This is a genomic window from Rhodococcus sp. T9N (assembly GCF_024436645.1).
GTDB classification, from domain to species: Bacteria; Actinomycetota; Actinomycetes; order Mycobacteriales; family Mycobacteriaceae; genus Rhodococcus_F; species Rhodococcus_F qingshengii.
On record NZ_JAMSKS010000009.1, the window covers coordinates 112960 to 170630 of the forward strand.

The 57671-nt window shown below is 63.4% G+C and carries 52 protein-coding genes (2 of these 52 only partly in view); 21 read left to right on the forward strand and 31 right to left on the reverse strand.

From position 1 onward, the window contains the following. From M1L53_RS16690 to M1L53_RS16715, 6 genes are all read left to right on the forward strand, one after another. On the forward strand, positions 1-550 hold the 3' portion of the coding sequence (locus M1L53_RS16690) for a helix-turn-helix domain-containing protein (RefSeq protein ID WP_054188130.1). Its footprint begins 128 nt before the window's first position; only the last 550 of its 678 coding nucleotides appear in the window; its start codon lies beyond the left edge, outside the window; the stop codon is at positions 548-550. 110 nt (positions 551-660) lie between these two features. Beyond that, complete coding sequence (locus tag M1L53_RS16695; RefSeq protein WP_054188129.1) at positions 661-1245, forward strand: M15 family metallopeptidase; 585 nt, start codon at positions 661-663, stop codon at positions 1243-1245. A 2-nt stretch (positions 1246-1247) separates the two neighbouring features. Next, positions 1248-1889: a phosphatase PAP2 family protein gene (locus M1L53_RS16700; RefSeq protein ID WP_042449719.1), complete on the forward strand. Its 642-nt coding sequence runs from the start codon at positions 1248-1250 to the stop codon at positions 1887-1889. Between the two features lie 75 nt (positions 1890-1964). Next, on the forward strand, positions 1965-2663 hold the full coding sequence (locus M1L53_RS16705) for a response regulator transcription factor (protein ID WP_003940940.1): 699 nt from the start codon (positions 1965-1967) through the stop codon (positions 2661-2663). Beyond that, entirely contained in the window at positions 2660-4054 is a 1395-nt protein-coding gene (locus M1L53_RS16710; RefSeq protein ID WP_054188128.1) for a cell wall metabolism sensor histidine kinase WalK, read from the forward strand. Before M1L53_RS16705 ends, M1L53_RS16710 begins: the two co-directional genes overlap by 4 nt. 188 nt (positions 4055-4242) lie before the next feature. After that, positions 4243-5451 carry an MFS transporter gene (locus tag M1L53_RS16715; protein ID WP_030535124.1) on the forward strand — a complete coding sequence of 403 codons (1209 nt, stop codon included), beginning with the start codon at positions 4243-4245 and terminating at the stop codon, positions 5449-5451. On the opposite strand, the gene M1L53_RS16720 is transcribed toward M1L53_RS16715, so the two are convergent. From M1L53_RS16720 to M1L53_RS16730, 3 genes are read right to left on the reverse strand one after another with little or no spacing between them, the layout of a single operon-like run. Next, a complete protein-coding gene (locus M1L53_RS16720) occupies positions 5448-6902 on the reverse strand; it encodes an MFS transporter (protein ID WP_054188174.1) in 1455 nt (484 codons plus the stop codon). The genes M1L53_RS16715 and M1L53_RS16720 overlap by 4 nt on opposite strands. Before the next feature lie 49 nt (positions 6903-6951). Next, positions 6952-7611 carry a response regulator transcription factor gene (locus tag M1L53_RS16725; protein WP_003940972.1) on the reverse strand — a complete coding sequence of 220 codons (660 nt, stop codon included), beginning with the start codon at positions 7609-7611 and terminating at the stop codon, positions 6952-6954. Beyond that, positions 7608-8888: an ATP-binding protein gene (locus M1L53_RS16730; protein WP_037125680.1), complete on the reverse strand. Its 1281-nt coding sequence runs from the start codon at positions 8886-8888 to the stop codon at positions 7608-7610. Before M1L53_RS16730 ends, M1L53_RS16725 begins: the two co-directional genes overlap by 4 nt. 236 nt (positions 8889-9124) lie before the next feature. On the opposite strand from M1L53_RS16730, the gene M1L53_RS16735 reads away from it, so the two are divergent. Then, positions 9125-10510, forward strand: coding sequence for a PspC domain-containing protein (locus tag M1L53_RS16735; RefSeq protein WP_054188127.1), 1386 nt, complete (start codon positions 9125-9127; stop codon positions 10508-10510). Beyond that, positions 10507-10740, forward strand: a complete 234-nt coding sequence (locus M1L53_RS16740) for a hypothetical protein (RefSeq protein ID WP_042926362.1) — start codon at positions 10507-10509, stop codon at positions 10738-10740. Before M1L53_RS16735 ends, M1L53_RS16740 begins: the two co-directional genes overlap by 4 nt. 55 nt (positions 10741-10795) lie before the next feature. Here M1L53_RS16740 and guaA read toward each other — a convergent pair whose 3' ends face one another. After that, on the reverse strand, positions 10796-12367 hold the full coding sequence (gene guaA / locus M1L53_RS16745; protein ID WP_054188126.1) for a glutamine-hydrolyzing GMP synthase: 1572 nt from the start codon (positions 12365-12367) through the stop codon (positions 10796-10798). A 367-nt stretch (positions 12368-12734) separates the two neighbouring features. Between guaA and M1L53_RS16750 the strand changes: the two genes are divergently transcribed. After that, positions 12735-14504 (forward strand): Ig-like domain-containing protein, encoded by a 1770-nt coding sequence (locus tag M1L53_RS16750; RefSeq protein WP_054188125.1) that lies wholly within the window; start codon positions 12735-12737, stop codon positions 14502-14504. 51 nt (positions 14505-14555) lie between these two features. Then, positions 14556-16313 carry an Ig-like domain-containing protein gene (locus M1L53_RS16755; RefSeq protein WP_003940813.1) on the forward strand — a complete coding sequence of 586 codons (1758 nt, stop codon included), beginning with the start codon at positions 14556-14558 and terminating at the stop codon, positions 16311-16313. Positions 16314-16382: 69 nt separating this feature from the next. On the opposite strand, the gene M1L53_RS16760 is transcribed toward M1L53_RS16755, so the two are convergent. From M1L53_RS16760 to guaB, 3 genes are all read right to left on the reverse strand, one after another. Beyond that, positions 16383-18137, reverse strand: coding sequence for a GMC oxidoreductase (locus M1L53_RS16760; protein ID WP_003940689.1), 1755 nt, complete (start codon positions 18135-18137; stop codon positions 16383-16385). 173 nt (positions 18138-18310) lie between these two features. After that, positions 18311-19450 carry a GuaB3 family IMP dehydrogenase-related protein gene (locus M1L53_RS16765; protein ID WP_003940976.1) on the reverse strand — a complete coding sequence of 380 codons (1140 nt, stop codon included), beginning with the start codon at positions 19448-19450 and terminating at the stop codon, positions 18311-18313. Positions 19451-19477: 27 nt separating this feature from the next. Then, on the reverse strand, positions 19478-21001 hold the full coding sequence (guaB, locus tag M1L53_RS16770; protein WP_003940903.1) for an IMP dehydrogenase: 1524 nt from the start codon (positions 20999-21001) through the stop codon (positions 19478-19480). A gap of 243 nt (positions 21002-21244) precedes the next feature. Between guaB and M1L53_RS16775 the strand changes: the two genes are divergently transcribed. Next, positions 21245-21649: a DUF5319 domain-containing protein gene (locus M1L53_RS16775; RefSeq protein ID WP_003940777.1), complete on the forward strand. Its 405-nt coding sequence runs from the start codon at positions 21245-21247 to the stop codon at positions 21647-21649. Between the two features lie 89 nt (positions 21650-21738). On the opposite strand, the gene M1L53_RS16780 is transcribed toward M1L53_RS16775, so the two are convergent. The 3 genes from M1L53_RS16780 to M1L53_RS16790 form a co-directional block, all read right to left on the reverse strand. Next, the gene (locus M1L53_RS16780; protein WP_063836274.1) at positions 21739-22668 is read right to left on the reverse strand and encodes an anti-sigma-D factor RsdA; all 930 of its coding nucleotides are present in this window, start codon (positions 22666-22668) and stop codon (positions 21739-21741) included. Beyond that, a complete protein-coding gene (locus tag M1L53_RS16785) occupies positions 22661-23239 on the reverse strand; it encodes a sigma-70 family RNA polymerase sigma factor (RefSeq protein ID WP_003940953.1) in 579 nt (192 codons plus the stop codon). Before M1L53_RS16785 ends, M1L53_RS16780 begins: the two co-directional genes overlap by 8 nt. A 175-nt stretch (positions 23240-23414) precedes the next feature. Next, positions 23415-24113, reverse strand: coding sequence for a hypothetical protein (locus M1L53_RS16790; RefSeq protein WP_042926374.1), 699 nt, complete (start codon positions 24111-24113; stop codon positions 23415-23417). A gap of 768 nt (positions 24114-24881) precedes the next feature. Here M1L53_RS16790 and M1L53_RS16795 point away from each other — a divergent pair. The 4 genes from M1L53_RS16795 (at position 24882) to M1L53_RS16810 (ending at position 27505) form a co-directional block, all read left to right on the forward strand. Further along, positions 24882-25178, forward strand: a complete 297-nt coding sequence (locus M1L53_RS16795) for a WhiB family transcriptional regulator (RefSeq protein ID WP_003940939.1) — start codon at positions 24882-24884, stop codon at positions 25176-25178. Between the two features lie 165 nt (positions 25179-25343). After that, entirely contained in the window at positions 25344-26009 is a 666-nt protein-coding gene (locus M1L53_RS16800; protein ID WP_007728616.1) for a fasciclin domain-containing protein, read from the forward strand. A gap of 88 nt (positions 26010-26097) precedes the next feature. Further along, positions 26098-26766: a sigma-70 family RNA polymerase sigma factor gene (locus tag M1L53_RS16805; RefSeq protein ID WP_007728615.1), complete on the forward strand. Its 669-nt coding sequence runs from the start codon at positions 26098-26100 to the stop codon at positions 26764-26766. A 1-nt stretch (position 26767) separates the two neighbouring features. Then, complete coding sequence (locus tag M1L53_RS16810; protein ID WP_054188123.1) at positions 26768-27505, forward strand: anti-sigma factor domain-containing protein; 738 nt, start codon at positions 26768-26770, stop codon at positions 27503-27505. A gap of 74 nt (positions 27506-27579) precedes the next feature. On the opposite strand, the gene groL is transcribed toward M1L53_RS16810, so the two are convergent. Further along, entirely contained in the window at positions 27580-29190 is a 1611-nt protein-coding gene (gene groL / locus M1L53_RS16815; protein WP_003940715.1) for a chaperonin GroEL, read from the reverse strand. An 86-nt stretch (positions 29191-29276) separates the two neighbouring features. Then, a complete protein-coding gene (groES, locus tag M1L53_RS16820) occupies positions 29277-29576 on the reverse strand; it encodes a co-chaperone GroES (RefSeq protein WP_003940763.1) in 300 nt (99 codons plus the stop codon). 233 nt (positions 29577-29809) lie between these two features. Here groES and M1L53_RS16825 point away from each other — a divergent pair, with 233 nt between their 5' ends. Beyond that, entirely contained in the window at positions 29810-31525 is a 1716-nt protein-coding gene (locus M1L53_RS16825; protein WP_007728613.1) for a TIGR03767 family metallophosphoesterase, read from the forward strand. 19 nt (positions 31526-31544) lie between these two features. On the opposite strand, the gene M1L53_RS16830 is transcribed toward M1L53_RS16825, so the two are convergent. Further along, positions 31545-32105, reverse strand: coding sequence for a potassium channel family protein (locus M1L53_RS16830; RefSeq protein WP_042922497.1), 561 nt, complete (start codon positions 32103-32105; stop codon positions 31545-31547). Positions 32106-32266: 161 nt separating this feature from the next. On the opposite strand from M1L53_RS16830, the gene M1L53_RS16835 reads away from it, so the two are divergent. Then, the gene (locus tag M1L53_RS16835; RefSeq protein ID WP_042922496.1) at positions 32267-33856 is read left to right on the forward strand and encodes an Hsp70 family protein; all 1590 of its coding nucleotides are present in this window, start codon (positions 32267-32269) and stop codon (positions 33854-33856) included. Between the two features lie 18 nt (positions 33857-33874). On the opposite strand, the gene tsaD is transcribed toward M1L53_RS16835, so the two are convergent. From tsaD to M1L53_RS16870, 7 genes are all read right to left on the reverse strand, one after another. Further along, complete coding sequence (tsaD, locus tag M1L53_RS16840) at positions 33875-34912, reverse strand: tRNA (adenosine(37)-N6)-threonylcarbamoyltransferase complex transferase subunit TsaD (RefSeq protein ID WP_007728610.1); 1038 nt, start codon at positions 34910-34912, stop codon at positions 33875-33877. Further along, the gene (rimI, locus tag M1L53_RS16845) at positions 34909-35403 is read right to left on the reverse strand and encodes a ribosomal protein S18-alanine N-acetyltransferase (protein WP_003940971.1); all 495 of its coding nucleotides are present in this window, start codon (positions 35401-35403) and stop codon (positions 34909-34911) included. Before rimI ends, tsaD begins: the two co-directional genes overlap by 4 nt. A gap of 10 nt (positions 35404-35413) precedes the next feature. Next, entirely contained in the window at positions 35414-36097 is a 684-nt protein-coding gene (gene tsaB, locus M1L53_RS16850; RefSeq protein ID WP_054188122.1) for a tRNA (adenosine(37)-N6)-threonylcarbamoyltransferase complex dimerization subunit type 1 TsaB, read from the reverse strand. Between the two features lie 107 nt (positions 36098-36204). Then, the gene (gene tsaE / locus M1L53_RS16855; protein ID WP_003940673.1) at positions 36205-36696 is read right to left on the reverse strand and encodes a tRNA (adenosine(37)-N6)-threonylcarbamoyltransferase complex ATPase subunit type 1 TsaE; all 492 of its coding nucleotides are present in this window, start codon (positions 36694-36696) and stop codon (positions 36205-36207) included. Then, positions 36686-37738, reverse strand: a complete 1053-nt coding sequence (locus M1L53_RS16860; RefSeq protein WP_007728607.1) for an alpha/beta fold hydrolase — start codon at positions 37736-37738, stop codon at positions 36686-36688. Before M1L53_RS16860 ends, tsaE begins: the two co-directional genes overlap by 11 nt. After that, a complete protein-coding gene (gene alr, locus M1L53_RS16865) occupies positions 37735-38937 on the reverse strand; it encodes an alanine racemase (protein WP_054188121.1) in 1203 nt (400 codons plus the stop codon). The genes M1L53_RS16860 and alr overlap by 4 nt, the downstream gene beginning before the upstream one ends. 55 nt (positions 38938-38992) lie before the next feature. Further along, positions 38993-40426: an NAD(P)H-hydrate dehydratase gene (locus tag M1L53_RS16870; RefSeq protein ID WP_042922489.1), complete on the reverse strand. Its 1434-nt coding sequence runs from the start codon at positions 40424-40426 to the stop codon at positions 38993-38995. 38 nt (positions 40427-40464) lie between these two features. On the opposite strand from M1L53_RS16870, the gene M1L53_RS16875 reads away from it, so the two are divergent. Next, positions 40465-40836 carry a plastocyanin/azurin family copper-binding protein gene (locus M1L53_RS16875; RefSeq protein ID WP_003940908.1) on the forward strand — a complete coding sequence of 124 codons (372 nt, stop codon included), beginning with the start codon at positions 40465-40467 and terminating at the stop codon, positions 40834-40836. 53 nt (positions 40837-40889) lie between these two features. Here M1L53_RS16875 and glmS read toward each other — a convergent pair whose 3' ends face one another. After that, positions 40890-42752 carry a glutamine--fructose-6-phosphate transaminase (isomerizing) gene (gene glmS, locus M1L53_RS16880; RefSeq protein ID WP_003940837.1) on the reverse strand — a complete coding sequence of 621 codons (1863 nt, stop codon included), beginning with the start codon at positions 42750-42752 and terminating at the stop codon, positions 40890-40892. A 112-nt stretch (positions 42753-42864) separates the two neighbouring features. Between glmS and M1L53_RS16885 the strand changes: the two genes are divergently transcribed. Further along, positions 42865-43704 carry a chlorophyllase/cutinase-like alpha/beta fold protein gene (locus tag M1L53_RS16885; RefSeq protein WP_003941000.1) on the forward strand — a complete coding sequence of 280 codons (840 nt, stop codon included), beginning with the start codon at positions 42865-42867 and terminating at the stop codon, positions 43702-43704. Here M1L53_RS16885 and M1L53_RS16890 read toward each other — a convergent pair. The 10 genes from M1L53_RS16890 to eccCa all read right to left on the reverse strand — a co-directional run bounded on the left by M1L53_RS16890 (position 43665) and on the right by eccCa (position 54626). Then, positions 43665-43949, reverse strand: a complete 285-nt coding sequence (locus M1L53_RS16890; RefSeq protein WP_042922488.1) for a hypothetical protein — start codon at positions 43947-43949, stop codon at positions 43665-43667. The genes M1L53_RS16885 and M1L53_RS16890 overlap by 40 nt on opposite strands. Then, positions 43946-45010, reverse strand: a complete 1065-nt coding sequence (locus M1L53_RS16895; RefSeq protein WP_232319067.1) for a hypothetical protein — start codon at positions 45008-45010, stop codon at positions 43946-43948. Before M1L53_RS16895 ends, M1L53_RS16890 begins: the two co-directional genes overlap by 4 nt. A gap of 80 nt (positions 45011-45090) precedes the next feature. Then, on the reverse strand, positions 45091-45396 hold the full coding sequence (locus M1L53_RS16900) for a hypothetical protein (RefSeq protein WP_042922483.1): 306 nt from the start codon (positions 45394-45396) through the stop codon (positions 45091-45093). A gap of 110 nt (positions 45397-45506) precedes the next feature. Then, positions 45507-46844: a phosphoglucosamine mutase gene (glmM, locus tag M1L53_RS16905; RefSeq protein ID WP_007728598.1), complete on the reverse strand. Its 1338-nt coding sequence runs from the start codon at positions 46842-46844 to the stop codon at positions 45507-45509. Between the two features lie 154 nt (positions 46845-46998). Further along, on the reverse strand, positions 46999-47508 hold the full coding sequence (gene rpsI / locus M1L53_RS16910) for a 30S ribosomal protein S9 (RefSeq protein WP_007728596.1): 510 nt from the start codon (positions 47506-47508) through the stop codon (positions 46999-47001). Next, complete coding sequence (rplM, locus tag M1L53_RS16915; RefSeq protein WP_003940842.1) at positions 47505-47948, reverse strand: 50S ribosomal protein L13; 444 nt, start codon at positions 47946-47948, stop codon at positions 47505-47507. Before rplM ends, rpsI begins: the two co-directional genes overlap by 4 nt. 290 nt (positions 47949-48238) lie before the next feature. Beyond that, positions 48239-48532, reverse strand: a complete 294-nt coding sequence (locus tag M1L53_RS16920; protein WP_003940975.1) for a WXG100 family type VII secretion target — start codon at positions 48530-48532, stop codon at positions 48239-48241. Between the two features lie 100 nt (positions 48533-48632). Then, the gene (locus M1L53_RS16925; RefSeq protein WP_003940986.1) at positions 48633-48938 is read right to left on the reverse strand and encodes a WXG100 family type VII secretion target; all 306 of its coding nucleotides are present in this window, start codon (positions 48936-48938) and stop codon (positions 48633-48635) included. 184 nt (positions 48939-49122) lie between these two features. Continuing rightward, positions 49123-50625 carry a type VII secretion-associated protein gene (locus M1L53_RS16930; RefSeq protein WP_054188173.1) on the reverse strand — a complete coding sequence of 501 codons (1503 nt, stop codon included), beginning with the start codon at positions 50623-50625 and terminating at the stop codon, positions 49123-49125. Further along, entirely contained in the window at positions 50622-54626 is a 4005-nt protein-coding gene (gene eccCa, locus M1L53_RS16935; RefSeq protein WP_261949241.1) for a type VII secretion protein EccCa, read from the reverse strand. Before eccCa ends, M1L53_RS16930 begins: the two co-directional genes overlap by 4 nt. Positions 54627-54861: 235 nt before the next feature. Here eccCa and eccD point away from each other — a divergent pair, with 235 nt between their 5' ends. Together eccD and mycP are read left to right on the forward strand one after the other, a co-directional pair. Continuing rightward, complete coding sequence (eccD, locus tag M1L53_RS16940) at positions 54862-56328, forward strand: type VII secretion integral membrane protein EccD (protein WP_054188171.1); 1467 nt, start codon at positions 54862-54864, stop codon at positions 56326-56328. A gap of 14 nt (positions 56329-56342) precedes the next feature. Further along, a protein-coding gene (gene mycP, locus M1L53_RS16945) for a type VII secretion-associated serine protease mycosin (protein ID WP_054188120.1) crosses the window boundary here: on the forward strand, positions 56343-57671 show its 5' portion. 84 nt of this gene lie beyond the right edge of the window; only the first 1329 of its 1413 coding nucleotides appear in the window; it begins with the start codon at positions 56343-56345; its stop codon lies beyond the right edge, outside the window.

Below are 57671 nucleotides of genomic sequence, written 5' to 3' on the forward strand. Positions count from 1 at the left end.
GCTCCCGCGAATGTCACCGACTCTGCTCTCGACCCGGCTTCACCAACTCGCGGTCGCCGGCATCGTGGAGCGAGAAGAAACCGACTGTGTCGTCAGCTATCGTCTGACCGACGCCGGCCGCGAACTGCGCCCTGTGGTCGAAGCTCTCGGCATCTGGGGTACCAGGTGGATCGGTGAACTGGGCGACGAAGATCTGGATCCGAAGCTGCTGCTGTGGGACATGCATCGCCGCGTGGATCATTCCGTGGTGCCTGAAGGCAAGACCGTGGTGCACTTCGCATTCTCCGGAGTACGTGAACATTCGCGGAACTGGTGGCTCGTCATCAATTCCGGTGAGGTGGACATGTGCGATATCGATCCGGGTTTCGACGTTGCAGTGTCGGTCTCTGCGGGCTTGCGACAGATGACCGAGATCTGGCGAGGTAACCTGACCTGGTCGGACGCCATACGGTCCGGTGACGTCACCATTTCTGGGCCTACTGCGTTGCGTCGTAGCTTGCCTTCGTGGTTCGAGCTGTCGACTTTCGCGTCGATCCCGCGCCCCGCGTAGCGCGCGCTCACCAGCCCCGTTCCGTCCTGTTACAGAGTTGTTGCAGACCGTGACACCGTCGACGAACGGTGACCACCTGCCGGTGACACTGACCGAGAAGTCTCTGTTGTATGCCCAGCCACCGCGGAATCATCCGCTTCGTCGCACTCGGTGCAGTCGTGCTCGGTGCGGTCGCGCTCAGCTCCTGCTCGTACACAGAAGAAGCACAACCGAAGAGCGGTAACCACCTTGCCACTCAGCCTGATTCAGGACCTTCAGGCGGCGAGATCGAGGACGGCATCAGCTTGCAGGACACTCATGTGCCCGCGCTTGCCCGTCTCGATTCCGCACTGCTCGCGGCGCTCCAGTCGGCAGCGGCCGACGCACAGGCATCCGGCGTGGACATGCACGTCACGTCGGGTTGGCGGTCCGCGGCATACCAACAGCGACTGTTCGACGAAGCCGTCGTCAAGTACGGCAGCGTGGACGAAGCGTCCAAGTGGGTGCACTCGCCGAGCCTGTCCAAGCATGTCAGTGGACAGGCCGTCGACATCGGACCGACCGACGCCGATGACTGGCTCATTCAGCACGGCAGCGATTACGGCCTCTGCCAGACCTACGCCAACGAGATGTGGCATTTCGAATTGGCAACCACTCCTGGCGGGGAATGCCCGCCACAACTGAGCAACCCCTCGGACGAGAGAGCGGAAGGCTGATCATGACACGAGTCAAGCCAGCGAGACTGATTGCCGCACTGGCAGTCTTGATCCTCGGAGTCGTCGAATTCGAATTGGCGGTCAACACCACCGGTGGTCAGATCGTCGACCAACAACTCATGGTGGGCGCGGCCACCTCCGAACGCCTCAGCGTGTTCTCCGCCGAGTTCATCGGCCTCGTCACCCCGATACTGATAGTGGGAGGAGTGCTCGTGGCGCTCATGATCACATTGCGCAACAACCCGATTGCGCTAGCTTTACGCGTCGTCGTCGTGACCCTCGGTCCCATCACGACGGCCTGGGTTCTCAAACAATCGCTGGATCGACCGGACCTGAACGGTCTGGTGATGCACAATTCCTTCCCCAGCGGCACTTTGACGGCCATAGCTGCTCTGGTCTGCGCGATCGTGATCGTCACGCCCTCGAGGTGGCGGGCGGTCGTTGCGGTCAACGGTGCGCTGATCACCATCGGAACCGCGATCTCGGTAGTCGTGCTGCAATGGCACCGCCCGAGCGACGTGATCGGTGCACTACTGCTCGTCGGCTGCTACACCCTCGCTGTGTCGGCATTTCCGTTGAACACCAGCGTCGCCCGGCATGCGGTGCTGGCAGACTCAGGCAACGAGCGACTCTCGCGAGTGTGACCCCTGTACCCTTGGCTGACCGAGATTTCTCCGACCGCAGAAGGCCCCTGATCATGGCGAGTCCAAGGTGAGCTCATGGTGAGCATTCTTTTCATAGAAGACGATCCAGCCGTGGCCGAGGCAATCACGTTGGGACTGAACCGACTCGGGCACAACGTCAGCCATCGCCCCGACGGTAACGGTGATTTCGACGACGCCCTGGGTGCCACGGACCTCGTCCTGCTCGACCTCGGGCTGCCGGGTGCCGACGGTTACGAGATCTGCCGACGTATCCGCACCCGAAGTTCGATCCCGATCATCATTCTGACCGCCCGATCCGACGACATCGACACCGTCGCCGGCCTGGAAGCCGGTGCCGACGACTACGTCGTCAAACCGGCCAGTCCGCGCGTCCTCGACGCTCGTATCAAAGCCGTCGTGCGGCGCTCGGCACCGGCAACGACGCGCCCGGATGCGACGCCGGGTGCAGAGACGTTCGGCGACCTGGAATTGGATCGGTCGTCGCTGCAGGTCCGCAAGGCCGGGATGCTGCTGACCCTCACCCCGACCGAACTCCGACTGATCCTGGCGCTGACCGAGAACCCCGGACAGGTCCTGAGCCGCCGACAGTTGTTGTCCGCAGCCTGGGACCAGGAGTATCTGGGTGATTCCAGAATCGTCGATGCAGCAGTGCAGCGGCTGCGCGGAAAGATCGAGGACGACCCGGCCGCACCGACCGTCATCGAAACGGTGCGCGGGTTCGGGTATCGCTTCAACACCAGCCCAGCCCGATGAAACCGACCTGGCTTCAGGTCGACGGTCTGCGAACCAGGCTCGTGCTCGTGTTCATCGCAATCGTCGTGATCATCGCCGGGGCAACCGCGGGTGTCGTCTCGTTCATGGCACGGTCGTGGATCTATTCCAACGCTCAGGATGTCGCGACCGCACAATTTCGCGACGAACTGCAATACGTCAACGGAACACCGGTAGACGAGTTGACGCCTGCCAACCTCCAACAGATCTTCCAGTCCGACATGACGCTGATCGTCGACGGCGAAGTCATCCGTCAAGGATCCGTGGATGCGGCGACCATTCCGCCCAGCTTCGACGAAGGTTTGGACAGTCCGAAGCTGATCCGTTTCGAGAGGCTCGACTCCCAGCGCATCATGTTGGGAATGTCCGTCAATGTCGTGGACATGAGCACGGACGACAGCTACGACAACGAGACATTGGTCAAAGCCGTCACCATCCAGCCGCTGGTAGGAGTGCAGGACAAGTTCGACGACCTGCTTCGAGCTGTCGGCCTCACCCTCGCCGCCGGTGTGTTGGTGAGCGGACTACTCGGGCTGTGGATCGCGTCGACGCTTGTCCGTCCGCTCAAACGCCTGGACAAGGCGGCCGCCCGCGCTGCCGACGGCGACCTCAGCGTCCGACTCCCCGAAGACGGAGTAGCCGAACTCGCCCAGGTCACAACAACGTTCAACAGCATGGTCGCTCGCAACGAAGCGGTCATCCGAGGTCTGGAAGAATCGGAAGAGCAGTCGAGAAGGTTTGTCGCCGACGTCTCCCACGAGCTCCGGACGCCGCTCGCAGCACTGGTGCCGGTCAGTGAGATCCTCCGTGAAGAGATCCCCAATCTTCCGCCCGACGCCGCCGCTGCCGCGCGCATCGTGAGCAGTGAGATCGGCAAGCTCACTCGACTTGTCGAAGACCTCATCGAAATGTCTCGCCACGACTCTCAGCAAGCGCACCTCGTCCTCGACGACGTCGACCTCGTCGAATTGACCGAGCGCACACTCGAGAGCCGCGGATGGACAGACACCGTCGAACTGCGCGCACCCGAAAGTGTCAGCGCCAGAGTCGATTCGCGTCGGATCGACATTGTCGTCGCCAACCTCGTCGGAAATGCACTGCGCCACGGAGCGCCCCCGGTTCGCGTCGAGTTGAGCGTCGAATCCGGTTTCTCCGTCATCACCGTCGTCGACCACGGCCCCGGCATCTCACCCGAAGACCGGCAGGCGATCTTTCGGCGGTTCTACAAGGTCGACACCGCGCGCGGACGCAGCGAGGGCAGCGGACTCGGACTCTCGCTCGCCGTCGAGAACGTGCACTTGCACGGCGGCACCATCGGCGTGGACCAGGTGGATGGTCGCACGGTCTTCACGGTTCGCCTGCCCCGTCGCTGACCCCTTCCCGAGCGAACGTACCTTTCGGCGCACCCAAGGCGATCGTCGTACCGTTCGCTCGAAAAGGGGTGGGCACTTCGCACCCTGAACCGTCCGCGTTTGACCAAATAGTGGGATTCTGGTTTCAACATGTGAAACCACGCGAGTAGCGTCGGCATCGTCGAACAGCGTAGAGATCGGAGGGCACCATGACGCAGGCGTCGCGGCTGGAAAAGACGGCCGTCTCCCCGAAGGCGTGGACGATGCTCGGAATCGGCGTCGCAGCCCAGGCCGCAGGCACCGTCTTCGTCAGCACCCCCGCCTTTTTGATCCCGCTGCTGCATTCCGAGCACGGCCTCTCGTTGACGCAGGCCGGAACTCTGGCCGCTGCACCCACTTTCGGCATGGTTCTCACGCTGGTGGCGTGGGGAGCGATGGCTGACAGATTCGGCGAGAAATGGGTCATCTCCATCGGGCTCGGCCTGACGGCGATCGCCGCGCTGGCCGCGACCACCACCGACAACTACACCCTCCTCGGGATCGCATTTCTGCTGGGCGGAATGGCTGCGGCGAGCACCAACGCTGCCAGTGGACGTGTTGTGGTCGGCTGGTTTCCCAAGGATCGGCGCGGCCTTGCGATGGGAATCCGGCAGATGTCACAGCCCCTGGGCGTGACCATCGCGTCGCTGACCATCCCGACTCTCGCTGCGAACGTAGGAATCGGTTCGGCCGTCGGACTGTCGGTAGCTCTCAACGGCGTTCTCGCCCTGATCTGCGCCGTCGCATTGATCAATCCCCCGCGGCCGGCGGCGCGGCCCACAGACATCCCGGTCGAAACGGTAAATCCTTATCGCTCGAACTGGTTCCTGTGGCGCATTCACGTCGTCTCGGCACTGCTGGTGTTTCCGCAGTTCACCCTCTCGACATTCGGTCTGGTCTGGCTGATCAGCGAGCAAGGATGGGACGCTGCGCCCGCTGGGCTCCTGATCGGGATCTCCCAGTTCGTGGGTGCACTCGGACGCATCGTTGTCGGCATCTGGAGTGATCGCGCCGGAAGCAGAGTAGGCCCGCTGCGGTTGGTTGCCGTCTCCGCGTCTGCGGTCATGTTGGCAATGGCGGCAGCCGGCGCAGCGCCTTGGGGCGTTCCCGCCTTGATCCTGCTGCTGGCAACCACTATCAGCGTCGCCGACAACGGTTTGGCATTCACTTCCGTGGCCGAAGCTGCCGGGCCGAAATGGCAAGGAAAAGCATTGGGCGCACAGAACACCGGGCAGTTCATTGCCGCGTCAGCAGTGGGCCCGGTGGTCGGTGCGCTGATCGGCGCGGTCGGCTACCCGCTCGCCTTCGCGATAGTCGCGGCATTTCCCGCCGCAGCAATTCCCTTGGTGCCCAGCCGCGATCGCGACATCAGCGTCTAGTCCCTCATCGGATTCGGTTGCACTGCAGGTCCCGTCAGATCACAATGCGGCTTGCAGGCAACCGAATCCGCTTCCTGAACAGGCTCTACTGTCGGAGTTCGGATCAGCGTCGCGGCGATCGCTGCACCGACCAACAGCAGTGCCACACAGATGTACATCGCGTACCGGAACCCGTCGGAGAAACTCGTCGGATCGACCAGACTTTCGGCGTCGATACCCACGAGGGCAGGCAAGGCCGCGACGGCAAGAAGTTGGCTCGTGCGAGCAACGGCATTGTTCACACCGGATGCGATTCCGGACTGCTCCACCGGTACCGAACCAAGCACCGCGGCGGTCAACGGCGCGACCATCACCGCCAGGCCGAGCCCGAACACCAGAACTCCCGGCAGCACGACGGTCAGGTACGACGCATACGGGCCGATCCGCGTCATCAACACCAACCCCACCGCGGCAACGGCGGGCCCGACCGTCATCGGCAACCGCGGTCCGTGCGTCTGCGCGTAACTGCCCGCGCGCGAAGACAACAGCAGCAATGCCAAGGTGATCGGTACCGTTGCGACGCCGGCAGCCACCGGCGAGTACCCGGCAACCAATTGCAGTTGCAGCACGAGCAGGAAGAACACACCGCCCAGCGCCGCATAGACCGCAAGGGTCACCAGATTAGCCGCGACGAACATCCGCGAGCGGAACAGGGACGGCGGCACAAGGGCACTCGGTGAGCGTCGTTCCACCACAACGAACAGGCAGAGCGCGATCACTCCGATCAGCCCGACTATCGGGTTGACCTCGATCAGCCCGTACGTCAGTGCGCCGAGACCGACTACTGCGCAGGCAGATCCGACCACGTCCAGGTGCTCGGGCGGATGCGGGTCGCGGCTCTCCGGTACATGGCGCACCGCTGCCCACACCACGACGATCGCCAGCGGGATATTGAGCAGGAATACCGATCGCCATCCCGCCACTTCCACCAGCCAACCACCGAAAAGCGGTCCGATGGCGCCGGCAACACCACCTAAACCCGACCACAATCCGATTGCCGCGCCGCGGTCCTCCTCACGAAGTGACGCGGAGATGATGGCAAGGCTGCCAGGTGTCAAGAGCGCAGCTCCCACTCCCTGCAGGATTCGTGCAATCACCAGAAACGTGATGTCAGGTGCAATTCCGCAGAGCAACGACGCGACCGCGAACCAGACCGTCCCCCACACGAATACCCGTCGCCGACCCCAACGATCACCGAGGGCTCCCCCGAGCAGAATCAGCGACGCCAAGGCCAAGGTGTAACCGCTGAGCGTCCACTGCAGTCCGGCGACACCGGAACCCAGTTCTTCACCGATGTGAGGAAGAGCAATGTTGACGACGGTGCCGTCGAGGAGAGCCATGCTCGAGCCGAGAACGGTGGCGGCGACAACCCAACGCCCACGCTTCGACGCGAGCGCCAGTGGTTCCGTCATCGGTCCATGGTGCGCCTTCACACGCAATCGCGAAAGAGCGCGCGGGAATTCAGTCGATCTGGCGGCGATGTGCCCAACGCGTCAACGCATTGCGATTGGACTGCTGAGTCTTTCGCAGGACGTTCGATGCGTGAGTCTCGACCGTCTTCACGGAAATCACCAGGTCCTCGGCGATTTCACGGTAAGTGTACCCACGTGCCAGCAATCTGAGCACTTCGAGTTCTCGCGGAGTCAGCGAGTCGAGTTCCGGATCGAGTTGCGGCTCGGGTGCGTTGGAACGCCCGGTGAAGGAGTCCAGTACGAAGCCTGCCAGGCGAGGCCCGAACACTGCGTCACCACCGGCAACGCGTCGTACACCCTCGGCCAGTTCGGATCCCGAGATCGTCTTGGTCACGTACCCGCGCGCACCGCCGCGGATCACCGCGATCACGTCCTCGGCCGCATCGGAAACGCTGAGCGCCAAGCACACCGGGCCGGAATCGATTCCGCGCAGAACTGCCACTCCACCACCGTCAGGCATGTGGACATCGAGCAGAACGACATGCGGTTTCGTCGAGTTGATACCCGCGATCGCCTCAGCGACGCCACCGGCTTCACCGACTACGTCCATGTCTGCCTCGCGCGAGAGTTCCGCCCTCACCCCGGAGCGGAACACTGCATGATCGTCGACAAGAAATACGCGGTACGGGGGCGGCGCAAGCGAAGTCACTGGGGCTGTTCCTCGGGGTTGTCGACACGGTCAGCAGTCTGGTCCCACTTTAGAGCAGAGTCACCGAGCGGCATGTGCACGCGGATCTCGGTGCCCTTTCCGATGTCGGATCGAACCACGACGCGGCCACCCCGTCGCTCGATGCGACCACGAATCGACTTGGCCAAACCCTGACGGTCCTCCGGCACCGCATTGACGTCGAATCCGACTCCGCGATCACGAACGAACACACTGACCTGGTCGCCCTCGACCTCGGCGAAAAGATTGATTTCCTTCTCCCCCGAGTGCTTTGCCGAGTTCACGAGAGCTTCACGCGTCGCACCGAGGAGCGCGGTGAACGCTTCCTTGGGCAGACCGTTCTCGACGCCTTCGCCTTCGAGTTGTACGTCGCCGACCGTGACGGGGCGGACCGTGACGCCATGCTGGTCCTCCACTTCACCGGCGATGATCTTCAGACCTTCGGTCAGGCTCGTGTGGTCGATATCCCCGCCGCTGAACAACCACTTGCGCAGCTCACGTTCCTGACCACGGGCCAGGCGCGCCACCTCTTGCGGATTGTCGGACTGCTTCTGAATCAGCGCCAACGTCTGAAGTACGGAGTCGTGCAGATGCGAGGCGATCTCTTCACGTTCGTCGTTGCGAATTCGGGCCGCACGCTCGGCGCCGAGAGCCCTCCACATCCGCAGCCACAGCGGCACCGTCAACAAACCGACACCGATCAGCGTCACCACCACGGCCAGCAGGGACGAGCGCAGTGCTTCGAGGTCGACCTGAGCGAGGACGACGACGCCGAGACCCAAGATGATCAAGGTCGCTCCCCCGACCACCCGCGCCCACGTGAGAACGGTAGGCCGCTGCGGCAAGCCGATGACGGTCCGGGGACCGTCGGAGTCGAACTCGCGCCACACCAAAGCGGCACCGATCGCGACGACGAAGAACGGTGCGAGCACCGAACCCGCCGTGCCGCTGAACAGCCAGGACAACGCGGCTGCGCCGCCCAATCCGAGTGCGATCAAGCCGTACGCCCGCTGCCGCTCGGCCGCGGACGGCTTCTGGGTGTCCGTGCCGGCTGAGGTGAAGATCCAGAGGGCGCCGTAAATCACGATGCCGGATCCGGCCATCGCCGCCAGAATCGCGAAGGCGACTCGAACCTTCAGGACGTCGATCCCGAGATGATCGGCGATACCGCCTGCAACACCGGCGACGATGCGACCGCCGGAGCGCCGCTCCAGCTTTCGCAATGGAACACCGCCCGGGATGGGCACACCCTTCTTCATGGGTACGGCATGCACCGGTACCCCGTTGACGGGCGGGCCTCCCGTGAACCCGGGAGCGGGACCGCTCACGAACGGCGGATCTGACAGATATTGCACATAGTCGATACTGGCACGAACCACTCGCACTCACATCAGGGTCCAACCCTGAATCAGGGCGGCGCCCCTGGCCCCGATCGTCACAAAGATCAGGGTTGGCCCTGATGCGCGGAGGCCGCCCCGGAAGCCAGGATTGATTCATGAACAATCCGACTTTCCAAGAACAGATCCAGGATCTGTGGCGGACCCGCCCCGTGCGTCTGCCGGCACAAGGTCACGTGGCCGGGGTATGCGCCGGAATCGGATACCGGTACGGCATCGACCCCATTCTGGTACGTGTCGCGTTTGTGGCCTCCACTATTTTCGGCGGCTCAGGCATCCTTCTCTACCTCGCCGGGTGGTTGGTGCTCGCCCGCGCCGGTGACGGATCGTCCCCCGCACAGTCGTTGATGGGCCGCGGACACAGCTCCGATTCCAGCACCAAGACCATCGTCTTGTTGGTGGCTCTCGCCATCGCGGCTACGACCGTCGGGCCTGTCGGCGTCGGCCTGGGTGGTTCCGGTCTGATCGGGTTGATTCTGATGGTCGGAGGCCTGTGGCTGCTCTACCAACGAGCGCCGGTCCCGCCTGCGCTGCCACAGAGCACGTCACCGTACGTCGGCGCGGGTACCGCGTATCCAGGCACGGGATTCACGCCCGGGCCGTTCACTCCCGGATACTTCGCACCCAATCAGCCGCCCGTGTACACGCCGTACACAAAACTCCCCGACAGCTACGTGCCCGAGGAACGGCCGGCCGAACAGTCACCGCAATCTCAGGCCGATCATCCGACGATCAACCTGTCGAAGGACCCGAGCGCTTCAGCCGCCGCCAATCCGACCGAGGTGATCGGCGAGGCCGCCATCACACCGCCCTCCTGGGATCCGCTCGGTGTCGCTCCGTTCGCCTGGGATCTCCCGGACCCGGCAGTCAAAGCCACGCCGCTGCTGCCTTTGCCACCACGTAAGCGTCGCTCGCGATGGACGCTGACAGTGCTCGGACTCGCGATCATCGTCGCCGCCGTCACCGGGGCAGCGGGCGCGGCAACCGGCAACGAGTGGTTCACTCCGGGCCGAGTCGGTGCTGTCGGACTCGCCGTCATCGCGCTCGGCCTGATCCTCGGGGCATTCTTCCGCAAGGGGTACGGCCTGCTGGTCGTCACCGGACCGCTCGTGGGTTTCGTGCTTCTCGCCTCGTTGGTCTACCCGATCGATTTCGACGCCTCGGGTGAGCAAAGATGGACTCCGGCAACCGCTTCCGAGTTGGATCCGTCGTACTCGGGAGCCTTCGGAAGCTTCACTCTCGACCTCAACGGGGTCAAGTTCACCGAGGACAAGACCATCGACGTCGCGGCGTCGTTCGGCGAGTTCGTCGTCATGGTGCCACCAACCGTCAACGTCAAGAACAGCTGCACCGTCGTCATGGGTGACGGATCAGGTTGCCTCGACGGCGGAATACACCCGGGCCGTGATGTGACACCGGATTCGCCCACACTGACCATCAACGCCAAAGCTACGTTCGGCAGTCTGAAGGTGACGCAATCATGAGCGACTACGACGAGACCACAGAGCACGACGAGACCCGAGAATCCAAGCGCCCCTCGGCACTTCTGCTGATCGCCGGACTGGCCGCACTTCTGGTCAGTGTGTGGGCGTTGGTCGGGCCGTTCTCCCTGGCGCCGGCAGCGAACATTCAATTCCGTTGGCTGTTCGTCGGTGCCGCCGTCGTGGCAGGACTACTGCTGGTGATTCTGCCGAATCGGCGCAACCGGAAGTAAAACTGCTGTGCGCCTTTATTAACCGCGGGGGGTTAATAAAGGCGCACAGTTGTTTTTACTCCCACTCGATAGTTCCCGGCGGCTTGCTCGTCACGTCGAGGACTACGCGGTTCACGTCCGCAACCTCGTTGGTGATTCGAGTCGAGATGCGCTCGAGGGTCTCGTACGGCAGACGCGTCCAGTCCGCGGTCATCGCGTCTTCACTCGAGACCGGACGCAGCACGATCGGATGACCGTACGTCCGGCCGTCACCCTGCACGCCCACGCTTCGGACGTCGGCAAGGAGAACGACCGGGCACTGCCAGATGGTTCCGTCCAAGCCTGCAGACGTAAGCTCTTCGCGCGCAATGGAATCTGCCTGACGCAAGATCTCGAGGCGATCGCGGGTGACCTCACCGATGATGCGGATACCGAGTCCGGGACCGGGGAACGGCTGGCGTCCGACGATCTCTTCGGGCAGGCCGAGTTCGCGGCCCACTGCACGGACCTCGTCCTTGAACAGCAGACGCAACGGTTCGACCAACTTGAACTGCAGGTCTTCCGGCAGCCCGCCGACATTGTGGTGGCTCTTGATGTTTGCAGTTCCCGTGCCGCCGCCCGACTCCACGACATCCGGGTAGAGCGTGCCCTGGACGAGGAAGTCGACGGTCGCACCATGAGATGCGTTCTCGCCCAGAACATCACTGACTGCGCCTTCGAAGCTGCGGATGAACTCGCGGCCGATGATCTTGCGCTTGGTCTCGGGATCGGTGACGCCTGCCAACTCACCGATGAAGGTGTCCGCGGCATCCACGGTGATCAGACGAGCGCCGGTTGCCGCGACAAAATCCTGCTCGACCTGCGTGCGCTCACCGGCTCGCATCAAACCGTGATCGACGAAGACGCATGTCAACCGGTCGCCGATTGCGCGCTGAACCAAAGCCGCAGCGACAGCGGAGTCGACGCCACCGGACAGACCGCAGATGGCGTGTCCGTCTCCGACCTGCTCGCGAACCTGCTCGATCAGCGCATCGGCGATGTTCGACGCCGTCCACGCTGCCGGAATACCGGCAATCTCGTGCAGGAAGCGGCTCAGGACCTGCTGACCGTGCGGGGAATGCAGAACCTCAGGGTGGTACTGCACACCGGCGAGCTTGCGGGCGCGGTCCTCGAACGCCGCGACGGGAGCACCGTCGCTGGTCGCGGTCACCTCGAAGCCGGAAGGCGCTTCGGTGACGGCGTCACCGTGGCTCATCCATACCGGCTGCGTCGAGGGAAGACCGTCGTGGAGCAATCCGCCGGATACCGCGATGTCGGTACGGCCGTATTCGCGGGTACCGGTCTCGGCGACGGTGCCGCCCAGGGCGCCTGCCATTGCCTGGAATCCGTAGCAGATTCCGAAAACCGGAATGTCGTGATCGAACAGTGCGGAATCAAGCTTGGGAGCACCGTCTGCGTAGACACTCGAGGGCCCACCCGAGAGCACAACAGCCAAGGGGTTCTTGGCCACGATCTCCTCGACGGTCGTGGTGTGCGGAATCACCTCCGAGTAGACCTTGGCTTCGCGAACTCGCCGTGCGATCAACTGCGCGTACTGCGCCCCGAAGTCGACGACAAGAACTGGTCTCTGCTGCTCGATATCTGCCACAGGTGCAGTCTAATCGCCGCAGCCAGCGCTTCTGCGCATGCATGGACTCAGCCCGCTACTCGGCCGAGCGAGCGCGAGGTACGTCACTACAAAGGCCGCCCCTCAGAACTGCGCGGCGACCTCGCGCGGATCTAGACCACCGTCCAGGTCAACGGCGCCCCAATCACCCGCACCTTAGCTTCGGCAATCAATTCGGCAGCATCATCGCAGGCCAGAGCCCGAAATGGACGAAGGGTGAATTTTCTGGACGTTTGACCGATTCGCCTGAACCAAACGTCCAGTAAAGGTAATCTCGCCCGTCAAGTGATCAGGATCACGATCGCAAACGGCCGGCGCCGCCGAACGGCGCTCACCTCGAGGAGGACCTGTGCGTCGATTCATACGACGACTCGCCATACCTGTCGCGGCTGTGACGGCTGCCGCCGGACTTCTAGTCCTCGGCACGCTGGCCACTGCTGACGAAGCCCCGCCGACCACTTTCACCGGCACGACCGACAACCTGATCTTCACGAAGAGTGTCATCGGGAACGCGGCAGTTCACCCAGGCGACACCGTCACGTACAAGACCGAGATCAAGCACAACGAAAGCGGCATCGAACGGTCGATCGCAAAGATCCGTGACATCCCGCCCGCAGGATTCGTCCTCGTGCCGGGCAGCGCCAAGGCCACCTACCTGGGTGTGACCAACCGGGCCACGATCAGCAACGAATCAGACGGCGGAGTCTCCGCGAAGTGCTCGAGCGGCTGCACCTTCCTGGTCGGTGGATTCGTCGTCAAGAAGAACCAACCCGTCACACTGGAAGCGACCTACACGGTCCCCGTCGGCACAGCATTCGGGACGTACGACAGCGGCATGCTCTTCGACGTCAACGCCTTCAGCACACAGCAGGGCCTCAACCCGATCAACGTCAACGTCCAGGTAGTCGACCCGTCTGTCGCCACCGGAACCACACTGGTTGCACCGGCAACGGCGAAGGTCGGCACGCCGGTCGACCTGACCGCGACAGTTGCGCCGTCCGACGCGAGCGGCACCGTCCAGTTCAAGGACGGCGGCAACGACATCGGCTCACCGGTCCCGGTTTCGGGCGGTAGCGCCACCCTCTCCCACACTTTCGACAGCGTCGGCGCCCACGACATCACCGCCGCGTACAACGCCGGTCCGGGATTCCACAGCTCGACCTCCGGAGTCCAGACCGTCGACGTCTCCGCGGACACCACCACCACGATCTCGGCCCCGAACGCCGCGCTGGTAGGTGACAGCATCACCGTGAGCGCTGTCGTCACACCGGCAAACGCCGTGGGCACGGTGCAGTTCAAAGACGGCGAGACCAACCTCGGCGCACCGGTGGCTGTAGTCAACGGGACGGCTTCCCTGACCCGCAGCTACGACGCTTCGGGCACCCACAGCTTCACCGCAGTGTTCACCGGCGAGGCCGGTTACGGCGATTCCGTCTCCACCGCAACCCAACTCGACGTCAGCGATCCCGACTGGGGAACCACGACCACAGTTGTCGAACCACTCACCGCTGTTGTCGGTGAACCGACCAACCTCTCGGCCACCGTCTCCCCCATCCCGAGCAGCGGAACCGTGACGTTCAAGGTCGACGGCGCCGAGATCGGTACCGCACCGGTCGGCACGGGTGACGGTGTCGCGATCCTCCCGCACACCTTCGCATCAGCGGGCGCTGCAGCCGTGACGGCAGAGTTCTCCGGCGGAACCGGATTCATCGGCTCCACGTCCACGTCGTTCACGGTGAACGTGACCGATCCCGAACCCGCTCGCGCCGACACCACGACGTCTCTGACCGTCAGCGGCTCGGCTCAGGTCGGAAAGGCATTGCAGCTCAAGGCCACCGTCGCACCCGGAACAGCAAACGGAATGATCCAGTTCAAGTCGGGCACGACGCCCATCGGCGCACCCGTTGCCGTCGTCAACGGCGTCGCGACACTCACGCACACCTTCGACGACGAGGGAACGTTCGGCCTCACTGCCAACTTCGTCGGCGACGCCGGTTGGAAGAACTCCGTCTCCGGCCCGACGGTCGTGCAGGTCGGCACCGCACCGACAGACGGCGGCGGCACCGGAAGCGTGGATACCGGTTCGCTCAGCGGCCTCATCCCGCTCTTCGGAAGCTAGTCCCCCACATCAGCTTTGGACACCACTCCCGTACCCAGCTCAGGAGAATCCATGTTCGTGTACTCCAGACGTCGCATCGCGGCGCCGATCGCCGCCACGGCACTCGCCAGTGGCGTCATCCTCGCGGGAATCCCCGCATCAGCGGCCCCCGTGACAACAACCTTCGGCACGAGTTGCCTGGCAACCCCGTCCGCTGTCGCCGGTCCGACCACGCAGTCACAGTCCGGCTCGGTCATCGTCGACGCACCGGAATCCATCGGCGCCGGTGAGACCTTCGAGGTCACCATCCAACCCGGCCCCATCGCCTTTCCCGGCTCCGCTTCCGGGGCGACCGTCCAGAACGTCTCCCGCATCAAGGTCGACGTCGACGTTCCTGCGAACGCCACCCTGGTGGAAGCCACCATCGTCCCCGGCACCTCGGCTGGGCTCAGCGGTGTCGCGCCGAACATCCTGCGCGTCAACGAGAACGGCAACGTCGATCCCAACGGAACGATTCTGCGCCTCTCCGGAAACAACCAGGTCATCGGAAACAGCCCCAGCTCGAGCATCAACTCCGAGGGCGGCATCGTCGTCAAGGCGACCGGCAAGAACGTCGATGGTTCCAACAATGCCGACGGCTACACGCAGTTCCAGCTCCCCCAGGTCAAGGCAGTTCTCAAGGCCGGCGATTCAGGGGACGTCGCGATGAAGGTACGCACCGGCGGCAGCGCGGGAGCGTGGAACAACGATCGCAACTTCCTCACGTTCCTCCCCAAGGCCACCCTGGTCATCACCGCCTGGGCACCCACGCGATGCACCCCGCGTGACGCCGAGAACGGTCCGCTCAACAGCGGCGCAGGCCCCCTCGCCACGACGCGGATCATCGAGGCGGACAAGGCAACCACCACCACAGTCGTCGGACCGGCCAACGCCAAGAACGGAACTCCCGTCACCCTGTCAGCCAACGTGAGCGGCGGCGCAAACGGTGGAACCGTCCAGTTCTTCGACGGCGACAACCCACTCGAGGACGCCGTGCCGGTAACCGGAGGGTCGGCCAGCATCTCCCCGACCTTCACCGAGGACGGACCGCACTCCATCACCGCGAGCTACAGCGGAGCCCCCGGGTTCCTGGCGTCGACGTCGGCGTCGGCCAAGATCGTGACCGTCACGACCGATGCACCGCCGGACGCCGTGACCACTACCGCCACGGTGTCGCCGTCGACCGCGAAGGTCGGACAGGACGTCAACCTGACTGCCAAGGTCGATCCGCAGGGTACCGGCGGCACCGTCGATTTCATCGTCGACGGCACCGAAACGGTCAGTGCTCCGGTCGGAACCGACGGAGTTGCCGTCGCTCCGTACACCTTCACCTCGACCGGAACGCACAAGGTTGTCGCGAAGTTCACGGGCTCACCAGGATTCGCGCCGTCCGCTGCCCCGGCATTCCCGGTCAGTGTGACGACGCCGGCTCCGGCCGACGTCGAGACGACCACGGTTCTCGACGCTGTCGGAACTGTTCAGAAGAACACCCCGGTGACGCTCAAGGCAACGGTCGATCCGTCCGGCGCCACAGGCAAGGTCCAGTTCAAGGTCGGTGACACCCTCATCGGTGGACCGGTCGACGTGGTCAACGGTGTCGCAACGGTACCGGCGACGTTCTACAACTCCGGGACCTACAGTGTCACCGCCGAATTCGTGGGCGCTTCGGGCTACACGGCCTCCGCATCCGCGCCGCAGACCCTGACCGTCCCCGGCGATACGGACGGCGGGCCCGGAGGCGGGACCGGCAGCCTCGACCTCGGCACTCTGTTCGGGTCGCTAGGAGGCTGACACTCTGAACCCGCGTTGGGGGGTGGCGTCGAACCCGCGCCGACACGCCCCATCTTCGTTCGCGGCGAACTATCCGGCTGCCGGCTCCGCCGGAACAGCGGTAGCTGTCTTGCCGCCGGTGATCTTCACGATCGGCAGGACCAGCGCGGCCGGGGCCGACGCCGGCACCACAGGCGACTTGGGTGCAATCGGAGCCAAACGCTCGTAGCCGCTGCCCTGGGCGGGACGCAGGTCGGTCTCCCCCTTGTTCGGCCACAGCGAGGCCGAACGCTCGGCCTGAGCGGCAATGGTCAGCGACGGATTCACGCCGAGGTTGGCCGAGACCGCTGCGCCGTCGACGACGCTGAGCGTCGGGTAGCCGTACACGCGGTGGTACGGATCGATGACGCCGTGATCGGAATCCGACGCGATAGCGCAACCGCCGAGGAAGTGCGCCGTCAGTGGAACGTTGAAGATCTCGCCCCACGTGCCGCCCGCGACGCCGTCGATCTTCTCGGCAACTCGACGCGTCGCCTCGTTGCCCTCCGGGATCCACGTCGGGTTCGGCTGACCGTGGCCCTGCTTGCTGGTGACCTTGCGTCGACCGAACAGGCCCTTCTTCGTGTACGTGGTGATGGAGTTGTCGAGGTTCTGCATGACCAACGCGATGATCGTGCGCTCACTCCAGTCCTTGACCGTCAACATGCGCAACATCTGGTACGGATTCTTCGCAACCACACCGAGGAACTTGATCCATCGGGGCGTCTTGCCGCCGCCGTCCGTCATCAAGGTCTGCAACAGGCCCATCGCGTTCGATCCCTTGCCGTAGCGGACCGGCTCGATGTGGGTGTCGCTGCTCGGGTGGAACGACGAGGTGATCGCCACTCCGCGGGTCAGGTCGAGTGCGGGATCGACCTTGTACTTGCCTGCGCCGACAATGGATTCGGAGTTCGTTCGAGTCAGCTCGCCGAGCTTGTCGGAGAGCTTGGGCAGCGCTCCGGTGTCCTTCATGTCGAAGAGCAGATGCTGAGTGCCCCACGTTCCGGCCGCGAGAATGACGTTCGCAGCCGTGTAGGTGCGGCGGTTCTTTCGTCCGAATGCACCGGTTCGCTCGGTGAACACGTCCCACGAACCGTCGCGAGCCTCACGAAGCCCGGACACGGTGGTCATCGGAATGATCTCGGCGCCGGCTGTCTCGGCAAGGCCCAGATAGTTCTTGAGGAGCGTGTTCTTCGCTCCGTGACGGCAGCCCGTCATGCACTCGCCACACTCGATGCAACCGGTGCGCTCGGGTCCGACGCCGCCGAAGTACGGGTCCTTCGCCTTCTTGCCAGGTTCACCGAAGTAGACGCCGACAGGGGTCTGGATGAACGTGTCGCCGACGCCCATGTCATCTGCGACGGACTTCATGATCTCGTCAGCGGGCGTCATGTGCGGATTCTGCACGACGCCGAGCATCTTCTGAGCCTGCTCGTAGTACGGGGTGAGCTCGCTTCGCCAGTCGGTGATGTGCGCCCACTGCTTGTCCTGGAAGAACGGCTCCGGCGGCTGGTACAGCGTGTTGGCGTAGTTCAACGACCCGCCGCCGACGCCTGCGCCCGCGAGAATGAGGCAGTCGCGCAACAGGTGCACGCGCTGAATGCCGAAGCACCCCAGCTTCGGAGCCCAGAGGAACTTCTTGAGATCCCAACTGGTCTTCGCGAAATCTTCGTCGGCATACCGTCGGCCGGCTTCGATGACGCCGACCTTGTAGCCCTTCTCCACGAGACGAAGCGCGCTCACGCTTCCGCCGAACCCGGATCCGACGATCAGTACGTCGTAGTCCGTTGCCCGTTGCTTGCCCATCAGGACACCTCCACCGTGAACCGTAGTTACCCGCCAGTATGCACCTATCCCTTGTGACTACCACCACAAGGGGCCCCATAAGCGTAACCGCAAGTATCAGGAACGGAAGAAAGTCCTGCACAACGAACTGTGGCCCCGGTTCACGAAGAACCGGGGCCACAGAAAGGTACAAACTACGCGCGGACTGTCAGCCCGACCTTCTGGAACTCCTTGAGATCGGAGTATCCGGCCTTCGCCATCGACCGACGGAGACCACCGACGAAGTTCAGCGAACCGTACGGATCGTCCGAAGGGCCGCTCAGAACCTGGTCCAGACTCGGACGCTCACCATAGGAAACCGGAAGAAGTGCTCCACGCGGAACCGAAGGATGAGCCGCAGCGGACGGCCAGTACCAGCCACCACCCGGCGCCTCGGCGGACACGGCCAGCGGCGTGCCCAGAACGGCAGCGTCGGCACCGCAGGCGATGGCCTTCGCCAGATCACCCGAAGTTGCGATGTCACCGTCGGCGATGACGTGGACGTAGCGTCCACCCGTCTCGTCGAGGTAGTCGCGCCTGGCTGCTGCAGCATCGGCAATGGCCGTGGCCATCGGAACACCGATGCCCAGGACCTCACCGGTGGTGGTTGCACCCTCGGTAGACCCGTACCCGACGATGACACCGGCAGCGCCGGTACGCATCAGGTGCAGCGCGGTGCGGTGGTCACTGACCCCACCCGCGACAACCGGAACGTCGAGTTCCGAGATGAACGTCTTGAGGTTGAGCGGTTCCTGCTCGGTGTGCACGACGTGCTCGGCCGAGATGATCGTGCCGTGGACGACCAGGAGGTCGATTCCCGCCTTGATCAGCTCCGGCGTCAGTGCGCGCGCATTCTGCGGACTGACGCGAACGGCAGTGGTGACCCCCGAATCACGGACCTGCGCCACCGCAGCTGCCAGAAGACCGGCCTGCAGCGGAGCCGCATGCAGCTCCTGCAGGTAGCGGATGGCCGCGTCGACGCCACCGTCCTTCTCGGCGATCTCGACGAGACGCCGGAGCTTCTCCTCGACATCGGGGTGACGGCCCCACAGGCCTTCACCGTTGATGACACCGAGGCCGCCGCGCTTACCCAACTCGATCGCGAAAGTCGGCGAGACCAACGCGTCGGTGGGATGTGCGAGGACAGGAATGTCGAACCTGTAAGCGTCGAGCTGCCAAGCAGTCGACACCTCCTTCGACGAACGAGTTCGCCGGGAGGGAACGATGTTCACATCGTCCAACTCGTAGGTACGTCGGGCCGTTCGACCCATGCCGATCTCAACGAGGTCGCGCACGCGCGCCCCTTTCTCGTGTACTGGTTGCTAACGAGCGGTGTAGTTGGGTGCTTCGACAGTCATCGTGATGTCGTGCGGATGGCTTTCCTTCAAACCGGCCGCCGTGATCTGGACGAACTGAGCGTTCTGCAGGTGCTCGATCGTCGCCGACCCCGTGTATCCCATGGCAGCGCGCAGACCACCGGTGAGCTGGTGCGTCACCTGCGAGAGCGGGCCACGGAACGGGACACGTCCTTCGATGCCTTCCGGAACCAACTTGTCCTCGGACAGCACGTCGTCCTGGAAGTACCGATCCTTGGAGTACGACTTGGCCTCGCCACGCGACTGCATCGCGCCGAGCGAACCCATTCCGCGGTAGCTCTTGAACTGCTTGCCGCCGACCAGAATCAGTTCGCCGGGCGATTCAGCGGTACCGGCCAGGAGTGAACCCAGCATGGCCGTCGACGCACCTGCGGCAAGAGCCTTCGCGATGTCTCCGGAGAACTGGAGTCCACCGTCGGCGATGACGGGCACACCGAGAGGCTTGCACGCGGCAACCGCTTCCAGGATGGCCGTGACCTGAGGGGCACCGACACCGGCGATGACGCGGGTGGTGCAGATGGAACCAGGGCCGACTCCGACCTTGACGGCATCGACGCCGGCTTCGACCAGTGCCAGAGCACCCGCGCGCGTAGCGACGTTGCCACCGATGATCTGAACCCGCTCGCCCAGTTCACGCTTGAGCTTGGCGATCATGTCGAGAACGTTGGACGAATGCCCGTGCGCACTGTCCACCACGAGTACGTCCACACCGGCATCGGTGAGCGCCATCGCGCGCTGGAAGGCGTCATCGCCGGCACCGACTGCAGCGCCGACGAGCAGTCGACCGTCACGGTCCTTGGTGGCGTCGGGATGCTGCTCGGTCTTGACGAAGTCCTTGACCGTGATCAGACCGGTGAGCTTGCCGTTGCCGTCGACGATCGGCAGCTTCTCGATCTTGTGCCGACGAAGAAGGCCCAGTGCCACGTCAGCGGTGACGCCTTCCTGAGCGGTGATCAGGGGCATCTTGGTCATGATCTCCGCGACCGGGCGATTCTGGTCGACCTCGAAACGCATGTCCCGGTTGGTGACGATGCCAACCAGCTGGCCGGCGTCGTCGGTGACAGGCAGACCCGAGATGCGGAAACGAGCGCACTTCGCATCGACCTCACCCATCGTGTCGGTCGGCTTACACGTGACGGGATCGGTCACCATGCCGGCCTCGGAACGCTTGACCGTCTCGACCTGTCCTGCCTGGACCTCAACCGACGAGTTGCGGTGCAGAACACCCATGCCGCCGGCGCGTGCCATCGCAATTGCCATGCGCGACTCGGTGACGGTGTCCATCGCAGAACTGACCAACGGAATCCGCAGACGGATGTCGCGGGTCAGTTGACTGGACGTGTCGACCTGGCTCGGGATGACGTCGGACGCAGCCGGCAACAGCAGCACGTCGTCGTATGTCAGTCCCAGCATCGCGACCTTGTTGGGGTCGTCTCCTCCGGTGTGTACATGTCCTGCAGAACTACTCATGCGGTCAGGACCCTCCATGGACCTAGATTCGCCCAGGGCGACCGCTGTAGCAGCCGCCTCGAAACGGATTACGAAAGCTGGATATCGGATAGAAGGCGCCTGCACGGAAAGAAATTCCTGGCACCTTTTCCCGGCGTTGCACACCATGGTATCGGCTCACTCAAAGGTCCGAACCATCCCACCCACGCTGCGTGTACGCGTAACAAGTGGCGCTGACCCCCCTGACCTGCGTACCGTGGTGCTGTGCGTGATCAACTGCCCCCCGGTCTGCCGCCAGATCCCTTCGCCGGCGACCCAGCTGACCCCTCCGCGGCTCTCGATGCCATCGAGCCGGGCCAACCACTCGACCCCCACGAACGCCAAGCGGTCGAGGAGGATCTCGCTGACCTCGCTGTTTACGAGGCACTCCTCGCTCACCGCGGTATCCGCGGTCTCGTAGTCTGCTGCGAGGACTGCCAACAGGATCACTACCACGACTGGGACATGCTGCGCGCAAACCTGCTGCAGCTGCTCGTGGACGGAACCGTCCGCCCTCACGAGCCTGCCTACGACCCGATGCCTGAGGCATATGTCACGTGGGACTACTGCCGTGGATACGCCGACGCGTCGATGAACGAGGCGATGCACGGCGACGGTTTCGACAGCTGAGCGAAGCCTCACCCAAGCTCATACGAAAGTGGCCGACAAGCAATTGCTTGTCGGCCACTTTCGTTTGAATTCAGATCGGAACGGTGCGATCAGGGCGGGGGTGAAGATGAATCACCCGACGGAGACGAGGCCGGCGCCAGAGGCGTCGTTGTCGTGGTTGTCGTCGTTGTTGTCGTGGTCGTTGCCGTGGGCGACGATGACGGTGTCGACGACGCCGCGCTTGGACCAGGCGCCTGCATGATTCCAGGATTGGGCGTTGTCGTCGTGGTCACACCCCCAGGCAGCTGAGGGTTCGCCGGATTGACGGAGATCCCCGGAATCGCCGTGGGAGACGTGGCAATCGAGGACTGCTGGTCGGTCGTCGACGGCGGCACTGCGGGTGACGTGGTCTCCTGGACCTGCGTCATCAACTTGCCCCAACGCTCGACGAGGTCGGTCTTGTCCTGCGAGTCCTTGACCGCATCGGCACGGTGAGCTGCGTTGTCCAGCACCATCTTTGCCGCAGGAATGTCTCCGGCAGCCAACAGCCGCTCGGCCTTTTCCAGCTCGGAAGTCGTGTCGATCTTCGCAACTGTCGAGTTGGCCTCGTCGGCGAAGACGACCTGCTTGACGCCCCACAGGGCATCGCCGGGCTGGGCGTCGTACGCCATCGCCGTGGCGCCACCGAAGACCACTGCTGCAACTGCTGCAGCGGCGGCGATCGGACGAACCACACGCAATCGAGAACGGGAACGTGAACGCTGACGATCGGAGAAGCCGGACGGCGTCGCTGTGATTGCAGCGATGACATCGTCCAATAACGGACCCTCGGGCATCGGAGTCGCAACGACATCGTCACGCCATTGCGAGAGGATCAACGCAAGTTCGTACTGTTCGGTGCTATCGGTTGCTACCGGCCCACCATTCGAAATGGATTCGATCAGCGCATCGTCACGCCGAACCGCAGCCAAATCCACTGGCGTACCGTCGTCGGCGAGATCACCGAGATTCGAAGCGTCATGCCCCTCGTCTCTAGCCAAAGCTCTCACCTGCTTTCGTCACTTCTTTTTTCAGTTTCGCGATCGCTCTGTGCTGAGCGACTCGTACAGCTCCGGCGGTACTACCGACGGCGACGGCCGTTTCCTCGGCCGACATCCCGACCACCAGGCGAAGTATCAAGATTTCTCGATGCTTCTCCGGAAGTGTGCCGAGAAGTTCGTGCATCTGTCTGCTGGACTCCGAATCGAGAGCTCGCTGTTCGGGACCATCATCCAGTGCTATTACATCCGGTACTTCGGAAACGGGCTCCGACTTGTTACGGGCGGAGCTTCGATGTGCGTCCGCAACCTTGTGCGCGGCAATTCCGTACACAAAGGCCATGAACGGGCGTCCCTGGTCCTGATAACGCGGCAGCGCGGTCATCACGGCCAGACAGACTTCCTGTGCGACGTCGTCAGCGGACAGGTGTCCTCTCTCGGCCGCACCCACTCGACCGCGGCAGTAGCGCACCACCATCGGTCGGATGTTCTCCAGAACCAAAGCTAGAGCTGTACGGTCGCCCTGCGCAGCAGCGGCGACCGCGGTGTCCAACTCATCGCTCGTATTTGTCATCGTCAGCGAAAATCCTGGCGTTACAGTGGCACCTCCCGAGCGGGTGTGCTCCCGCTCTCAGCGGAACCCTCTAAGAGTAACCATCCGGACCGACTGGTCTCCGCATACCTGCCCAGCAGTCGCGATATCGATACAGCTCCTTCTGGAATGTTCTCCGGAGACTTCGGTGGAGTGGTTACGACAAAGGTAGGAGTGATCCACCACGCATCGCAATCAGATCGCCGATCTCCCGGGCACTCGGTGAGGTTCTCTCACCGCTGACACCTTCGATCAACAGAGACGACGCCCAGGCCAGGGGCAGCAGGCCGTATTGCCGGCACCGCGCGAACACATCTGCTGCCATCTTCACGGCTGCGCTCGCGTCGGTTCCGGTCAGCGCGGCGCTACGCAGCAGACCCGACTTCACGCGGTGCCGCACAGACTCCGATTCCGCTGACAATTCGACGGCGCGTTCTGCGTGTCTGCGGGCACGAGCGAAGTCGCCTCCCGCCAACGCCAATTCTGCGGAGACCCATTCGATCCGAATTTCCTGCCGCCACAGCCCGCCCTCGGCATCCAGACGCGCCCGACATTGCGCCAGCAGGCGCCAGCCGAGCGGGAGCCTGCCACAGCCGAGGGCGTCTGCGGCCAGACCGGTCAGAGCGTCACAGGCAGCCTCTGGATCACCTGGCAGGCCGCCGACGATCGCCAGTGCGCGCCCGTCCCACGTGGACGCGAGTGCATGGCGTCCGCTCTGGCGAAGAAACGACGCCCTCGTGCTGGCAGACAGAGAGGCAAGAACTCGATCCGAGTGCGTCGAGAACCCGGCCGTGAGCCGATCGAGGACATCCAATGCAGCCCGCGCTCTTGCGTAGTGGCCCTGACCACCCAGCACTACTGCCGTTGTCCACCAATCTCGGGTAGAGCAAGGCGCCGGGAGGCGGTCGAGATCCGGATCCGCACCGAACGCGGCAGACTCGAGGGACCCTGGAAGTGCAGTTGTTTCGTTGGGCACAGGTGATTGAGGGCGCGCAGGTGTCGACACAGGTTGATCATCGCAGCAGCACGAGCAGACATTCGCACGACCGGCGTCACACCAACGATGCCAAAAGTCGCACGAAACACGAAAAGGCAAGTTTGTCGGAGTTAATCAGATATTCAACTGAGATTTGCCAAATGTACTCGTAATGATATTTAACGGGCATATATCCGTGACGTTAACTGCGCATTACTTATTGGACGGATGTCCTAGTTGAAACTTGGGCACTAAGTCCCGAAATGGAGTGCAACCCCGCCCACGCAATATCGGACAAATGACGCAAACCGAGCCGAATGACCGAGTGATTTCGCCGGGCGATCAGCCTCGAACATATCCCTGATCTGTGGGTTTCGCATCTCGAGCTGCCAGGCTTGCCGGCCGCCACCTCGATCGACCCAATTTCGACATCGGCGCAGAACAACGCACGAGGGGCCCGAAATGTAAATATATACTTCGTTAACTCTCGCATTTCGATATATGCCGATCGCCACTGAACGAGCCTATTGACGCGATTTACTCAGCACCCTTACGGTTAGCAAGCGTGAACGATTCAGAAGGCCCGGATAACCTCCGGGCAACTTGGTCCGCTCGTTGATCAACGCGAGCTTGCAGTAAGGAGTCAACATGCCTGCACCGAATCACCTTCCAGGCCCCAACGCAGACATCTGGGACTGGCAGATGCACGGTCTGTGCCGCGGAGTCGACTCCTCCATGTTCTTCCATCCCGATGGCGAACGCGGTAGAGCACGTGCCCAGCGCGAAACCCGCGCAAAAGAGATGTGCCGTCAGTGCCCGGTCCTGATGCAGTGCCGCAGCCACGCGCTGACCGTCGCCGAGCCGTACGGCATCTGGGGAGGAATGTCGGAAACCGAACGTGAACTACACGCGCGCCACCGTCGCACCACCCGCATAGCTTCCTGATACACGTAGGTAGAGCGCTCTAGGCCCCCGAGAGTTTTCGGGGGCTTTTGCGTGTGGACGGGACACCGTCGAAAAGAATTTCCGACACGACCCATCCGACCGACGCCCGCCTCCGAATGCCTTCTGACAGTGCACCTCAGCACATCCCTTCAGGAAGGCAGACCCATGAACACCTCTACTCGAGTTCTGGCAGTCACCGCAGCAGCCTCTTTCGCCGTCTTCGGCGTGGTCGGTTGCTCCTCGGACGACAACGATTCGTCGACCGACACGTCCAGCGCCGCCATGACGTCTTCTGCCATGGGATCGAGCATGTCTCCCAGCAGCGCGATGGCAGAGCCCGCTTCTGATCTGGTCGGTGCCGGTTGTGCCGACTACGCAGCTGCAGTGCCGAGCGGCGCCGGATCGGTCAGCGGAATGGCCCAGGATCCGGTTGCCACAGCGGCATCCAACAATCCGTTGCTCACCACCTTGACCGCGGCAGTCTCCGGCCAGCTCAACCCGGACGTCAACCTGGTCGACACCCTCAACGGCGGCGAGTTCACCGTCTTCGCACCGATCGACTCGGCATTCGCCAAGATCGACCCCGCCACGATCGACAGCCTCAAGACGGACAGCGCCACGCTGACCAAGATCCTCACCTACCACGTGGTTCCCGGCCAGATCGCCCCTGACGCGATCGACGGAACGCACCCCACCGCCGAGGGCGGAACGGTCACCGTCACCGGATCCGGTGACAACATCAAGGTCAACGACGCAACTGTCGTCTGCGGTGGAGTCAAGACCGCAAACGCCACCGTCTACCTCATCGATTCGGTGCTGATGCCGCAGTAGTCCCCACCTGCTGTGCGCCTTTATCAACCCCCCGCGGTTAATAAAGGCGCACAGCGGCCAACGGCGGGCCAAGAGAAAAGAACCGGACATGCACGCTACGGTTGTACGCGATGAAGCGAGACAACTCTTCGTGAGCGAGCCAGACCATGCGTCGGATGCGGCCGACGCATGCCCGACGGACAATTCTGCGGCCCGCACCGCGCGAATCGCGGAATCACGCGAGCTGGCAGTGATCCTCGCGAACGTCGCCGGTGGCGACCAGAGCGCCTTCGCCGAGTTCTACGACCGAACCAGCTCCCGTGTGTACGGCATGGTTCTTCGTGTACTCCGTGATCCAGGTTTCTCCGAGGAAGCGGTCCAAGAGGTCTACCTCCAGGCCTGGAAATCAGCCGACAGCTTCGACCCTGCCAAGGGGTCCGCGCTTTCCTGGCTCCTGACACTTGCTCACCGGCGCGCAGTGGATCGCGTGCGCTCCGAACAGTCGAGTTCGGATCGACAGGCTCTCTACGACACCACCAATGCCACTCCCGAATTCGACGTCGTCAGCGACGAAGTGACACGAAGAGACGAGCATCGTGCTGTCACCGACTGTCTCGAAACGCTGACGGACACTCAGCGCCAATCGGTGACTCTCGCCTATTACGGCGGCCGAACGTACCGCGAGGTGGCCGAAGATCTCGGCGTGGCGATTCCCACGATCAAGTCGCGAATTCGCGACGGACTACTGCGCCTACGTGGATGTTTGGGGGTGATGTGAGATGGACGAAGAGCTGATCGACTACGCGTACGCCTACGCGATCGATGCGTTGGACCTCGACGAGCGCCGTGAGGTCGACAAACGACTTGCCGCTTCGGACTCCGCGACCCACGCCGAATTCGACGCCCAGGTCCGGCTCACCGCCGAAACCATGGCCGCGATGACCGTCGTCGACGCCGTCGAGCCCCCGCCGTCGCTGCGCAGCAGCGTCCTTGCCTCGATCGCAGAGCAGGCCGCTGCTCCCAATGCCCCCGTTTCGCTGGCCGAGCGCCGTAACCGTCGACGCCCGTGGACCGTGGCTCTTGCGGCGGCCGCCGCAGTCGCAATCCTGGTCGGCGGCATCGGAATCGGGCGCACGCTGTCCGACAACACGCCGCCGCAGAACCCCGCGTCCGAAATCATGGCAGCACCCGACGTTCATGCCACGACGCGTGAAATCCCGGGCGGCGGTAGTGCCACGACGCTGTTCTCGCCCTCCGAAGACGCCGCAGTCCTCGTGATGAACGATGTGACTCCCCCGAGTCCGGATACCGTCTACCAGATGTGGCTGGTGCCGGGCGACACCGACGACACCACGATGATCCCGATGGGGACGATGGCTCCGGGTGACGTCAAACCCACTACCCAGGTGGTGCTCGACGGCATCGGTCCGAATACGAAGTTGGCGTTCACTGTCGAACCGCCCGGCGGATCGCAGCAGCCGACGAGCGAGCCGTTCGCAACGATCCCGCTCATCTGATCGCCAGACGAAAAAAGATCCCCCACCGGAATCCGGTGGGGGATCTCTTCTTTGTTGAAACTACGAGCAGCGAGTCAGTGGCTGTGACCGTGTCCGGTGTCGGCAACTTCCTCGGTCGGCTTCTCGACGACGGCGCTCTCGGTCGTGAGGATCATGCGCGCGACGGAAGCGGCGTTGACCACTGCCGAGCGAGTGACCTTGACCGGGTCGACGACGCCGTCGGCAAGCAGGTTGCCGTAGGTGAGGGTGGCAGCGTTGAAGCCTTCGCCCTTGGTCATCTCGGCGACCTTGCTGACAACGACGGAACCGTCGATGCCTGCGTTGCTGGAGATCCAGAACAACGGGGCGTTGAGGGCTTCGCGGACCACGGCAACGCCGGTGGCCTCGTCACCCGTCAAGCCGAGGTTCCCGATCAGAGCCGTACCGGCTTGAACGAGAGCCGATCCGCCACCGGGGACGATGCCCTCGGAAACTGCTGCCTTGGCTGCGTTGACCGCATCCTCGACGCGGAACTTGCGTTCCTTCAGATCGGTTTCGGTGGCTGCGCCGACCTTGATGACGGCCACGCCGCCGGACAGCTTCGCCAGACGCTCTTCGAGCTTCTCGCGGTCCCAATCCGAATCGGTGTTCTCGATCTCGCGACGCAGCTGCGCAACGCGGGTCGCGATGTCGTCAGCGGTGCCTGCACCGTCGACGATGACCGTCTCGTCCTTGGTGACGACAACGCGGCGAGCGCTGCCGAGCAGCTCGAGGCCGGCTTCCTTGAGCGAGAGGCCGACGTCGGTGTTGATGACGGTGCCTGCCGTGACGACTGCGAGGTCGTCGAGGAATGCCTTGCGACGATCACCGAAGAACGGCGCCTTGACGGCGACGGCCTTGATGGTCTTGCGGATGGAGTTGACCACGAGGGTGGAGAGAACTTCACCCTCGACGTCCTCGGCGATGATCAAGAGCGGCTTTCCGGATTCGGCAACCTTCTCGAGCAGCGGAAGGAAGTCGGGAAGTGAGCTGATCTTCTCGCGGAAGAGCAGGATCAGCGCGTCTTCGTAGACGGCCTTCTGCGCATCGATGTCGGTGACGAAGTAGGGCGAGAGGTAGCCCTTGTCGAACTGAACACCTTCGGTGACAACGAGTTCGGTTGCAACGGTGGAGGATTCCTCGACCGTCACGACGCCGTCGGTTCCGACACGGGTGAGTGCCTCGCCGACGAGCTTGCCGATCTCTTCGTCACGCGAGGAGACGGTGGCGACCTGAGCGATCGACTTCTCGCCCTCGACGGGGGTGGCTGCGGCGAGCAGTTCCTCGACGACCTTGTCGGCTGCGGCGTTGATGCCGACGCCGAGAGCCATCGGGTTCGCGCCCGCTGCGATGTTCTTGAGTCCGCCGCGGACGATGGCCTGGGCCAGAACGGTCGCGGTGGTGGTGCCGTCGCCGGCAACATCGTTGGTCTTGGTGGCGACGCTCTTGACGAGCTGTGCGCCGAGGTTCTCGAAGGGATCTTCGAGCTCGATCTCACGGGCGATGCTCACACCGTCGTTGGTGACGGTGGGGCCGCCGAATGCCTTGGCGAGCACGACGTGGCGTCCACGCGGGCCCAAGGTCACCTTGACGGCGTCGGCAAGCTTGTCGACTCCGGCTTCGAGAGCGCGGCGTGCGGTCTCGTTGAACGCAATTTGCTTGGACATCTGTTCTGTCAGCTCCTGAATCTTCGGGGCGTGAACGCATTCCGCCCCGGGATCCTGGGTGGACTCCGGGGCGGATCACGTGTGTCTTACTTGGAGACGACAGCCAGCACGTCGCGTGCCGACAGGATCAGGTATTCCTGGCCGGCGTACTTGATCTCGGTTCCGCCGTACTTGGAGTAGATGACCGTGTCACCCTCCTTGACGTCGACCGGGATGCGGTTGCCCTGCTCGTTGACGCGGCCTTCGCCGACTGCAACGACGGTGCCCTCCTGGGGCTTTTCCTTGGCTGTGTCAGGAATGACCAGGCCGGAAGCCGTCGTCGTTTCAGCCTCGTTGGCCTGGACGAGGATCTTGTCCTCGAGCGGCTTGATGTTGACGCTCGCCACGATGAGCCCTCCACTTTGGGGTATGTGCGTCCGAGGCGATCCTCGGACAGCTGTTTGGGTATGCCGTTTACGGCGCGTCACTGCAGTCCCGTCGTCGCGGGTGCCGGAACTCGATCAGCGCCAATTGGCACTCTATACGTGAGAGTGCCAACCCTCAAGGACTGGGCGCATTTTTCTCTTCGTCCAGAGCGAAACAGGACAGCCGTCCACCACGTTCACCTATTGTTCACTTCGTGACGAACATCAATCGCCGTAGTTTTCTGACCTTCGCCGGACTCGGCGCCGTCGGCGCGGTCAGCCTTGGCAAGCCGTGGGGCCTGCAATATGCAGGCGCGTCGACCATTCCGACGTCAGGTCCTGGCACCACTCTCGAGTCCGTGTCCACCCCCGTCAGCAGCAGCGGCTACACCAAGCTCACCGCCGGACCCGGTTGGGCGAACATCGTGCGCAGCGAGTTGGCCGAGCCGAAGTCGGGACGCGAGGACCGACGCACCGCACTCGCCTCACTCGTGCAGCTGACCGACGTCCACATCGTCGACGCCCAGTCCCCCATGCGATTCGAGTACGTCCACCAGATCACCGGCTCGGCGTTCCGCCCCCAGGAGACCCTGACGGCGCACGGGCTGATTTCACTTGTCCGCCGGGTCAATTCGATCGGCAGTGGCCCGCACACGTCGCGCCCCTTCGATGCCGTCGTCACCACCGGCGACAACACGGACAACAAGGAATTCGCCGAACTCGACTGGTTCCTCACCTCACTCAACGGCGGAACCGTCGTCGCCAACACCGGTGCCAAGGACCGCTACGAGGGTGTACAGAACTCGGGTGCCGATCTCTACTGGAACCCCGAGTCACCGATGCTCGACATGTACAAGAAGGCCGGATTCCCGGAGATCCCCGATTTCTTCGGTGCCGCTTTCACGCCCGTGTCGAGCCCCGGCCTGAACACCCCTTGGTACTGCGTGTTCGGCAACCACGACGATTCGGTGTCCGGCACGGTGCCCAGCGGCATCCCGCCGCTCGAAGCGATGTACACGGGATCTCTCAAGTTCGAGGTGCCTGGTTCACCGGAGCAGGCCAAGCAGATCGACGTCGCCACCAAGTTCGATCCCAGTGCGATACCCGGAATCCTGTCCGCCTTCACGACGCCGCCGCGCCAGGTCACCCCCGACCCGTCGCGCGCGCCGTTCACACCGCGACAGTTCATCGCCGCACATCTTGATCCCGCGCACACCGGTCCCGGCCCCGTCGGACACGGTTTCGCCCCCGACGCCGGCGAAACCGGTATCGGTTACTACTCGTTCGAGATCGCACCGGGCGTCGTCGGCATCAGCATGGACTCCACCAACCGCGCGGGCCTCGTCGACGGTTCGCTGGGCGCCGCTCAGTTCCAGTGGATCGAGAACACCCTGCGCGCCGGCAGCAGCACCTACTACGACGCCGCGGGCTCTCGCGTCACCGAGTCGCGAGGTGACACGTATTTCGTGCTGTTCAGTCACCACACGAGCGACACGATGGACAATCTCATTCCCGACCCCGAGAACGTCCTCGAGCCACGCCTGCGCGGTTCACAGCTTCTCGACTTGCTGCATCGTTTCCCGAACGTACTTGCCTGGGTCAACGGACACACCCACGAGAACAAGATCACCCCGTGGCCCGGCGCGACCCCCGAGCAGGGCTTCTGGGAGATCAACACCGCCTCGCACATCGACTACCCGCAACTCGGACGCATCATCGAGATCGCGGACAACCATGACGGAACGGTGTCGTTGCTTGCGACGCTCTTCGAGGCGGAGAGTCCCAATTCCGTCGACTACAGCGACAAGTCGGCAGCCGGGCTCGCCTCGCTGTACCGCGAACTGTCGTTCAACGACATCCACCGCGACCCGAAGCTGACGGGTACCGGCGTCGACCAGAACGTCGAATTGTTGGTCCACACCGGACGATGACTCCGATTGCCGCAGTGTCCTAGGTGATTTCAGGTCCGCTCGAAGGCGAGCGGTGCGCTTTCGCCCACGACACTGCGGCAACGACGAATCGAACGCCGAATCCGATCAACACCAGATTGCAGACGATCTGAAGGCTCACGAGCCCCCGGGCAAGGTCCGTCTGCGCGGCGATGTCACCGAATCCGACTGTCGAGAAGACGGACAACGAAAAGTACAGCGCCGCCATACGCGACAGCGGTTCGGTGAAACTGCCAGGGCTTGCATGCTCGACCGAAAAATAGGTGATGGACACCAACAACAAGTACGTCGGCATCACCACCGCCACAGCTTCGACCGCCTGCAGAGATGGCACATCGGAACGCAGAATTCGCCGCACCTGCCAGGTGGTCACGGCAAGTACCGCGGCGCCTCCACCGATCAAGAGGAAGATTGCACTGGCGGTATGTACATCGATCCACGGCAGAAAGAAATACGCGCATCCGAAGGCGATCACCGTCAGCGTGGGTCGAAGCACTGCACCACGGATCAGCGCGCGTCGTCGTTCCCGGTCGATGTGGGGAGAATCGCCTTTTTTCCGCATGAATCAATGATCGACAATTTCGCAGGTAAAACCACCCTTTCGGTCCGAAAAGGACGTCACGGAGACGAAAAGCACTGAGCAATCCTCACGAACCTTCTGTAACGTTCATATAACGGCGGTCGATTGAACATTGACCGGTATTGACTGTGAGGAGGTGTGCGATGAGTTGTTCACTGGGAATTTCCACTGGATCTTCCGGTGTCTATTCAGCACTCGTCGACACCGATACCAGCACAAACGCGCCAGGCGCCGTGCCTGCCGAGACTCGCTTCGTCTCGGCGGATCAGGCCAATTCCAACGTCGGTGACCTTGTCAGAGCATCCATCAAACTGATGACGACGCAGGTGACGGACGGATCTGAAGCGCCGCGCTCGATCGGTGTCAGCTATCGCACGGACGATCAACTCGCGAGCATCAGGTCATCTCTTTCGCGCTCGCCGAAGCAGGTCCGTGCAATCCCCGAGCCTGCCGCCGTACACGCGTATCTCGCCGAGACAGGGAAAACCGAGCGGTACGACACGACAGCTCAGGTGGACGTCGGTGATCAAGGTCTGACGGTGTCCGTCGTCGACCACACCGGTGAAGTTCTGCACTCCGACCGTATCGACGCCCTCGCAGGGGCCGGAATCGACCGGGCATTGGTCGACTTCGTGACGGAGAAGGCGCCAGGGCACTTGCGCCGGTACACCGACGCGGAACTTCTTGCCGCCCGGTGCCATGTCGCCAAAGAGCAACTGTCCACGTCCACCAAGGTGACCATCGACCTTCCGATCGACGCGATGGCGATCACGCGCGACGAGTTCGAGGCCATCATCGCCCCGGATATCGAGCGCGCCGTCACCTTCATCCGTGAAGTCGTGAAGGGCTCACCGCGGCCCGTCGGTGCCGTTGTACTCATCGGCGGTGGCGCACATATTCCGGCCGTGCGGTCCGCCGTCGCCGCTGCCGTCGACGTCCCCATGGTCGAGATCGTCGAGCCCGAGACTGCGGCAACCAAAGGTGCTGCACTCCTGGCAGATTCGATCACCGCAATTCGTTTCCCGCTGCTGGGCTCCGGAAGTGACCAGCGCTCCGGATCCACCGCCAAGGTCTCGGGAGCGTTGATCGGTGCGCTCGTGGTCGGCGGACTGGTACTCGGTTACGGCGCAAAGGAATTGGTGCCGACCGACGACACCGCGGTCTCGCCCGTCGGAACCGGGTCGACCACGACGACGGTGAGCCCCGAAGCGACACCGAGCACCGGATCGACGATCATTCCGTCTCATGATCCTCTGCCTTCGGTAGCCGGCAGCACGTATCCTCGGTACGGGTATCCCACCACCCCGTTCGACTCGCAGCCTTACGACACGCACTCGTACACAACGCATCAGTACACACTTCCGCCTGCGCCGATCCCGGACACCTCGACGACAACCACGCCGCCGACCACGACAACGACCACTCCGAATTGGCCGACCATTCCCGGAATCACGCTGCCCGATCCACCGGCGTGGTGGCCGACGCTGCCGGACACCGAGGCGACGCCCCCGGTCGATCCGACCGAGGCAAACCCCGGCGGCGGTCTCGGCCCGGGTGAGAGCGGCGGCGAGAACCCGACGACGCCGGAGACTCCTGGATCCGGTTCCACCGAAACCGAAATCACTACCCCTGGTGGCGGTGATCCGACGACGAAGCCCGGTGAACCGAATACCTCGATGCCCGAAAACGGTCCCGCGACCACACCGGATCGGGAACCGGCCCCGGTCGGCTGATTCTCAGTCGGCCGATTTTCAGTGCATCAACTGGCTGACGGAGACCGACAGACCCGGGTCCGTCGCAACACTCAATTCCGAAGGGCCTGCGCCGTTTCCGATCAGGTGAGCGGCCAACGATGCGATCATCACGCCGTTGTCCGTGCACAGTCGAGGTTTCGGAATGCGCAACGTGATGCCCGCTTCGGCGCAGCGCTGCTCGGCGAGTGAGCGGATACGCGAATTGGCCGTGGCGCCGCCGCCGAGAACCAACGTGTCGACCCCGACGTCCTTGGCTGCACGCACTGCCTTCATCGTCAGGACGTCTGCAACCGCTTCCTGGAACGAGGCAGCGATGTCCGGGATCGAAAAGGTCTCGCCTGCGCGCTCTTTCGATTCGACATAGCGCGCGACGGACGTCTTGAGTCCCGAGAACGAGAAGTCGTGCCGCGAATCGCGCGGCCCCGTCATGCCGCGAGGGAAGGCGATTGCGTTCCGATCTCCCTCTTGCGCAGCAGCATCGAGTGCCGGTCCACCGGGAAAGCCGAGTCCGAGCAGTCTGGCCACCTTGTCGAAGGCCTCACCGGCGGCGTCGTCGACAGTCGTGCCCAGTTCGACAATGGGCTTTCCCAGATCTTCGACGTGAAGCAGGTGTGTGTGACCGCCGGAGACCAACAATGCGACGCACGAGGGCAACGGACCGTGCTCGAGAGTGTCCACCGAGACGTGACCGCCGAGATGATTGACCGCATAGAACGGGATGTTCCATGCTGCCGCATAGGCTTTCGCTGCGGCTACACCGACCAGCAGCGCGCCGGCCAGGCCGGGTCCGATGGTGACGGCCAGCGCGTCGGGCTTCTCGATACCGGCGGCAGCAAGGGCACGGCGCATCGTCGGCACGATCGCCTCGAGGTGAGCCCGCGAGGCCACTTCGGGAACCACTCCCCCGTACCTGGCGTGCTGATCCACGCTCGATGCCACCTCGTCGGCCAACAATTCGCAGGTTCCGTCACCGTTCCAGCGGACGATACCGACACCTGTTTCGTCGCAAGAACTTTCGACACCCATGACGATCATGCTTGCTGCTCCTCAATTTCGCGGACACCGAGCACGGCAGGCCGTCTCATCGTGTACGCATCTGCCCCACTGGGCTGGTAGTACTTCTTTCGTGTTCCGACGATCTCGAATCCTTCGCGCCGGTACAGCGCGATGGCAGGTTCGTTGTCGGTGCGCACTTCCAGGAACACCGGGCACTGCCGTGAATCCGCCAGAGTCAGAAGCGCATCGAGCAACGCGCCGCCGATTCCGAGTCGCTGAGCCGAGGGATCTGTACCGATGGTGTGAACCTCGGCCTCCATGTTCGGCGACGCCCCCAACAATGCGACTCCGGCGTAGCCAAGGACGTGACCGTCAGGCTCCCGGGCAACGAAGTAATGATTATGTGCGCCTGCAAGTTCCGAGACGAACGCTTGTGCGCTCCAGGGTCCGTCGCCTGCGAACAACGCGCGCTCCAACTCCGCGCACCGTTCGGCGTCATCGACGTTCATCGGCTCGATGCTGTACTTCATCTGCTCTGTCTCACTTGCCACGTTCTGCAAGGGTCTTCGCGTCCGGGCGTCGGAGGTACAGCGGCTCCAGCGGGGCCGGAACCGAGCCGGACAGGATCTCGCGAGCAGCGACTGTCACCAACCCGGCCGGTGAAGGTGTCTCCGCCGGGTCGACGGGTAGATCGAAGAAGTCCACGTGCGAAGCGGATCCGGCAATCAGCGTCGAAGGCGAAGGATCGACGTCGCCGGCGGAATTCACAGCCGGTCCTTCGACGCGCACTCCGCCGTCATAGCGCGCCCAGTAGATCTCGCGACGCCTCGCGTCAGTCACGACGAGCAGGCTCGGTGTGGTCGGTACCGCAGCCGCGATCGCATCGAGGCTGCACACGCCGTACACGGGAACACCGAGTGCGTCACCGAAGGCAGCGCCCGTCGCCATGCCGACACGCAGTCCGGTGTACGGCCCTGGCCCGACACCCACGACGACGGCGTTCAAGTCGGCCGGTGTGAGCCCTGCCTCGGCGAGGCATTCGAGGACGTGAGGGGTCAAGACCTCGGCGTGCGCACGAGGATTGACCGTGACACGCACGGCAAGCGTCTCCACTGTGTCCGGTGACTCTGCGTCCGGTGACACTGGGTCCGGCGACGAAGCCGACAAGGAGACGACTCCGGCAGTGACTGCCGGAGTGGAGGTGTCAATTGCGAGAACAAGCACGATTTCTCAGGGTACCCGCACGTGAAGAACTACTTCCGGCCCGGGAGGGTCACGACGTCTGTGACACGAAACGCCGTTTCACGACGTCTGTGACACCAAACTCCCTTTCACGACGTCCAGGACCAACTCGCAGTCCGCACATCCGATTCGGGTTCCCGATGAAGCTGCACTCGCAGGTGCCGTTCGACGAGCCTTTCCACGACGTCACCACCCCATTCGACCACCACCACTGCATCGGTGAGGTCGGTGTCGAGGTCGAGGGCATCGAGTTCGTCGAGCGCATGCGGTCCGCTGTCTCCCAGCCGGTATGCGTCGACGTGGATCATGCCGACGGGAACTCCGCCGCCGGGGCGGGTGCCCGGACGATGCTCACGAGCGATGACGAACGTCGGGGACGTCACCCGGCCCTGCACCCCGAGCCCGGCGCCGATTCCGCGCGTCAACGCGGTCTTGCCTGCCCCGAGTGGACCGTCCAGCACCACCAGGTCGCCGGCAACAAGTCCCGCCGCCAAGCGTCGGCCGAAAGCCTCGGTATCCTCGGCCGTTTCCAACGTGATCTGTCCGGACACGGGAAGTCCCGTGGAGTTCTCAGCCGACATCGGACCGCTCTTCTACCTGCGCTCGCTGCACCAACTTGTCGATTGCGTCCGTCACGATCGCCGGGAACTCGAGCTGCACCAGATGGCCGGCCCCGTGAACTCGCACGAGTTCGGATTCGGGGAGATCGGCAGCGAGACGCTTGGAGCTGATGAACGGAATCATCATGTCTTGATCGCCGCAGATCACGACTGCCGGTGTGTGCGCGAGGACCTCGAGAGAAGCGGACTCGTCGTGCAGTTCCAACGTCCGCAGGAAATTGACGATGGTCACAACCGAGGTGCGGTCGAGCATGCCGTCCGAGAGTTCATGCAGCCGTGGGCTGACATCGGTGCCGTACGAGGCCGCACGCAGGATCGGCGTGATCAATACTCGCGCAGCGCCCCGGGCATGCTGAACTACTCCTGGTGAGGTGCGCACTGCCAACCGGAATCCGTCGATGATCGGATTCTGCAGATTGCGGGTCAGGCCGGTCTCGGCCAGGCCTGCCGCCGTCGTCGCGACCAGCCCCACGCCGATGACTCGGCCCTCGAACCATTCGGGTCGCTGACCGGCGAGCGCGAGTACCGTCATGCCGCCCATCGAGTGACCGACGAGAACTATCGGTCCCTTGGGTACCTTGGCCTCGACGACGGTCGCGAGGTCGCGGCCGAGCTGAGAAACCGTACAACTCTTCGAACGCGGCATGCCCGAGTCTCCGTGTCCGCGCTGGTCGTAGAACACCATGCGAACCTTGTTGCCCCATCGCTCTTCGAGCTGGCGGCGCTGGAAATGCCAGGACAGCGCACTCAGGCAGTATCCGTGCACGAAAACGACTGTCAGCGGAGCGTCGTCCGGTCCCACTTCGCGAACTGCCAGCTCGACACCGTCCTCGGTGCGCACCGTGCTCTTGCGGTCGCGCGTCATGAGGTCGAAGTCCTCGTCCGCGTAGATTTCCCGGCCCGGACGCGTCGCGGTCTTGAATGCGTTCACGCCGGCCATCGAGCCGAGCGCCGCGGCGCTGAGCAGGCCACCGAGAATGCTCATCTTTCCTGCAGTCTTCATGACGTCTCTCCCCCGATGTACGTACGCACAGTGCGTCCACGTATCCCGGTCACGACCTCGTAGTGAATGGTGTCGAGTACGTCGGCCCAGGCCTGCGCGTTGGGTTCGCCGTGATCGCCGTTGCCGAAGAAGATCGCGGTGTCGCCTTCGCGAACTCCGTCACCGTCCGGACCCAGGTCCACCAATACCTGGTCCATGCAGATTCGCCCGACAGCCTGGCGACGCTTACCGCCCAACTGCACTTCGAACTTGCCACTCAGTGAACGAGACAAACCGTCGGCGTAGCCGACGGGAAGCAGCGCAAGAGTGGTGTCGTACGGTGCGACCCACTGATGCCCGTAGGAGACGCCCTCTCCGGCGGCTACCTTCTTCACCAGAATCACCTTCGCTCGCAGCGTCATCGCCGGTCGTAAACCGAAATCTCCGAGTTCGGGCACCGGAGACAATCCATATATCGCGATTCCCGGCCGAACCATGTCAAACCGCAGGTCAGGACGGGTGACTGTAGCAGCGGAGTTGGAAAGATGAACGACTTCGGGGTCGAATCCGCGAGCGCGGACGTCGGCAACCGAGTCGATCAAACGCTGCTTCTGCATGTCGATGACGTCGTGATGCGGTTCGTCCGAGTGTGCGAGGTGAGAGAACACTCCGCGCAGCCTGATCGTGCCCTCGTCCCGGGCAGTGGCGAGGTCGTCGAGCATCTGCGGCCACTCGGTTCTCGATACGCCGTTGCGATTGAGACCGGTGTCCACCTTGAGCGTCACCGTCGCCTGTTGTCCCAGAACCCGTGCCGCGTCGACGACAGCGGCCAGGTGTCGCGGGGAGGACACGCCGATCTCGACGTCCGATCGGATCGCCGAGGCGAAATCGGCGTCGACGCCGTGCAGCCAGGCAAGGACGGGAGCGGTGATGCCTGCCTCGCGAAGGACCAGTGCCTCCGCGATGGTGGTGACGCCGAGTTCCCGGGCTCCCGCCGAGAGCGCCGTCCGCGCCACCGCAACTGCGCCGTGGTTGTATCCGTCCGCCTTGATGACCGCCATCAACGCTGCATCCCCGGCAAATTCACGCAGAACACGCACGTTGTGCGCGATCGCGTCCAGATCGACGACTGCCTCCGTCTGCGGCCCTACTGCGTCGTCGAGTCGGCTCGCCTTCCCCTCCGCAGGCTCCTTCGGTGCTCTTCCCTGGGCAAGCGTCATGGCGACAATCCTGCCACCCACGCAGAATCGGACACGTGTTCGGGTTTGAACACCCTCAATCGAGGGCAAAAGAGCGAAGCACACGCACCGATTCCCGCAGACCTCCCAGCAGGGGTGAAGCCGAAATCGGTGCTCCGGCGACATCCCTCTGACCGCCGGCAGCGGCGATGTTCGCAGCCAACGCGTGAGCCCGCGCCCCGACGGCCCCGGCTTCGAGAGGGCTCAGACCCGACGCCAGCAACGCACCGATCACACCGGAGAGGATGTCACCCGAGCCTGCCGTCGATGCCCAGGAGCCGCCGGCGTCGTTGACCAGCACCTCACCGCCGGGATCCGAGATCACCGTCGTATGGCCCTTCAACAGGACCGTGACTCCGAGGCGTGCGGCAAGAGCACGCGTGGCCGCGATCCTGTCGTCGCCAAGAGTTGTGAATCGAGCGAACTCGCCGGCGTGGGGCGTCAACAGTGTCGGCGCGGTCCGGGCTGCGACAAGTTCGGGACGCTGAGCGAGGAGGGTAAGTCCGTCCGCATCGACAACAACGGGTACATCAGTAGCCAGCACCGACGCCAGAAGTCGCGCGGCGTCGTCGTCGGTACCCATACCGGGGCCGACCACCCACGCCTGAACTCGCCCGGCGGCTTGGAAGGTCTCACTCGCAATCACCTCCGGGAACCGGGCGAGCACCTCGGTGGCGCCGTGCCCGGCGTAGCGGACCAGGCCGGCGGTCGCGGTCACCGCGGCACCGGTACAGAGCACGCCCGCGCCGGGATACTGCTCACTTCCCGCAACGATGCCCACCACACCCTGCGAATACTTGTCGTCCTCCGGACCGGGCACCGGCCACAGCGCACCGACCTCCGCCGGATCGAGCGAACCGAATTCGGGTTCGCCGACGCTCAATCCGATGTCCACGAGTTCGACACGACCACACAGCGGAGCCGCGAGTACGTGTACCGGCTTGAGCGCACCGAATGTGACCGTCACATCAGCGGTCACCGACGGGCCGTCCACTGCGCCGGTGTTCGCGTCGACGCCGCTCGGAAGATCGACCGCCACGATCGGTGCATCCACCTGGCCGACGAGATCGGCCGCGTCAGGCCGTAGACCGCCGTGCCCGGAAATCCCGACGATGCCGTCGATCACCAGATCCGGCGACCCGACTTCGGCGGCGACTCGGCCGCCGGCCTTCAAGAGAGCATCGAGGCCCGCCCGATGAGCGCGCGCCGGATCGAGCAACACGGCCCGCACGCTCACACCTCGTTTGCGGAGCAACGCACCGGCCCACAGGGCATCACCGCCGTTGTCGCCCGTACCGACCAGCAGCGTCACCGACCGATGCGCGACCGACCCTGTACGGGAACGCAATTCGTCCGCGACTACTCGCGCAAGACCGTACGCCGCTCGACGCATCAGCACCCCGTCGGGCAGCTTGTCGAGCAGCGGCGCCTCAGCTGCTCGCACCTGATCGGCTGTGTAGTACCCACGCATGTCGGAACCCTTCAGTTGCCGTCGCTACCCTCGAAACCATGAAATCACGTCTTCGCCCGGCAATCGCGGGTCTCGTGCTCGCTCTCGGTCTGGTCGGGTGCAGTTCCGGCACCGACTCCACACCACCGGCTCCGGAAACGACGGCCAGCGGACCCGTGGTGACCATCTCCGGGATGGCGTACTCCCCCGCGTCCATCACCGTGAATGTCGGCGAGACGGTCACGTGGGTGTTCGACGACAACGGAATGGCCCACGACGTCAACGGCCTCGGGGACGCCAAGGGCAAACTCCGCAGTCCGCTCAAGAAATCGGGAACCTACACCTACACGTTCACCGAACCCGGAACCTACGACTACACCTGCACACCGCATCCCGAGATGCGCGGAACCGTCGTCGTCGAGACGCCGTAACGCGCTCGGGCCCCACAGTCTTGCGACTGCGGGGCCCGATTTTCTAGCGAAAGCTACTCGACCGTAACCGATTTCGCCAGGTTACGCGGCTTGTCGACGTCGTAGCCACGCGCCGCGGCAACCTCGGCCGCAAAGATCTGCAACGGAACCGTGGACAGCAACGGCTGCAGCAGAGTCGGTGACGCCGGAATCTCGATCAGGTGATCCGCGTGCGCCGCGGCGACGGTGTCGCCTTCCTCAGCGATGACGATAGTCGTCGCCCCGCGCGCCTTGATCTCCTGAATGTTGGACACCAACTTCGAGTGCAGGACAGCGCGGCCCTGCGGCGACGGCATGACGATGATGACCGGAAGGTCCTCCTCGATCAAGGCGATCGGGCCGTGCTTGAGCTCACCGGCGGCAAAGCCCTCGGCGTGCATGTACGCGAGTTCCTTGAGCTTGAGCGCACCCTCGAGCGCCACCGGGTAGCCGACGTGACGCCCCAGGAACAGCACGGTCGACGCGTGCGCGAACTGGCGCGCCAACGCGCGCACCGGTTCTGCCGTCTCGAGTACCTTGCTGACCAATGCGGGCATCGCTTCGAGGTCGGCGTACTCGCGGGCGACCTCGTCCGGATACTTGGTTCCGCGAGCCTGCGCCAAAGCCAAACCGACGAGGTAGTTCGCGGTCACCTGCGCCAGGAACGCCTTGGTGGACGCGACCGCGATTTCCGGTCCTGCCCGGGTGTAGAGGACTGCGTCGGCTTCACGCGGGATCTGTGCACCGTTGGTGTTGCAGATCGCCAGGACGCGTGCCTTCTGGTCCTTGGCATGCTTGACAGCCTCGAGCGTATCGGCCGTTTCCCCCGACTGCGAGATTGCGACAACAAGCGTCGAGCGATCGAGAACCGGGTCGCGGTAACGGAATTCGCTGGCGAGTTCGACCTCGACAGGTAGACGCGTCCAATGCTCGATCGCGTACTTCGCCAACAGACCGGAGTGGTAAGCGCTACCGCAAGCGACAACGAACACCTTGTCGACGTCGCGCAGTTCCTGATCGGACAACCGCTGCTCGTCGAGGACGATCTTCCCGTTCTCGAAGTGGCCGAGGAGCGTGTCGGCGACAGCGGTCGGCTGCTCTTCGATCTCCTTGAGCATGAAGTAATCGTGACCACCCTTTTCGGCGGCCGCGAGATCCCAGTCGATGCGGAACGGGCGTCCTTCTGCCTCGTTACCCGCGAAGTCGGAGATCCGGTAGCTGTCGGCAGTGATCACCACTGCCTGATCCTGTCCGAGTTCAACCGCATCGCGTGTGTGCTCGATGAATGCAGCGACGTCGGAGCCGAGGAACATCTCGCCCTCACCGACACCGACTACGAGCGGTGTCGAGCGGCGCGCGGCGACAATCGTGTCCGCATGATCAGCGTGCGTGAAGACGAGCGTGAACGCACCTTCCAACCGACGAACCACCGACAGCGCACTCTCGATGAAATCACCTGCCGTCGGCCCCTGGGCGTACGCCCGGGCGACGAGGTGAACCGCGACCTCGGAATCCGTGTCGCTCTGCAGTTCGACGCCTGCAGCCTCGAGCTCCGCACGCAGCGGGGCAAAATTCTCGATGATTCCGTTGTGAACGACAGCCAGCTTGCCCGAGGCATCACGATGCGGGTGCGCATTGCGGTCCGTCGGACGCCCATGCGTCGCCCAACGGGTATGGCCCATACCGGACGTACCGACGAAGTGATCCGCACCGTACTCGCCGAGCTCCGCCTCGAGGTTGGCCAACTTACCGGCCTTACGCTCGATCTCGACCCCACCGGTTCCGTCGAGAATCGCGATTCCCGACGAGTCGTACCCGCGATACTCCATTCGTCGCAAAGCCTCCACCACAACGCCCAGAGCTGGGCGGTGGCCGACGTATCCCACGATTCCGCACATGGTGACTCAGGGTACTTGGACATCGGCGGTGGGCGCATTTTGCGGTTCCCGCACCTGGTTGCGGCGTCCGCTCCGCATACACGAGGCGGCTCATCGGATAACGTCTTCAACCGTGGCACCGAAACTGAAGACACTGACCCGTGAGCTGTCCAAGCGCGGCCCGCACCGAGTTCTCCGCGGCAACCTCGCCCTGGCCGGACAGCCGGGTGTCGTGTACACGCCGGAAACCGGTTTCAATCTCCCCGCCGTTGCCTTCGCGCACGGGTGGATGGTCGGGTCCCACAAGTACGAGCAGACACTCCAGCACCTCGCTTCCTGGGGAATTGTCGCAGCGGCGCCCGACAGCGAACGCGGTCCGGTCCCGTCACATCTCGGATTGGCTGCAGATCTTCGAGCGACGCTCGACATCTGCGTCGGCGTGCGACTCGGCCCCGGCCAGATCAGCGTCCAACCCGATCGGGTCGCCTTTGCCGGTCACGGCATGGGCGCAGGCGCGGCGGTACTGGCCGCAGCGCAGCGCGGGGATGTCGGTGCGGTAGCCGCACTGTTCCCGGCCCCGACAGCACCCAAGGCGGAGAACTACGCGTCGAAGATCACAGCGCCCGGATTGATCCTCGCCGGCGAAGACGACGTCGATTCCTTGACCAGCAATGCCCGGCCGCTGAGCGTGGAGTGGGGCGGTCCTGTCATCGCACGTACCGTGAACGACGCCCAAGACGCCGGACTGATCGAAGGCCGCCGACTCCTCGGCGCCCTGGGCCTCGGTGGATCCGAGCGCAAGACACAGGCCGCCACACGGTGCCTGCTCACGGGCTTCCTGTTGTTCCATCTGACCGGCGACAAGAAGTACAAGGATTTTGCTGATCCCGACGTCGAGATTCCGCACACGGCGCCGTTGCTGCCGGTCGAACCTCACTCCGACGCGCGGGCCAGCCAGCTGTTGCGTAAGTAGGAGTCCGTACTCGCCACCGACTCCGGCGGCGAGCACGGCGGCGTCGGCGTCGGCTCTGACGCGGATCGCAGATACGGGCCGGCTCTCACGGTCCCATCCGTGTCATTCTCGGCGGATGTCGTTTCGGACGGCGGCTCCTGGCGCGATTCCGCGCTCGCTGCGGCCACTCTGCGCTCACGGAAGTCGTCGAGTTGAGAGTCGAGGGTTCGACGGATCGCTTCGAACGGCGCGTGAACGGACTTCACAGCGGACCAGCTCCGGCCAACTCAGCGCCCGTCTCTCCGTCGGGAGCCACGATCGACTCGTCGGGGACTGTGGAAGGCGGCTCCGGGTCCGGCGCGGGCGAGACTTCGGCGGTGGTTTCGACCGGCACCTCGTGCTCGCGAATCTCAGGGTCGGGAGTTTCGGGCTGGAGTGTCGCAGGCTGGGACGCTTCTTGCGGGCGCGCCTCGTGCAGCGACATCTCCGGATCGGCATCGAGCACTATTCTCGGCCAACCATTTTCGCTCAACTCCAGGGTGGCCGACACAGAGTTCCCGTCAGCACCTGCAACATCCAGACTCACCCCACGACCGTCGGACGCAATCGAGAAGCCCCAAGTGTTGCCGCCGATCGAGAAAGAGACAGGAGCGGCGGCGACACCGGATGCACTCGGCTCGGCGATCGGAAAGGTTGACGTGAACGCGTCTGTCACCCACTGGGTCGCGGCGTCAAAAGCATGACCAACCGCGCTCGCGCACTCCGCACACGCCCTGTCGAATTCATCGCGAGTATCGAGATACGCCGAACGAAAAACCGTGTCCAGCCATGGCGCCGCACCACGACCGGTGGAAGCGACGTGAGTCAGCTGGTCGATCTCCCCCGCACCCAGACCGCCGATCGTCGCCCGGTCGAGGCTTGCCACCTTGAAAGCCTTGTCTGCCAAAGCCGTTCGAACCGTCCGCGCGAACTCGTCGGCCAGCGTGATCAACAGTGGCGCCGAATCCGCATCGGACCGAGCTTCACGCCGCGCCGCGAAGGCCTGATCTACGACCGCACCCACGCCGGAAACATTCCACACTGCAGGAAGATTCTCCGCCAGGGTCGTCAGCATCGCGATCTCGGCGACCGAACCGTCCACCGCTGCGGCCATGTCCGACGCATCTCGCATTAGTGCCTCGAAATCGATACCAGCCTCTGCGCGATACGCATCCTCGTAGGACGAAAGCATCCGTTCTTCGAAGCCCAACCGAGAGGCCAGGTTGTGAAATCGATCGAAGAACTGCAGTCCCCTCGCACCAGCATCCAGGATTTCGTCAGGACGCACGCGTGAATCACGCAGTGCAAGAATATCTTCGACGCAATAGTAGCTGTTTGGTACTGCCTGTGCGGTACCGCTCGTCGGTCTCATGAGACCGACCCGCTGGAGTCTCGCAATCGCTGCGCACCCTGACCGTCCACCTCAGCGATCACCTCAGCCGAAGAGGAAAGCCGAGGCGCCAACGTATCGAGAAGATCGGCACGGCCAGTCAAGCGAGAATTCAGGACCGCCAATGCCGATGCCAACGCGGCTCCATGCTCGGCGTAATCACGGCCCGAAACGGCACCGCTGAATCGCAGACGCCTGATCGGGTCCGCAGAATCGCGCAGAGCCTGGGCCACCGACACCGCTTGGCGTGCCAATTCATCTGTTCCAGCGCGGTCGACATCCACGAGCGCCCCCAAGTTTCAGCGGAACCACTCGCACGTCGAGCGGCCTTTGACTCCTTGGACGCAGCAGGGCGCAATTACGTTCCCTCAAAACGCGAACGCGTAATGAGGGGCTAAACCGAACCGACGATCTCGGCCAACTCGTCGGCCAGCTTCTGCGCGAGCGGAAGTTCGGTGGCCTCGACCATGACGCGGACCAGTTGCTCTGTCCCGGACGGGCGCAGGAGCACGCGACCACCGTCACCGAGGACGCGCTCTGCGTCCGCGACTGCTGCGAGTACCGACGGCGATGCTGCGACTGTCGCCTTGTCCCCGACCTTCACGTTGATCAGAACCTGCGGGAGGGTTGTCATCGTTGCGGCCAGTGCGGATGCCGACTTACCCGTGCGAGCCATGCGTCCGAGCAGCCGGAGGCCGGTGAGAATCCCATCGCCCGTGGTGCCGAACGCCGGCAACACGACATGGCCTGACTGCTCGCCGCCGAGGCTGTATCCGCCCGCGCGCAGTTCCTCCAAGACGTAGCGGTCGCCTACGGCAGCAGTCACGATGTTGATACCGGCCTCGCGCATCGCGATGTGCAAACCGAGATTGCTCATGACAGTCGCGACGAGAGTGTTCTCGACCAACTCGCCGGCGTCGTTCATCGCGATCGCCAGAACTGCCATGATCGCGTCACCGTCGACCACCGCTCCGGTCTCGTCGACGGCCAGGCAACGGTCGGCGTCGCCGTCGTGCGCGAGGCCTAGGTCCGCCCCGTGATCGACTACGGCTTTCTGAAGATTCTCCAGGTGCGTCGATCCGCAGCCGTCGTTGATGTTGAGGCCGTCGGGATCGGCGCTGATCGCGATGACGCGAGCGCCAGCTGCCGCGTAGGCAACCGGTGCGAGCGCGGAAGCAGCGCCGTTGGCGCAGTCGACCACAACGGTGAGTCCAGCGAGTGGCTCGCTCGCCGCGCTCGCCAGATGCGCAAGGTACAGCTGAGCGGCGTCGTCGACCGTACGGACGCGGCCGATCCCGGCACCTGTCGGTAGGACGGGCGGTGCAGTGCCGTCGAGTGCATCCTCGATCGCCACCTCGACAGCATCATCGAGCTTGTGTCCACCGGCTGCGAAAATCTTGATTCCGTTGTCCGGCATGGGATTATGCGATGCAGAGATCATGACACCGAGACTGGCGTCGAGCTTTGCCGTCAAGTATGCAACTGCCGGAGTCGGAAGAACACCCACGTCGAGCACGTCGACACCCGCGGAACTCAATCCTGCGGTCACCGCGGCTTGAAGCATCTCACCGCTGGCGCGAGGATCGCGGCCGATCACGGCGGTCGGACGTTCGTCCGCGGTATCGGCTGTCAGTACGCTCGCCGCGGCAACTGCCAATCTCAATGCAAGATCTGCAGTCAGATCCGAATTGGCAAGTCCACGAACACCGTCAGTACCGAACAACCGACCCATAGAACGACTCCTGAATCCTGTGAACCTCGAGAAGGGAACTCGAGAAGGGAATTTCTCCGAGAAACACAAGAGCGAGCGTCCGGTAACGATGGACGCCCGCTCTTGTGGTGAACAGGTGCCGAAGCAGACCCGTCGGGTCAACCTCGGCAAAGCATCAGCGCTTGGAGTACTGCGATGCCTTACGGGCCTTCTTCAGGCCGTACTTCTTACGCTCGACCGCGCGGGCGTCACGCGTCAGGAAGCCTGCACGCTTGAGGGCCGGACGATCATCAGGGGTTACCTCGATGAGTGCGCGCGCGATAGCCAGACGCAGTGCGCCTGCCTGACCGGACGGGCCGCCACCGTGCAGCAGTGCAATGATGTCGAAAGACTCGGGACGCTCGACGAGCACCAGCGGAGCCTTGATCAGCTGCTGGTGAACCTTGTTGGGGAAGTAGTCCTCCAACGTACGACCGTTGAGCTTGAACTGACCGGTACCGGGAGCCATCCGGACGCGAACGACAGCCTCCTTGCGGCGACCGACGGTCTGGACCGGGCGATCGAGGACGATCGGTGCGAGCGTAGCTGCAGCAACCTCTTCGACGACCTCGACTGCGTCAGAGACAAGCTCTTCCACTGCTTCGATGTTCTCTTCGGACACGTTCTGCTCTTCCGGCGATGTCACTGTGCGACCTGCTTGATCTCGAACGGCACCGGCTGCTGCGCGGTGTGGGGGTGATTCGGGCCCGCGTAAACCTTGAGCTTGCTGCTCATTGCGCGGCCGAGCTTCGTCTTGGGGAGCATGCCGACAATGGCCTTCTCGACGAGACGATCGGGAGTCCTGTCGAGGACCTCACCGACAGTGCGGGACTTCAGGCCACCCGGGAATCCGGAGTGGTGGTAAACGTTCTTGCCCTGCAGCTTGTTGCCGCTGATGGCAACCTTCTCTGCGTTGATGATGACAACGAAGTCACCACCGTCGATGTGCGGCGCGTAGGTGGGCTTGTGCTTGCCACGCAGCAAGTTCGCTGCCTGAACGGCAAGACGGCCGAGCACCACGTCAGTGGCGTCGATGACGTGCCACGTGTGGGTCACATCTCCGGCCTTCGGGGTGTACGTAGACACAGATCTTCCTCGTCTTAATTCATTCCACTGCTGACCATGTGCGTATCGCGTAAACGATCCTCGGCGGCCAGTTGAGACCCGAGAACCGCCGGTCTCCACGCATTTCTGCCGGAGCCCTACGGCACGCCACCGATAGACGATACCGGTCTACCCGCTGCCAGGTCAAAGCGCAGCCATTCCTGCCAACAGCATCATCGTCCAGCACAGCGATGCGAGCGATCGACATGCGCCTGCCCCGGCAACCTGACGGTACCGGGGCAGGCGGGGTGTCATCACGGCATGGGATGTTGTCAGCGACCGAACCCGTTTGCCGCGATCCGATCAGCTTCCTGCATCTTCTCCGAGCCGCTCGCCGTCGCTCCGGCGATCTGCGCGAGAACCATGTTCAGTTCTTCGGAAGCCTGAGCCCAGCGACGCTGTGCGTCGTTCCACGCTTCGGAACCTGCCCCTTCCCAGCCTGCTTGCAGCTTGTCCACGACAACCTTGATGTCGCCCTGTTTGTCGTTGATCGCTTTGGCCTGCTGTTTCATCTGATCGGACAGCATTGCGAGGCCGCCGAAGTCGTACTTGATCCTGTCGGACATAACTGCTCCCGGTTCGGTGTGACTGGAGAGAAATTGTGAGAACTAACTTGCGAGAACTACTGGCTGAGGATTGCTTGATCGGACGATGAAGAGCTGGCGGTCAGGACATGTTCACCGTCGCGCCGCGAAGCGAGCTGACGTTGTCGTCTTCGGTCGAGTCGAAGGTTCCCGCGGCCTGTTTGATCTGCTCGCAGATGTCGGTCAGAGCTGTGTCCAACTTCAGGGCCGCGCTGTTGTATCGCTCCATGATTCCTGCGTATTCGACCTGCGCCGCACCGTTCCACGAATTGTGCGAAGCGTCGGCCTCCGACCGAACAGCGTTGACCAGCCCCCTGATGTCACCGAGATGTCCGTCGATGGTCCCCGCCGAATCGATCAATTCAGCGGTAGTTGCGGTAAAGCCCATGTCGTCCCCCTGGATTCGGTGAGTACCGTTCGGTATCGGCGATCACACACAACGGGCTTTGTCCGTCGGATGTGCACCGGGGTCGAGCGGAACTCCCTGATGTGCGCTACACATACTTTGACGCGACCTTCGTGCCAACGGTTCCGGCCCGACCGAAGAATATTTTCAGAACCGACCGATCCGGTCACGGTGTGAATTCGACCGACTGCCACATCCGCAGGCAGTCCGCTTCGAGACTGCCCCACTCACCGACCAGATACTGGCAGCCGATACTCACTTGCCGTCCGTTGTCGACGTACACGTGCCAACGCACCTCGGAGAAATCGTCCGGAAACTCGACGTACACCACTGCCTGTTTTCCTGCGGCATCGTCGAGCACAGAAAACTCTGCGAACCGCAATGGGTCCTCGAACGTCGAAAACTGCTGACGCAAAACGGCTTCGACGGAATCGAATCCCACACCTTCCGCAAGACGTTTCTCGATGACCACGATCTTGCGATCCGCGCCGGAACCGGGTACCAAATCGGTACGCCCGCTCGAGGTCCCTCGCGACAGAAGCTTCCAATCGGAAGGTACCTCTGCCGCAACGCTTCCCACGTCCACACGCGTGAGTTCCGGCGTGGCACCGGACTCGATCGACGAGATCGAAGTCTTCGGCGCAGGCGTTTCCTGATCCTTCGACGCCTCCACGATCTCTACTTCGTCTTCCGCCGTGGCTGCGACCGACCCCGTCAACCGAGAATCGTTTCGATCGCGAGTGGACACCACCACCGTTCCTGCGACCGCACCGGCGACGGCGACCACCGCAAGCGCCGCCGCGAACCATCGACGGCCTCCGCGCCGCCCGCCGACGCGACGCGGCGAAGAGGCATTCGAGTCCAAGGAAGGAATCGACTTCGCGCCATCCGTATCGCCTACCCACCCGGCGCCGAAAGCCGAATTGTCGACGATTCGTCCCGAACTGTCCCGCGCGGTTGTCTGGCGAACGAGCGTCTGAGGATCCACCAGAGACGCAGCCACCCGGCTCTCGTCCAGAATTCGGATGCTCGCGTGGCCGTGAACATTCGTCGACCCCCGTTCGAGCGAAGCCGCAACAGCATGAGAGCTCGGCCCGACCAACACCACAGCGTCCCGAACCGATAGATCCCCGATTGCGGAAAACAACCCCGCAACGTCTGCGATCTCCGAACTTTGTGTTCCGTCGATTCGGAGTTCACCGTCGACCTCAGCGACAACAGAAGCGACCACCGTTCCGCCTCGCAGTTCGAGGACGACACACCGCGATCGCCAAGCCGTATGAGCCGACCTCGCCGCCGCGATCGACGTCGGAACGAGTACGACGTCGTGCGCCACTCGACGTGCGGCATCGAGCAATCGCCGCCTGCGTGGGGCACCCCAATCCGAGGGATGACTGAGATGAAGAATGTCTGCGTCGACGATTCCGCACCCGTCCATCGCACTGGAGATCAGCCTGGCCACCTCCAAGACAGTCGGGACAACCCGACCATCCACGTCGACATAATCGTCGTCGATGTAATCGATCGCATTCTCGCCGGCCGCACCGGGGCCCGACGCCGGTTCGCGTCTGAGGTCTGCACTGCAACAGAATTCGCGTTGACCCGATACGACCCAGATATTCGATGCACCCCAATGTAACGAGACCGACACTGCGGACGGAGCGGTCACAGCGGTGGCATCCACGGAACTTGGACAAGTTGGGTTTGCGAGCGGGAAACGTAAACCCCACGGCCTTCCGGCATCGCCGACGCGCGGACAGTGCCGACGAGATTTCCCTCGTCACGGCTTCCGCTCATGATCAATCCGGCCGGCGCCATGTCGCGAATTCTCGCAATGACCGGCTCGTACAGTGCTCTGGCCGCACCACCGGAACGGCGGGCAATAACCAGGTGCAAACCGATGTCCTTGGAGTGCGGAATGTATTCGAGCAACGGCGCCACCGGATTTCCACTCGGTGTGGCCACAAGGTCGTAGTCGTCGATCAGTACGTAAATCTCCGGCCCACTCCACCACGACCGTTCCCGCAATTGCTGCTGCGTTGTTTCGGCGTTCGGCATTCTGGCAGCGACGATCCGAGCCAAGTCGACCATCAACTCACCGAAGGTCGTCGACGACGCCGAGTACCCACCGAGGTGATTCCCTTCGACCACGCCCAGCAGGGAATGCCGATAGTCACCGATGATCAGCTTGGCCTGGGCCGGTGTGTTCGACGCGATGATCCCTTCGGCTATTCCACGCAGGAGAGATGTCTTCCCACACGCGGTGTCGCCGAATATCAACAGGTGCGGGTGTTCCCGGAAGTCCATGTACACCGGGGCGAGGTCGGTCTCACCGAGCCCGATCGGCACGGTGAGGCACCGACCGTCGGCCGCACTCGGTGAGGGCCACCGGGTCCCGACAGCTTCGAGAAGTTCTGCCCGCGAGTAGGAATCCGGGAGCATCCGCACGGTGGGTGCCGGACGCGAATTCGACATGGCTGCAATACGTTCGACCGTCGCCACCACAGCCGTACTCGAGTTCTCACTACCCGGTAGGCCGCCGATTCGAGGTAGTCCGGTGAGAAAGTGGAGTCCGTCGCGAGTGATGCCACGACCCGGTCGACCTTCCGGCACCAGGCCGGCTTTCCGGCGACCCGCATCCGAATCTCCCGGATCACCCAAACGAAGTTCGATGCGAGTACCCAGTTGATCCTTGAGTGCCGGCCGGATCTCGGCCCACCTCGACGTCGTGACGATCACGTGTACACCGAAGGACAAACCTTGACCGGCGAGCATGTTGATCTGGGGCTCGAGTGATTCGAAATCCGAACGAACGCTTGGCCAACCGTCGACGACGAGGAAGACGTCACCGTACGGGTCCTCTCGGAGTCCCGCAGCCTCACCTTCCCCGGCGGGATCAGCTGTTCGCAATCTACGGAAATCGGCCATCGATTCGATGCCGAGGTCACGAAACAGTCGCTCCCGTTTGGCGACCACACCGAGTACCTCGGCAACTGTGCGCCGGACGCGGTCGGAATCCAAGCGGTTTGCCACCGATCCGACGTGCGGCAGATCTTTCAATCCGAGGAGCGTTCCACCGCCGAAGTCGAAGCAGTAGAACTGAATCTGTTCCGGCGTGTGCGTCATGCTCAGAGACAAGATCAACGTGCGCAACGCCGTCGACTTTCCCGACTGCGGGCCGCCGACAATCGCGAGGTTGCCAGTCGATCCGTTGAGATCGGCGACGAGTAGATCGCGGCGCTGATCGAACGGCCTGTCGACTATGCCGAAGGGTGCGCTCAGATTTCCGCGAGGTTGATCACCGGTCGCCCACCGCGGCAACAACTGGTCAAGCGTCGGAGATGACTCGAGCGGCGGGAGCCACACTTCATGCGCACGTGGACCGTGACCGCGCATGCGGTCTACGAGGACTCCCATGAGAGTACGTGCATCGTCACCGATTTCACCCATGTCGACGACGTCGGGCTCGACGGGAACGACAACGGCCTCTGGTCCGATCACGGGCTTCGCGGTAAACGGCAGCGGCGCCAGTTCGACGGGGGAATCGACCGAGAATCGAGTGGGCACGATCCGCTCGCCCTCGTACGGGCCTGACACGTAAGCACCTTGGAAGCGAACGATCTCAGCAGAATCGGACTTCAGGTATCCCGCACCGGGTGTACCCGGAAGGTGATAAGCATCGGGAACGCCGAGGACGGAACGAGACTCGTTCGCCGAGAACGTTTTCAACCCGACGCGATACGAAAGATGGCTGTCGAGACCCCGAAGCTTTCCTTCGTCGAGTCGCTGACTGGCCAGCAGCAGGTGAATGTGAAGTGACCTGCCCAATCGCCCGATGGCCACGAACAATTCGGCAAATTCCGGCTGCTGACTGAGCAGTTCGGAAAACTCGTCGACAACCACGAAAAGTGCCGGCAAGGGATCTAGTGCAGCGCCGGCCAGCCTCGCCCTCTCGTAATCGGACACGTTTGCGAAGTTTCCTGCCGCACGCAACAGTTCTTGTCGACGATTCATTTCGCCGGCGAGCGCGTCCTTCATACGATCGACCATCGCCAATTCCTCGGCAAGGTTGGTGATGATCGCAGCAACGTGCGGCGCCTCCTCGAGGCCGAGAAAGGTTGCACCACCTTTGAAGTCGATCAGGACGAGGTTCAGTGCGTCGGGAGAGTGGGTCGCGATCAGGCCGAGCACCAAGGTTCGCAGGAACTCCGACTTGCCAGAACCGGTGGCTCCGATACACAGCCCGTGCGGACCCATACCGTTCTCGGCCGACTCCTTCAGATCCAGTTCGACGGGGTTTCCGTCTTGTCCGACACCGATCGGCACACGGAGTCGGTCGCGCCCCTGACGTGGAAGCCAGCCATGCTCAGGATTGAACCTCGCAACGTTTCCTATCCCCAACATCTGGCTCCACGTCCGAAGGGATCGGTCGTCGTCAGCTGCGTCGACGGCATTCTGCGATGCCGCACGGAACGGTGCGATGCGACGGCCGAACGCCTGCGCCAGGCTCGTCGTCGCAGCGTCGGGCCTCGCAAAGTTCTCAACTCCTGCGCTGCTCACCGCGCCGATCTGATCGCTACCGACGACCAGTCGCAAACCACGCGTCGCCACCAGCCGCGGGCAGAACCCGCACAGGTCGAGGACGGTCACCGAGTCGAGCCCGGATTCGGACAACAGGCCGGTGTCACCTTCGAGCAAGCCACCGTCCACGACCAGCACGAGATGCGGAACGCCCGCACTGGCTGGAGTGTTGCGAGCGAATCGAGCACGCATCGAAAGCGGTTCCCCGAGGGAACTTTCGAATTCGAGATACGAACCGAACACCATGCGTGCAGTGCCGGTGCCGTCCTGAGACTGCGGGTGTTGCACGTGTGGGAGCCACTTGACCCACTCCCACTCGGATTCGGTATCGGGACCGCACACCACCGCAACTTGGACCGTGTCCGGACCGTGGAATGTGCACAGTTGCATCAACATCGAGCGGACAAGCGCGCGAGCGGAATCTCTCTGCCCCTCGATGGACATCGCAGCAAACCCGCGAAGCGAGACGGCGGTCGGCAGGTCCTGCACAACCGAATGTGCACGGACGAATCGCCGAAGTGAGACAGCAGCGACGGGTTCGAGATCCTCGACCGGCCCGGTCTCCGGAGACACGAGTCTGGTGGCCAATCGCTGTGTACCCAGACCTACCCGAACGTGGCAGTAGTCCGAGTCGGTGATCTGACGCTCCCACATCCGCACAGTCCCGGCCAGTGTCCAGAGCAGCGACGGCTCGGGATTGCTCCACTCGAGAGCAGCACGCTGCGCACCAGTCGTCGCAGCAACATCACTACGCATCTGATCCAGGTACCGGAGGTAGTCCTTGCGGTCCTCGTTCGCCTCGGACGCTCTTGCTCCACCGCTACGACCGCCCCCGGCGAGCATTCCGAGCATCGACACCATCATCATGACCGGAAACAGCAGGGACATCGGATTGCGCGCCATGCCGGAAGAGAACATCAGCGCCACCATGCCGATCATGGCAACCACCATGATCACCGGAAGTAGTTTGGTCAGTAGGTTTCCCGGCGTGACGCGAGGTATCTCCGGTGGGGGCTGAAGCGTCACCTCGCCGCCCGGTGTGCGCGGCGATTCACGGCGTGCTCGACGCGCAAATCTGACAGTGCTCAATTCACCCACCCCCATCGGTGCTGCAGCTGTTGCCGCCAGGCGCCTCGTCCGACTACCGCCGGCCCCCCAAGGCGTACTCGCGCAATTGCAAGAGAGTAGATCACAACACCGACACTCGGGTCGGTGCCACCTGTTGTCGGCGCTGTCTCCGATACAGGCGCGCACTTCATGTCGTATTGTTCGGGTGAACTGGGGTGACGCGAAGGGGGAATCGCGTCATGGGAGGGGACAGATCTTGACCAGCACCACTACAACCAGCGCTGCGAACACCGGAAACGGACGAGGCGCGAGTCATTCTGCCGAACTGTGCAGGTTGACGGTACTTTCAGCCCATTCGCAGGTGGATCTTGCGGTGCCGCTTCGTGTTCCACTCACCGTGGTCATTCCGGGTATTGTGGACACAATTGTCAACCACAGCAATTTCAACGAGTTCGACCACACCACCGAACAATTCGAGCCCGTCGACTGGACTCTGTCGAAAGTCGGCAGGGCACCGCTGGCACCGACGCTGTCGCTGCACGAGCACGGAATCCGCGATGGAGAATTGCTCGTACTCGAGGCCTCGGACGCCGCTGCCCCGCCCCCACTCTTCGACGACATCATGTACACCGTCGCGGCCACGGATGCGGACGTCTACCGACGCTGGACTCCGGTCACCGCGCGCATTGTCGGCTCGACCGCCGCCCTCGTCGCTGCGCTCGTCGCGGCCCTCGCCCTGGTCCTCGGCGACACGGGACTGATCGGCGCCGTCTGCGGCGGAGTGACGTCTTTGGTGCTCACCGTCGCCGCCGTCGTGGCAGCGCGGGTGTACGGAGACTCTGGAAGTTCCGTCACGCTCGGATGCGCTTCGGTGCCACTGGCGTTCGTCTCCGGCGCACTCTGCGTGCCCGGCACTGTTCTTTCGGCTCATCTGCTTCTCGGTTCGGCATCTGCCGCTGCGGTAACTCTGATCTGCTTCCGCTTGTGCGGCACCGGATTAGCTGTCTTCACAGCACTTCTCGTCGTCCTTCTCGCGGCGGTGGGCACCTTTGCCGTCACTACCACGCTTCCCGAGGCGCGCACCGCGACCGTCAGCGGCGCGGTGATTGCCGCCGCATTGATCGTTCTCACGTTCACCGCTCGACTGTCGATGTTGTTCGCGCGACTACCGCTTCCCCCTGTTCCGACGCCGAGTAATCCCCTCGACGACGACCGCGACGGACTGCCCGAACCCGAACTACCCGGGCTGACCGAGTTGGCGGAAAGGGCAGGGCGGGCGCGTAGCTATCTGACTGGGCTGATCGTGGCCACGTCAGTGGTCGCGCTCGTCGCTGCCGTCGCACTCGCGTGGTCCTGGCCTGGTCAGGGGATCGTCTGGCCGAATCTTGCTCTCGCATTCGCGACGGCCGTCGTGCTGATGTTTCGCGGGCGCACCTACGCGGGCGCACAGCAGGCTGTGCCACTCATCGCGGCAGGCATCTCGGTGATTCTCGTTCTCCTGGGCGACATGGCATGGACCCATCGCGACCATGCATTGGTCGTCTTCGCCATCACGATGACCGTTCTCCTCCTGGCACTGGTTCTGGGAATCCTTGCCCCCCAGAACACATTCAGCCCCGTGATGCGACGCGCTGCCGAGCTGTTGGACCTCGCTGCGATTGCAGCAATCGTTCCGCTGATCTGCTGGGTCAGTGGCCTCTTCGCGCTCATGCGTGGCCTCTGAGCGATCGGTGATCGATGGTGATTCGACGTGCAACAAACATCTGCGCCAGTCTCGTGATCGTTGCCTTCAGCGTTCTCGCCGGGGCAGGTGGCGCATCGAGCGCGGTTCCCTCCCCCATCGATCCTGCAATGCTGCCCGAGGACGGTCCGCCTGCACCTCCACAACCCACCGAACAACGAACCCTGTGCGTCCCAGCCGTGGCAGGTGGTGACGGTGCGGACATTCCACGTTCTCAACGAGATCTGGGATTCGATTCTGTGTGGCCGATCACCAGAGGGGCGGGACAGCGAATTGCTGTCATCGACACCGGTGTCAGCAGACATCCCCGGCTGCCATCGCTCGACGGCGGCGGTGATTACGTCGGTACCTCCGACGGCACCGACGATTGTGACGCACACGGAACTGTCGTGGCCGGTCTCATCGCCGCCCAGCAAGTCGAGGGTTCCGGATTCTCCGGAGCTGCGCCTGACGCACAGATAATTTCGATCAGGCAGTCCAGTGCCGCCTTCTCGGTGGCCGGCCAACGCGAAGACCCTGCTGTAGCCGAGAACTCATCCGGGTACGGAAACGTCGACACCATGGCATCGGCCGTCCGTCACGCTGCGGACATGGGTGCAAGCGTCATCAACATCTCCGAAGTCGCCTGCACGCCTGCCGGGGACGGGATCAGCGACCAACGACTCGGCGCTGCAATCGAATACGCCACGATCGCGAAGAACGTCGTAGTCGTCGCAGCTGCAGGTAACGTCGGATCCGGAGGTTGCAAGAACCAGAATCCGCCGCCGGATCCCGTCGACCCCTTAGCCGATCCATGGAACTCGGTTGCGACGATTGCCAGTCCGGCTTGGTACGACGACTATGTCCTCACGGTCGGGTCGGTAGACCCCAATGGCGCCGCCAGTTCCTTCAGCCTCGGCGGTCCGTGGGTCGACGTGGCGGCGCCCGGCACCGGAATCACCTCACTTCACCCGACGTCGCCCGGTCTGACCAACGGGGTGTACGGCTCCGACGGCGCCGTACAGTCGTTCAACGGGACCAGTTTCGCTGCGCCCTTTGTCGCGGCGACCGCCGCACTGGTCCGGTCGGTTCACCCGGAACTGACGGCGCTTCAGGTCATGCAACGTATCGAAGCCACCGCCCACGCTCCGGCGCAGGGTTGGAATCCCTACGTCGGTCACGGCGTCATCGATCCACTTGCGGCAGTGACGGGCGAATTGGCCCCAGGAGAACGCGTCAAGGTCAACCATCAGTCGGTGTCGATCGATCCCCTACCCACGCCGCCGACCCCCGACAACCGATCTCGCGACACGGCACTCGTCGGAGCCGGAACGGTCGGCACCCTC

Coding starts and splice junctions, on each gene's coding strand:
- M1L53_RS16695 (WP_054188129.1), top strand. CDS start 661: ATGCCCAGCCACCGCGGAATCATCCGCTTCGTCGCACTCGGTGCAGTC.
- M1L53_RS16700 (WP_042449719.1), top strand. CDS start 1,248: ATGACACGAGTCAAGCCAGCGAGACTGATTGCCGCACTGGCAGTCTTG.
- M1L53_RS16705 (WP_003940940.1), top strand. CDS start 1,965: ATGGTGAGCATTCTTTTCATAGAAGACGATCCAGCCGTGGCCGAGGCA.
- M1L53_RS16710 (WP_054188128.1), top strand. CDS start 2,660: ATGAAACCGACCTGGCTTCAGGTCGACGGTCTGCGAACCAGGCTCGTG.
- M1L53_RS16715 (WP_030535124.1), top strand. CDS start 4,243: ATGACGCAGGCGTCGCGGCTGGAAAAGACGGCCGTCTCCCCGAAGGCG.
- M1L53_RS16720 (WP_054188174.1), bottom strand. CDS start 6,902: ATGACGGAACCACTGGCGCTCGCGTCGAAGCGTGGGCGTTGGGTTGTC.
- M1L53_RS16730 (WP_037125680.1), bottom strand. CDS start 8,888: ATGAAGAAGGGTGTGCCCATCCCGGGCGGTGTTCCATTGCGAAAGCTG.
- M1L53_RS16735 (WP_054188127.1), top strand. CDS start 9,125: ATGAACAATCCGACTTTCCAAGAACAGATCCAGGATCTGTGGCGGACC.
- M1L53_RS16740 (WP_042926362.1), top strand. CDS start 10,507: ATGAGCGACTACGACGAGACCACAGAGCACGACGAGACCCGAGAATCC.
- M1L53_RS16755 (WP_003940813.1), top strand. CDS start 14,556: ATGTTCGTGTACTCCAGACGTCGCATCGCGGCGCCGATCGCCGCCACG.
- M1L53_RS16760 (WP_003940689.1), bottom strand. CDS start 18,137: ATGGGCAAGCAACGGGCAACGGACTACGACGTACTGATCGTCGGATCC.
- guaB (WP_003940903.1), bottom strand. CDS start 21,001: ATGAGTAGTTCTGCAGGACATGTACACACCGGAGGAGACGACCCCAAC.
- M1L53_RS16785 (WP_003940953.1), bottom strand. CDS start 23,239: ATGACAAATACGAGCGATGAGTTGGACACCGCGGTCGCCGCTGCTGCG.
- M1L53_RS16795 (WP_003940939.1), top strand. CDS start 24,882: ATGCCTGCACCGAATCACCTTCCAGGCCCCAACGCAGACATCTGGGAC.
- M1L53_RS16800 (WP_007728616.1), top strand. CDS start 25,344: ATGAACACCTCTACTCGAGTTCTGGCAGTCACCGCAGCAGCCTCTTTC.
- M1L53_RS16805 (WP_007728615.1), top strand. CDS start 26,098: ATGCACGCTACGGTTGTACGCGATGAAGCGAGACAACTCTTCGTGAGC.
- M1L53_RS16810 (WP_054188123.1), top strand. CDS start 26,768: ATGGACGAAGAGCTGATCGACTACGCGTACGCCTACGCGATCGATGCG.
- groL (WP_003940715.1), bottom strand. CDS start 29,190: ATGTCCAAGCAAATTGCGTTCAACGAGACCGCACGCCGCGCTCTCGAA.
- M1L53_RS16830 (WP_042922497.1), bottom strand. CDS start 32,105: ATGCGGAAAAAAGGCGATTCTCCCCACATCGACCGGGAACGACGACGC.
- M1L53_RS16835 (WP_042922496.1), top strand. CDS start 32,267: ATGAGTTGTTCACTGGGAATTTCCACTGGATCTTCCGGTGTCTATTCA.
- tsaD (WP_007728610.1), bottom strand. CDS start 34,912: ATGATCGTCATGGGTGTCGAAAGTTCTTGCGACGAAACAGGTGTCGGT.
- rimI (WP_003940971.1), bottom strand. CDS start 35,403: ATGAAGTACAGCATCGAGCCGATGAACGTCGATGACGCCGAACGGTGC.
- tsaE (WP_003940673.1), bottom strand. CDS start 36,696: ATGTCGGCTGAGAACTCCACGGGACTTCCCGTGTCCGGACAGATCACG.
- M1L53_RS16860 (WP_007728607.1), bottom strand. CDS start 37,738: ATGAAGACTGCAGGAAAGATGAGCATTCTCGGTGGCCTGCTCAGCGCC.
- alr (WP_054188121.1), bottom strand. CDS start 38,937: ATGACGCTTGCCCAGGGAAGAGCACCGAAGGAGCCTGCGGAGGGGAAG.
- M1L53_RS16870 (WP_042922489.1), bottom strand. CDS start 40,426: ATGCGTGGGTACTACACAGCCGATCAGGTGCGAGCAGCTGAGGCGCCG.
- M1L53_RS16875 (WP_003940908.1), top strand. CDS start 40,465: ATGAAATCACGTCTTCGCCCGGCAATCGCGGGTCTCGTGCTCGCTCTC.
- glmS (WP_003940837.1), bottom strand. CDS start 42,752: ATGTGCGGAATCGTGGGATACGTCGGCCACCGCCCAGCTCTGGGCGTT.
- glmM (WP_007728598.1), bottom strand. CDS start 46,844: ATGGGTCGGTTGTTCGGTACTGACGGTGTTCGTGGACTTGCCAATTCG.
- M1L53_RS16920 (WP_003940975.1), bottom strand. CDS start 48,532: ATGTCCGACAGGATCAAGTACGACTTCGGCGGCCTCGCAATGCTGTCC.
- M1L53_RS16925 (WP_003940986.1), bottom strand. CDS start 48,938: ATGGGCTTTACCGCAACTACCGCTGAATTGATCGATTCGGCGGGGACC.